This window comes from Paenibacillus barengoltzii G22 (assembly GCF_000403375.2).
GTDB lineage: Bacteria > Bacillota > Bacilli > Paenibacillales > Paenibacillaceae > Fontibacillus > Fontibacillus barengoltzii.
In genome coordinates this window covers 579,257-636,927 of the sequence record NZ_KE159654.1, presented here as the reverse complement: position 1 = coordinate 636,927, position 57,671 = coordinate 579,257, and the positions used below count along the sequence as shown (strand labels likewise).

Annotated in this window: 45 protein-coding genes, 1 tRNA gene and 2 riboswitches (2 of these 48 running past the window's edge); of the genes, 39 read left to right on the top strand and 7 right to left on the bottom strand. The window is 51.0% G+C overall.

Annotated features, from left to right (window positions below; all coding sequences use genetic code 11):
- The 4 genes from C812_RS17600 to C812_RS17585 form a co-directional block, all read left to right on the top strand.
- Positions 1–399, top strand: the end of a protein-coding gene (locus tag C812_RS17600; protein WP_157274752.1) for a polyamine ABC transporter substrate-binding protein. It extends 609 nt beyond the left edge of the window; 399 of the gene's 1,008 nt are visible here — the last part of the coding sequence; its start codon lies beyond the left edge, outside the window; the stop codon is at positions 397–399.
- A 131-nt stretch (positions 400–530) separates the two neighbouring features.
- Positions 531–1,310, top strand: coding sequence for a DUF3298 and DUF4163 domain-containing protein (locus tag C812_RS17595; protein ID WP_016314014.1), 780 nt, complete (start codon positions 531–533; stop codon positions 1,308–1,310).
- 199 nt (positions 1,311–1,509) lie between these two features.
- On the top strand, positions 1,510–2,922 hold the full coding sequence (gene uxaC / locus C812_RS17590) for a glucuronate isomerase (protein WP_016314013.1): 1,413 nt from the start codon (positions 1,510–1,512) through the stop codon (positions 2,920–2,922).
- A gap of 19 nt (positions 2,923–2,941) precedes the next feature.
- The gene (locus tag C812_RS17585) at positions 2,942–3,952 is read left to right on the top strand and encodes a LacI family DNA-binding transcriptional regulator (RefSeq protein ID WP_016314012.1); all 1,011 of its coding nucleotides are present in this window, start codon (positions 2,942–2,944) and stop codon (positions 3,950–3,952) included.
- A 179-nt stretch (positions 3,953–4,131) separates the two neighbouring features.
- On the opposite strand, the gene ade is transcribed toward C812_RS17585, so the two are convergent.
- Positions 4,132–5,922 carry an adenine deaminase gene (gene ade, locus C812_RS17580; RefSeq protein WP_016314011.1) on the bottom strand — a complete coding sequence of 597 codons (1,791 nt, stop codon included), beginning with the start codon at positions 5,920–5,922 and terminating at the stop codon, positions 4,132–4,134.
- Positions 5,923–6,160: 238 nt separating this feature from the next.
- Between ade and C812_RS22610 the strand changes: the two genes are divergently transcribed.
- Positions 6,161–6,298, top strand: a complete 138-nt coding sequence (locus tag C812_RS22610; RefSeq protein ID WP_167669335.1) for a hypothetical protein — start codon at positions 6,161–6,163, stop codon at positions 6,296–6,298.
- A gap of 115 nt (positions 6,299–6,413) precedes the next feature.
- Here C812_RS22610 and clpP read toward each other — a convergent pair whose 3' ends face one another.
- Together clpP and C812_RS17565 are read right to left on the bottom strand one after the other, a co-directional pair.
- Complete coding sequence (clpP, locus tag C812_RS17570; protein ID WP_016314010.1) at positions 6,414–7,010, bottom strand: ATP-dependent Clp endopeptidase proteolytic subunit ClpP; 597 nt, start codon at positions 7,008–7,010, stop codon at positions 6,414–6,416.
- Positions 7,011–7,222: 212 nt separating this feature from the next.
- Positions 7,223–7,297 (bottom strand) — tRNA-Arg (locus C812_RS17565).
- A gap of 215 nt (positions 7,298–7,512) precedes the next feature.
- Between C812_RS17565 and C812_RS17560 the strand changes: the two genes are divergently transcribed.
- The 13 genes from C812_RS17560 to secG all read left to right on the top strand — a co-directional run bounded on the left by C812_RS17560 (position 7,513) and on the right by secG (position 23,566).
- A complete protein-coding gene (locus tag C812_RS17560) occupies positions 7,513–8,517 on the top strand; it encodes a LacI family DNA-binding transcriptional regulator (RefSeq protein ID WP_016314009.1) in 1,005 nt (334 codons plus the stop codon).
- A gap of 120 nt (positions 8,518–8,637) precedes the next feature.
- Positions 8,638–9,594, top strand: a complete 957-nt coding sequence (locus tag C812_RS17555; RefSeq protein WP_016314008.1) for an ABC transporter permease — start codon at positions 8,638–8,640, stop codon at positions 9,592–9,594.
- 16 nt (positions 9,595–9,610) lie between these two features.
- Positions 9,611–10,498 (top strand): carbohydrate ABC transporter permease, encoded by an 888-nt coding sequence (locus C812_RS17550; RefSeq protein WP_016314007.1) that lies wholly within the window; start codon positions 9,611–9,613, stop codon positions 10,496–10,498.
- Positions 10,499–10,576: 78 nt separating this feature from the next.
- Entirely contained in the window at positions 10,577–12,220 is a 1,644-nt protein-coding gene (locus C812_RS17545; protein WP_016314006.1) for a type 2 periplasmic-binding domain-containing protein, read from the top strand.
- A gap of 33 nt (positions 12,221–12,253) precedes the next feature.
- Positions 12,254–13,600 carry a glycoside hydrolase family 30 protein gene (locus tag C812_RS17540; protein WP_016314005.1) on the top strand — a complete coding sequence of 449 codons (1,347 nt, stop codon included), beginning with the start codon at positions 12,254–12,256 and terminating at the stop codon, positions 13,598–13,600.
- Between the two features lie 341 nt (positions 13,601–13,941).
- Entirely contained in the window at positions 13,942–14,991 is a 1,050-nt protein-coding gene (locus C812_RS17535) for a sugar-binding transcriptional regulator (protein ID WP_016314004.1), read from the top strand.
- Between the two features lie 70 nt (positions 14,992–15,061).
- On the top strand, positions 15,062–16,072 hold the full coding sequence (gene gap, locus C812_RS17530) for a type I glyceraldehyde-3-phosphate dehydrogenase (RefSeq protein WP_016314003.1): 1,011 nt from the start codon (positions 15,062–15,064) through the stop codon (positions 16,070–16,072).
- A gap of 220 nt (positions 16,073–16,292) precedes the next feature.
- Positions 16,293–17,474, top strand: coding sequence for a phosphoglycerate kinase (locus C812_RS17525; RefSeq protein ID WP_016314002.1), 1,182 nt, complete (start codon positions 16,293–16,295; stop codon positions 17,472–17,474).
- Between the two features lie 119 nt (positions 17,475–17,593).
- A complete protein-coding gene (tpiA, locus tag C812_RS17520; RefSeq protein ID WP_016314001.1) occupies positions 17,594–18,346 on the top strand; it encodes a triose-phosphate isomerase in 753 nt (250 codons plus the stop codon).
- The gene (gene gpmI, locus C812_RS17515; RefSeq protein WP_016314000.1) at positions 18,347–19,894 is read left to right on the top strand and encodes a 2,3-bisphosphoglycerate-independent phosphoglycerate mutase; all 1,548 of its coding nucleotides are present in this window, start codon (positions 18,347–18,349) and stop codon (positions 19,892–19,894) included.
- A 53-nt stretch (positions 19,895–19,947) separates the two neighbouring features.
- Positions 19,948–21,240, top strand: coding sequence for a phosphopyruvate hydratase (gene eno, locus C812_RS17510; RefSeq protein WP_009224970.1), 1,293 nt, complete (start codon positions 19,948–19,950; stop codon positions 21,238–21,240).
- Positions 21,241–21,535: 295 nt separating this feature from the next.
- Positions 21,536–23,212 (top strand): glycoside hydrolase family 13 protein, encoded by a 1,677-nt coding sequence (locus C812_RS17505; protein WP_016313999.1) that lies wholly within the window; start codon positions 21,536–21,538, stop codon positions 23,210–23,212.
- A gap of 120 nt (positions 23,213–23,332) precedes the next feature.
- The gene (gene secG / locus C812_RS17500; protein WP_016313998.1) at positions 23,333–23,566 is read left to right on the top strand and encodes a preprotein translocase subunit SecG; all 234 of its coding nucleotides are present in this window, start codon (positions 23,333–23,335) and stop codon (positions 23,564–23,566) included.
- A gap of 540 nt (positions 23,567–24,106) precedes the next feature.
- On the opposite strand, the gene C812_RS17495 is transcribed toward secG, so the two are convergent.
- The gene (locus C812_RS17495; protein WP_016313997.1) at positions 24,107–25,024 is read right to left on the bottom strand and encodes a transposase; all 918 of its coding nucleotides are present in this window, start codon (positions 25,022–25,024) and stop codon (positions 24,107–24,109) included.
- Between the two features lie 509 nt (positions 25,025–25,533).
- Here C812_RS17495 and C812_RS17490 point away from each other — a divergent pair.
- On the top strand, positions 25,534–26,106 hold the full coding sequence (locus C812_RS17490) for a GNAT family N-acetyltransferase (protein WP_016313996.1): 573 nt from the start codon (positions 25,534–25,536) through the stop codon (positions 26,104–26,106).
- Positions 26,107–26,158: 52 nt separating this feature from the next.
- Here C812_RS17490 and C812_RS17485 read toward each other — a convergent pair whose 3' ends face one another.
- The gene (locus C812_RS17485) at positions 26,159–27,793 is read right to left on the bottom strand and encodes a methyl-accepting chemotaxis protein (RefSeq protein WP_016313995.1); all 1,635 of its coding nucleotides are present in this window, start codon (positions 27,791–27,793) and stop codon (positions 26,159–26,161) included.
- A gap of 237 nt (positions 27,794–28,030) precedes the next feature.
- Here C812_RS17485 and rnr point away from each other — a divergent pair, with 237 nt between their 5' ends.
- From rnr to C812_RS17450, 7 genes are all read left to right on the top strand, one after another.
- Positions 28,031–30,763, top strand: coding sequence for a ribonuclease R (gene rnr / locus C812_RS17480; RefSeq protein ID WP_016313994.1), 2,733 nt, complete (start codon positions 28,031–28,033; stop codon positions 30,761–30,763).
- Positions 30,764–30,903: 140 nt separating this feature from the next.
- Entirely contained in the window at positions 30,904–31,998 is a 1,095-nt protein-coding gene (locus tag C812_RS17475) for a GntR family transcriptional regulator (RefSeq protein WP_016313993.1), read from the top strand.
- A 132-nt stretch (positions 31,999–32,130) separates the two neighbouring features.
- The gene (locus tag C812_RS17470; RefSeq protein ID WP_016313992.1) at positions 32,131–33,522 is read left to right on the top strand and encodes an ABC transporter substrate-binding protein; all 1,392 of its coding nucleotides are present in this window, start codon (positions 32,131–32,133) and stop codon (positions 33,520–33,522) included.
- 91 nt (positions 33,523–33,613) lie between these two features.
- Positions 33,614–34,507 carry a carbohydrate ABC transporter permease gene (locus C812_RS17465; protein ID WP_016313991.1) on the top strand — a complete coding sequence of 298 codons (894 nt, stop codon included), beginning with the start codon at positions 33,614–33,616 and terminating at the stop codon, positions 34,505–34,507.
- Positions 34,508–34,545: 38 nt separating this feature from the next.
- Positions 34,546–35,385 carry a carbohydrate ABC transporter permease gene (locus C812_RS17460; RefSeq protein ID WP_016313990.1) on the top strand — a complete coding sequence of 280 codons (840 nt, stop codon included), beginning with the start codon at positions 34,546–34,548 and terminating at the stop codon, positions 35,383–35,385.
- Between the two features lie 44 nt (positions 35,386–35,429).
- A complete protein-coding gene (locus C812_RS17455) occupies positions 35,430–37,859 on the top strand; it encodes a family 43 glycosylhydrolase (protein ID WP_167669334.1) in 2,430 nt (809 codons plus the stop codon).
- 22 nt (positions 37,860–37,881) lie between these two features.
- The gene (locus C812_RS17450; protein WP_016313988.1) at positions 37,882–39,645 is read left to right on the top strand and encodes a glycoside hydrolase family 2 protein; all 1,764 of its coding nucleotides are present in this window, start codon (positions 37,882–37,884) and stop codon (positions 39,643–39,645) included.
- A 153-nt stretch (positions 39,646–39,798) separates the two neighbouring features.
- On the opposite strand, the gene C812_RS17445 is transcribed toward C812_RS17450, so the two are convergent.
- Both C812_RS17445 and C812_RS21635 read right to left on the bottom strand, forming a co-directional pair.
- Positions 39,799–40,482 carry a GNAT family N-acetyltransferase gene (locus C812_RS17445; RefSeq protein ID WP_167669333.1) on the bottom strand — a complete coding sequence of 228 codons (684 nt, stop codon included), beginning with the start codon at positions 40,480–40,482 and terminating at the stop codon, positions 39,799–39,801.
- A gap of 211 nt (positions 40,483–40,693) precedes the next feature.
- Positions 40,694–42,109 (bottom strand): NAD-dependent epimerase/dehydratase family protein, encoded by a 1,416-nt coding sequence (locus C812_RS21635; RefSeq protein WP_016313986.1) that lies wholly within the window; start codon positions 42,107–42,109, stop codon positions 40,694–40,696.
- A 406-nt stretch (positions 42,110–42,515) separates the two neighbouring features.
- On the opposite strand from C812_RS21635, the gene C812_RS17435 reads away from it, so the two are divergent.
- From C812_RS17435 to C812_RS17375, 13 genes are all read left to right on the top strand, one after another.
- Positions 42,516–43,643 carry a glycosyltransferase family 4 protein gene (locus tag C812_RS17435; protein ID WP_051135004.1) on the top strand — a complete coding sequence of 376 codons (1,128 nt, stop codon included), beginning with the start codon at positions 42,516–42,518 and terminating at the stop codon, positions 43,641–43,643.
- A 119-nt stretch (positions 43,644–43,762) separates the two neighbouring features.
- A riboswitch (cyclic di-GMP riboswitch) is annotated at positions 43,763–43,850 on the top strand.
- A 109-nt stretch (positions 43,851–43,959) separates the two neighbouring features.
- Positions 43,960–44,047, top strand: a riboswitch (cyclic di-GMP riboswitch).
- 78 nt (positions 44,048–44,125) lie between these two features.
- Positions 44,126–45,523 carry a glycosyl hydrolase family 28-related protein gene (locus tag C812_RS22400; protein ID WP_016313984.1) on the top strand — a complete coding sequence of 466 codons (1,398 nt, stop codon included), beginning with the start codon at positions 44,126–44,128 and terminating at the stop codon, positions 45,521–45,523.
- A gap of 334 nt (positions 45,524–45,857) precedes the next feature.
- The gene (locus tag C812_RS17425) at positions 45,858–46,403 is read left to right on the top strand and encodes a YveK family protein (RefSeq protein ID WP_036625710.1); all 546 of its coding nucleotides are present in this window, start codon (positions 45,858–45,860) and stop codon (positions 46,401–46,403) included.
- The gene (locus C812_RS17420; RefSeq protein ID WP_016313982.1) at positions 46,403–47,413 is read left to right on the top strand and encodes a Gfo/Idh/MocA family protein; all 1,011 of its coding nucleotides are present in this window, start codon (positions 46,403–46,405) and stop codon (positions 47,411–47,413) included. The genes C812_RS17425 and C812_RS17420 overlap by 1 nt, the downstream gene beginning before the upstream one ends.
- 17 nt (positions 47,414–47,430) lie before the next feature.
- Positions 47,431–48,768: a nucleotide sugar dehydrogenase gene (locus C812_RS17415; RefSeq protein WP_016313981.1), complete on the top strand. Its 1,338-nt coding sequence runs from the start codon at positions 47,431–47,433 to the stop codon at positions 48,766–48,768.
- A gap of 22 nt (positions 48,769–48,790) precedes the next feature.
- The gene (locus C812_RS17410) at positions 48,791–49,375 is read left to right on the top strand and encodes an acyltransferase (RefSeq protein WP_016313980.1); all 585 of its coding nucleotides are present in this window, start codon (positions 48,791–48,793) and stop codon (positions 49,373–49,375) included.
- Between the two features lie 2 nt (positions 49,376–49,377).
- The gene (locus tag C812_RS17405; protein ID WP_016313979.1) at positions 49,378–50,517 is read left to right on the top strand and encodes a DegT/DnrJ/EryC1/StrS family aminotransferase; all 1,140 of its coding nucleotides are present in this window, start codon (positions 49,378–49,380) and stop codon (positions 50,515–50,517) included.
- 10 nt (positions 50,518–50,527) lie between these two features.
- Complete coding sequence (locus tag C812_RS17400) at positions 50,528–51,844, top strand: lipopolysaccharide biosynthesis protein (protein ID WP_016313978.1); 1,317 nt, start codon at positions 50,528–50,530, stop codon at positions 51,842–51,844.
- Positions 51,844–53,226 carry a polysaccharide deacetylase family protein gene (locus tag C812_RS17395; protein WP_051135003.1) on the top strand — a complete coding sequence of 461 codons (1,383 nt, stop codon included), beginning with the start codon at positions 51,844–51,846 and terminating at the stop codon, positions 53,224–53,226. Before C812_RS17400 ends, C812_RS17395 begins: the two co-directional genes overlap by 1 nt.
- Positions 53,223–54,311, top strand: coding sequence for a glycosyltransferase (locus tag C812_RS17390; protein ID WP_016313976.1), 1,089 nt, complete (start codon positions 53,223–53,225; stop codon positions 54,309–54,311). Before C812_RS17395 ends, C812_RS17390 begins: the two co-directional genes overlap by 4 nt.
- On the top strand, positions 54,308–55,585 hold the full coding sequence (locus tag C812_RS17385; protein ID WP_016313975.1) for an O-antigen ligase family protein: 1,278 nt from the start codon (positions 54,308–54,310) through the stop codon (positions 55,583–55,585). Before C812_RS17390 ends, C812_RS17385 begins: the two co-directional genes overlap by 4 nt.
- Positions 55,551–56,684, top strand: coding sequence for a glycosyltransferase (locus tag C812_RS17380; protein WP_016313974.1), 1,134 nt, complete (start codon positions 55,551–55,553; stop codon positions 56,682–56,684). Before C812_RS17385 ends, C812_RS17380 begins: the two co-directional genes overlap by 35 nt.
- A protein-coding gene (locus tag C812_RS17375) for a sugar transferase (protein ID WP_016313973.1) crosses the window boundary here: on the top strand, positions 56,677–57,671 show its 5' portion. 427 nt of this gene lie beyond the right edge of the window; only the first 995 of its 1,422 coding nucleotides appear in the window; the start codon lies at positions 56,677–56,679; its stop codon lies off the right edge, out of view. The genes C812_RS17380 and C812_RS17375 overlap by 8 nt, the downstream gene beginning before the upstream one ends.

The window sequence follows — 57,671 nt, the reverse complement described above, 5'->3', positions numbered from 1 at the left end:
ATGATTCAAGAAGAAGGCTGGATCGCCACCGTATGGTCGGGTGACGCTTCCTATATCGCTCAAGACAATCCCGATGTCGCTTATGTGGTACCTAAGGAAGGCGGCACGATCTGGTCGGATAACTACGCGATTCCGAAGGATTCGAAGCATAAAGAGCTGGCTGAGAAGTTTATCAACTTCATGCTTGATCCGGAAGTAAGCGCGAAGAACTACGAAGCAATCGGATACAGCGATCCGAATGTGAAAGCTGCTGAGTTCCACAGCGAAGAATACCGGAACGACAAGATGATTAATCTGTCCGAGGATGAGCTGTCTCGTACTGAATGGCTGGGTGACGTAGGCGATAAGCTGCAGCTGTACGACCGGTACTGGACCGAATTGAAGAGCGGCCGTGAGTAAGATCGGCTTACCTATTGCAACAGCGCCAGGCGCTTTCCGTGAGGGAAGGCGTGCTGGCGTTTTTGCGTACATGAATTTTTGCCACCCGGGTCATAATTTAGGTATTAACCGATAGAGGGTGGCGATAACAAGTGAAGCGTAATACGGTAAAAATGATCACTTCGCTGATGACCGCAGGCTTGATGATCTCCGGCTTGACCGTTGTTCCGGCAGAAGCCGCGCCGCAGGCTCCGGTCCAGATCAGCGGGGAGAAGCCAGAGACAGGCTCGGCAATGGTGCAGGAGCGGCAAGGCGTTAAAATCACGAATCATACGATCGTGAAGAAAATTCCCGAAGCGTCGATTAAAGTCGACTATCCGCAGGTGAGCGGATTAAAGCACAAGTCGGTACAGAAGAAGATCAATAAGCTGTTTAAGGTAAAAGCCGAGAAATTTGTGGCCAATGCGTTGAAGGAAGCGAAAGCGGGACAGCCTTCAACCCCCAGCGGGAACCCTTATGAGTATGTCGGGACTTACAAAGTGACGTACAACCGTGACGGGGTGCTCAGTCTTTATCAGGATTGGTACTCTTACACTGGCGGTGCGCACGGGATTACCGTACGTGACGGCTTGACCTTCCGGCTGGATAACGGAAAGCTGCTGACGCTGGACGAGCTGCTCCGGGCAAACCCGAATTATCGCAGCATCGTGGATCCGGAAATTGCCAAGAAGCTGCAGGAGACGGAAGGTTACTTCGGGAACTTCAAAACGATCGGCTCGAATCCGTCGTATTATGTGAAGGACGAGGGCGTGACGATCTTTTTCCAACTATACGAATACTTGCCTTACGTGTTTGGCTTCCCGGAATTCTACTTCCCGTTTAGCCAACTGCTGCCGCCGGGAACGAATCCGTTTGATTTCAACACACGCTGAGGTTTTGTCGAATCTAGGCTCATGCCCTCTTGGCTGCATTCGCGGCTGAGGGGGCTTTTTTGCTGAATGTGATCTGCGGGCCAGGGCCGATATTCTCTCTTGCGTTTTCTGATAAAACGTTTACAATATAAGCATCACGGCTATTGTTAACGTTAACAATTGGTTGAACTTCGGAATTAAAGGGAAGGGAGAATGAGAAGTGGCGAAGACATTTTTAGGGAAAAACTTTCTGCTTGGCAGCGAGACGGCGGAGAAATTGTATCATCAGTATGCGAAGGACCTGCCTATTATCGATTATCACTGCCATTTAAGCCCGCAGGAAATCTACGAAAACAAGACGTTCCGCAACTTAACCGAGGCTTGGTTGGGCGGCGACCATTACAAATGGCGGGTGATGCGGGCTTGCGGCATCGACGAGGAACGGATCACCGGCGGGGCGGATGATTACGATAAGTTTCTCGCTTGGGCGAAGGTGGTGCCGCAGCTGCTGGGGAATCCGCTGTACCATTGGACGCACTTGGAGTTGCAGCGTTTTTTTGGGATTGATGAGTTGCTGAATGAGGAGACTGCACCGATCATCTGGGAACAAGCGAATGCCCAGCTGCAAAGTGAAGGATTTGGCGCGCGAGATTTGATTACGAAGTCGAAGGTGACGGTGGTCTGCACTACGGATGATCCAGCGGATTCGCTGGAGTACCATTTGAAGATCAAGGAGCTGGAAGGCTTCGATACGTTGGTGCTGCCGAGCTTCCGACCAGACAAGTTCCTGGAGATTAATCGCGATACCTTTAAACCTTGGCTGGCGAAGCTGGAGGCGGCGGCGGGTAAGTCGATTCAGAGATATGGAACGCTGTTGGATGTGTTACGGGAACGGATCGACTTCTTCCATGAGGCCGGCGGGCGCGTATCAGACCACGCGCTGGATACGCTGGAATACGAGGAAGCGACGCTGGAGGAAGTGGAAGCGATCTTTGCTAAGGCGCTGAGTCAGGGTTCGGTGACGCCGGAGGAGGAACGGAAATACAAATCGTATTCGATGGTGTTCCTTGGCAAGGAGTACGCCGCTCGGGGCTGGGCGATGCAGCTGCATATCCATGCGTTGCGGAACACGAATACGGCGATGCTCCGGCGGCTGGGTCCGGATACGGGCTATGATGCGATTAACGACGGTCCTTTGGCTGAAGCGCTGGCCCGGTTGCTGGACGCCATCGAGCAGGAGAGCGGGCTGCCGAAGACGATCCTGTATTCGCTGAACCCCAATGATTACTGGGCGCTGGCCAGCATCATGGGCAGCTTCCAAGGCGGGGGCGTTCCTGGTAAAATCCAATTTGGCACCGCTTGGTGGTTCAACGACAACAAGGACGGTATGATTCAGCAGATGCACACGCTGGCCAACTTCGGCGTGTTGTCGCAGTTCATCGGGATGCTGACGGACTCCCGCAGCTTCCTGTCCTATACGCGGCATGAATACTTCCGCCGCCTCTTATGCGACGTGCTTGGCGATTGGGTGGAGCGCGGCGAGGCGCCGGAGGACTATGCTCTGCTGAGCCGGATCGTCACGGATATTTGCTACATCAATGCTAAGCGGTATTTTGCTTTTCCTGAGGCATAGAAAGGATTGACGCTGCTTCATGTCCGCTACGATCAAAGACATCGCCAAGCTGGCGAATGTCTCGCATATGACGGTTTCCCGGGCGTTGAACAACAGCCCGCTGATTAAAGAGGAGACCAAACGCAAGATTATGGAGATTGCTGAGCAGCTGAACTACGTGCCGAACTATAACGCCAAAAGTTTAGTGCTGCAGCGTTCGCATACGATTGGATTGTTTTTTACGAGTATGGTTCAAGGGACTTCCTCCAGCTTCTTGGCCGAGGCGATCCGCGGTGTGAGTCAGGAGGTTGGCGTCCAGTACAACTTGTTTCTGCGGGGGATTGACGATTTTGAGGACTTTAGCTCGATCCATCGGCGGCGGTTCGACGGCATCCTGCTCATGAGCCAAAGTGAGCGTGACGACACATTTATTCGTCATGTGCGGGAGCAAGGAATTCCTCTGGTCGTGCTGAATCGGAATGCGGACGATCCGACCATCGTCAATTTCGTGTCCAATGACCGGGCAGGGGCTTACGAGTTGACGCGATATTTGGCGGGCTGCGGGCATACGCGCATTGGCCTGGTAGAGGGAATTGCCGGCTATAAGTCGACGCAGGAGCGCAAGGAAGGGTATTTGCGGGCGATGAAGGATGCGGGCTTGGCCGTACGGGAGGAATGGCTTGTCGAGGGCTGCTACGACGTGGAGAGCGGTTATCTGGCGATGCACCGGTTGCTGGCGTTGCCGGAGCGGCCAACTGCGGTGTTTTGCTGCAACGACGACATGGCCATCGGTGCGATGAAGGCAGCGACAGAGACGGGAATGCGGATTCCAGCGGATGTCTCGGTCGTTGGCTTTGACGACATCGGCTTCTCGCATTACACGAATCCGCCGCTGACGACGGTGAAGCGGCCGATTGAGCAGCTCAGCCGGATGGGCGCGCGCAAAATCCTTGAGCTGATCGACGGGGCGGCGGCCGGCGGGGAGCTGGTGCTGCTGGATACGGAGCTGGTGCGGCGGGAGTCGGTGGAGGAGCTGCGTGCTCATCTGTAGGTGCGAGCGTCTCCGGCGGCACGGCATCGGCTGTGCGACGGCCGCATGAGGCAGAGAACTGCACTTTTGCAGGAATTGCGAAAAACAAACCCGCCAGAGAGGATAACCTTTCTTGGCGGGTTTTTCAAGTGAGAGAGCTTGTTGCTGTTGTTATTGCCGTCGCTGTTGTTGGTTGCGGCTTAACCGACTTCGACCGGCACGAGCTTGAACTCGTTCACGTCCGCTAGACCGCGGTTGGTGATCCGCAGCTCCGGAATAACCGGCAGGGCGATCAGTGAAAACGTCATGAACGGCGCGTTCAGCTGACAGCCGAGCTGCTTCCAGGCGGCCTCCAGCTCATTCACCTGGGTGACCACCGTCTCCAGCGGTTGATCGGACATCAGGCCAGCGATAGCCATCGGCACGGCAGCGAGCACTTGGCCGTTCAGGACGGCGATCATGCCGCCGCCCAGCTTCGCCAGCTCGTTCGCAGCAAACGCCATGTCCTCGGGATTCGTCCCCATGACGATGAGGTTATGGCTGTCATGGGCAACGGTGGAGGCCACGGCTCCTTGCGTGAGCCCAAAACCGCGCGCGAAGGCGAGGGACAGCTCGCCGGAACCGCGGTGGCGGTCGATGCAGGCCAGCGTGGCGATGTCCTGCTCGGCGCCCGGACGCACGACGCCATCTCCGTCAACCGGAACGGTTGCCGTCCCCTTCGCCGTGCGGGCGCTGTTCTCGATCACGTCGACAACGTGGATCGTCGTTTCCGCTTGGCCGCTGGCGCTGCGGTAGAGGAAATCGTCGGCGGTCAGCGGACGCGCCAATTTCACCGAAGCGCGCGCCTGCGCCGGGTACGGGTACGCCGGGAACGGGACGCAGAGCTGTCCGGCGTCATAGGCGACTTTGCCGTCGGTGATGACCGTCGACGGCTCCATCCGCCGCAGGTCGTCGATCAGCAGCAGGTCCGCGCATTTGCCTGGCGCAATGCCCCCCACATCGCCGTCGACCTTAAAGTACCGCGCCGTATTGATCGTCCCCATCTGGATCGCCGTCACCGGGTCGACGCCCTCTTCAATCGCCCTGCGCACGACATGGTTCATGTGACCTTTTTCAATCAAGGTTTGGGGATACACATCGTCGGTGACCAGCATAATGTTCGAGGTATTCACCTTATCCTCGGTGACGACCTTGATCACTTCTTTGACGTCATGCCAAGCCGATCCCTCCCGGATCATCAGGTGCATGCCGAGGCGCAGCTTGGCGAGCCCTTGCTCCCGGGTCACGGTCTCGTGGCAGGAAGTCACGCCTGAGGCGATGTAAGCCTGGAGCATCCGCTCGTCGTCGCTTGGAAAATGCCCGGTGACGGTTTTGCCCGCTTCCATTGTGGCTTGGATTTCGCCGAGCATTTTCGGGTCTCCGAATACGACGCCAGGGAAGTTCATGACTTCGCCCAGCCCCTCAACGCCGTCCCAAGTCATCCCGTCGGCAATATCGCGGGTGTCCAGCGACGCCCCGGCATCCTCCAAATGATCGGTGGCGGGTACGCAGGAAGGAAAGGTCGTATATACCTTCAGCGGCAAGGCCTGGCCCTCCTCGTGCATCCAGCGCACGCCCTCCGCCCCGAACACATTGGCGATTTCATGCGGGTCCATAAAAATACCGGTCGTTCCTTTCGGAAGCGCAGCTTTGGCGAACTCCGCCACCGACAGCATGGTGCTCTCCACGTGCATATGCCCGTCCAGGAGCCCGGGAACGAGGTGACGACCTGCCGCATCGATCACGACGGTGTTCTCGCCAATGGTGTGCGTTGCGTCCCCCACGAAGGCGATCCGCCCTTCAGCCACCGCGACGTCCGTATTCGGCTGCAGCTCTCCGGTATACACGTTGACTAAGGTGCCGCCCTTAACCACCAAATCCGCTTTGGCCTTGCCCATGGCGACATCCGCTAACGTACGGCTTACTTCATACAATTTTTTTCTGGATTCCATTTCCCGGTTCGCTCCTTTAAAAAATATCGTTCAAAAAGTCAGACTTCTAACGCTTGCCACCGACCTTATTCCTGCCAAAATTACGATGTTTCAACTGTAACGCTTACCAGACTGCTTATTTCCTCCGTATCTGCCTATAAATAAGCATTTCCGTCGAAATAGTGTTTCTCAGCGTCGTTAGAGCCGCGAGCACGCTAATTTCGCCCCAATAGTGCTTCTCATCAGCGTTAGAGCAGAAGTGCTACTAGATACACGCTATCGGCAGCAGAGCAGCCAGCAGAATTGCTATCTGCAGACGGGCTATCAGCTGAAAGACAGTCAGTCGAAAGACAGCCAGCAGAAGGAAGGCCTCTCTAGAGGCATGGGCCTGTACTAACTTGCGATCCGACTTTTTGAACCTTCGCGTTAAGGTATTTAAAGATAAATATAACAAGAAAGGCCGCTCCTCGAACAGCATTTTCTGTTCGGAGAGCAGCCTTTTCTATATCGCCTTAAGCTTTGGCGGGATTCACTTTCTCGATCACTTGGTCGATCAAGCCATATTCCTTCGCTTCTGCCGCACTCATGAAGTAGTCGCGGTCGGTGTCCTTCTCGATCCGTTCCAGCGGTTGACCCGTGCGTTCCGAGAGGATCCGGTTCAGTTTATCGCGCATCTTGAGGATGCGGCGAGCGCGGATCTCGATGTCCGTCGCTTGACCTTCCGCTCCGCCGAGCGGTTGGTGAATCATAATTTCGCTGTTAGGCAGCGCATAACGTTTGCCAGGTGCACCTGCGTTCAACAGGAAGGCGCCCATCGAAGCCGCCAACCCAACGCAGATCGTGGAGACGTCGGCTTTGATAAATTGCATGGTATCAAAAATCGCCATACCGGCCGTAATGGAACCGCCAGGGCTGTTAATGTAGAGGTGGATGTCCTTGGTTGGATCTTCCGCATCCAGGAACAACATCTGAGCAATGATGGAGTTGGCCACAACGTCGTTGACCTGTGAGCCCAGGAAAATGATCCGGTCTTTGAGCAGACGGGAATAAATGTCATAAGCGCGTTCGCCGCGGTTGCTTTGTTCTACTACCATAGGAATATAACTCACCGATAAAACCTCCTTAAAATTCGGGTGTTCAAGTGAACCGCCCCGTCGAATGGAATGGTTTGGGTTCATCATCTCTATCTAAGAATTGACGGAAATGATGAGGATTAATCTCATCATAAACAATTTATTTGAGAAAGTCAAAGAAAGTCAAACTCAAGATAATAAAAAAGTCCAGAACACTTCTGTGACAGGACTTTGCATGTGTATTATAATGGCGCGCCCGCGAGGAATCGAACCTCGATCTCAGGCTCCGGAGGCCTACGTCATATCCATTGGACCACGGGCGCAAATTTAGCGAACAAAATAGATTATATGGCATTTCCACACAAAATGCAAGGTGCAGATCCAAAGGTTTTGCAGAAAATAAATGGGAACCCCCAAAGAGGTGTGGCGGATCTTTTTTTTGTAAGGGATCAAAAAATAGGGGATTGTCATGAAAGCGTTTCTATGATAATTTGAGGAATATATAAAAACGTTTTTATAGACAAGGGTGTAATCAGGGATGGGGAAAGTCACCATTAAGGATGTAGCCAAGGCAGCAGGGGTTTCGATCTCTACGGTATCCAACGCGCTGAACGATGTGGATGTGTTGAATCCGGAGACCAAATCCCATGTGCTGAAGGTTGCTAAGCAGCTCAATTATGTACCGAACTTAAACGGGAAGCAACTGAAGTCGAAGAAGACGAACATGCTTGGTTTTTTTACGACGAGTGTATCCGGGCCATATTTTTACATTTTGGTGGAGTCGATGGCGCGCGAGAGCGAGCGGTTGGGTTACGGTCTGCATGTCATGGTTACTGCCGATAAGCAAACGATTATCAGCAATATTATGGGCCGCCGGGTGGATGGCGTGATCATCTACGAAGAATTGCGGGTGGATGACCATGATATCGCGATGATGGAGAAGGACAAGGTCAAGGCGGTATTTCTGGATCGGGTGATTCAGAAGGAAACGATGGGGACCGTGATTTTCAATTCGTATGCGTCCGCTTATGAAGCGACCAAATACCTGATCAGCCTGGGCCATAAGAAAATCGCCTACATTTCCGGCGTCGATACGATGTATGACAGCGTACAGCGGAAAGAAGGATATCTCGCAGCCTTGCGGGAGCATCAGCTGCCGATCGATGAGGATTTTATTGTGCAGGGGTATTTTGAGGAAGAGAGTACCTATAATGCGATCCGGGCGTTTATTCACAAGCATCCGGGCAAAGTGCCGGACGCGATTCTGGCCGGTAACGATTTGAGCGCCATCGGGTGTATCAAAGCGTTGCGTTCGTATGGCCTCGAAGTTCCAAGGGACATCAGCGTCGTAGGGTTTGACGATATTGATATTGCCCAGTATTTTACGCCGCCTCTGACGACGGTTCGTAATCCAATCGCCAGACAAGGGATCTTGGCAGTTAATCACCTGGTGAACATGATTAAGAAGCAGGAACAGGGCAAGGTGCAGAAGCTGGATGGTCAATTGATTGTGCGGGGCTCAAGTCATGTACGTTTAAGCTAAGAGAAGCTGAGACGGAGCTGAACTTGAGCTCAGCGAGAATTGTAAGCGGTTAATTAAAGGGGCTCTATTGCTAAAAATAAAAACGTTTTTATCCATACGGGATAAAGAGAGGAGCGCAAAATGGCGAAGTCAACTGCGTCAGCCAAAAAGCCGATGAGAATCCGAGTGAAACAGTTCTTTATCGATTTCGGCAGGCAGTGGGAAATCCAGTCGATGATCTGGCCGGGCATTATTTTTATGATTATTTTTTGCTACATTCCCATCTACGGACTAACGATCGCTTTCAAAAATTATACCGTCATCGATACGTTAAGCTCCGCTCCATGGGTAGGCTTGGACAACTTCAAGATTATCGCCACCGACAAATACTTCTGGGAATCCGTGGTGAATACGCTGGGGATCAGCTTCCTGAAGCTGGCCATCGGCTTCGTGATCCCGATTATTCTCGCGATTATGATCTACGAGGTCGGGATGGGGCGGTTCAAAAAAATCGTGCAGACGATCTCGTACCTGCCGCACTTTTTGTCCTGGATCGTACTTGGCGGGATGCTGATCACCTGGTTTTCGACGACCGGGATGTTCAACCAACTGCTACTGGACTTGGGCTTGATCTCGAAGCCGCAAAATATCCTGCTTGATCCGGGCAAGTATTGGTGGATCGCGGTGCTTTCGGATGTCTGGAAAGAGGCGGGCTGGGGTACGATCCTATACCTCGCTATCATGGCCAAGATCGACCCGACCTATTATGAAGCTGCGAAGATCGACGGGGCAAGCCGGCTCCGGCAAATTTGGAACATCACGCTGCCCAATATGCGGATGATTATCAGCTTGAACCTGATTCTGACCATCAGCGGCCTGCTTGGCTCCAACCTGGACCAAACCTTGGTGCTGATGAACTCTCAGAACCGTGAAAGGGCCGAGGTGATTAACTCCTATGTGTACCGGATGGGGTTAACGCAGGGGGACTTCTCCTACGCGACCGCCGTTGGACTTGGGGTTTCGGTCGTATCGGTCATTTTGTTGGTGCTGGCAAATAAGGTGACCAGCAAACTCAACGATAATCAATCTGTCCTGTAAGGAAGGAGCAGTAGCCATGAATCGAAAGGTGCTCAAACGGGATCTCGACAGCAGAATCTTTGATACGGTGAACGCGACGGTCCTGATCATATTTACGATCGTTATTGTGATTCCGCTCTGGAACGTCATTGTTTCTTCCTTTAGTTCGGGAAGAGCTCTTGCCGAAGGCGGGTTTGTCTTCTGGCCTAAGGAGTTTTCCTTGGAGAACTACCAGGCGGTGTTTCGAGACGATACGATTTGGCAGTCGTTCCTGATCTCGGTCCTCAAGACGGTGATCGGCGTTGTGACTCACGTCTTCTTCTGTGCGATGATCGGCTACGGTCTTAGCAAGAACAATGTCCGCGGTCGCAAGCTGTACGTGACGATGGGCGTTATTACGATGTTTTTCTCAGGCGGCATGATCCCGACGTACTTGCTGATTAAATCCCTGGGGCTGCTGAACAGCTTCTGGGTGTATATCATTCCGGCTTTGTTCAGTTATTACGATGTCGTGATCTTAATGAATTTCTTTCGTAACGTGCCTGATTCCCTGGAGGAATCCGCCAAAATCGACGGTGCCGGTGACTGGGGAATTTTCCTGAAAATCTTTATCCCGTTATCTATGCCGGCGATGGCGACCATCGCTCTGTTCAACGGGGTGAGTCAGTGGAACGACTTTTTGACAACCAAGCTGTACATCACAGATGAATACCTGTATCCGCTGCAAATGAAGCTGTACGAAATCATTGTGCAGTCCCAAACCCAATCGATGCAGAACATCGCGGGTTCCGTCGTGATTGAAACGACGACCAAAGGAGTTCAACTCGCAACAATTGTGATTACGACTTTGCCGATTGTTGTGATTTATCCATTATTACAAAGGTACTTCATCTCGGGCATGATGCTGGGGGCGGTGAAGGAGTAACGCATCCGCATGAAACGCTAGGCTTGATCAGCGAGTTGGACTAGCTATGCTTCTTACAAAAAAAGGAGGGTACAACGAATGCTTAAGTTGAACAAAAGTCTTGCAAGAAAAGGGATGACCGCATGCGCTGCTCTGCTCACCGCTGCGCTGATTGTTACCGGATGCGGCGGCTCCGGCGGCAGCTCGAAGGCAGCCAAAGAGGTATCGCTGGATGATCGCTATGCCTTGGACGCGAATACGCCGGCCTGGAAGCTGGATAAGAAAGAAGAGCCAACCCAGCTGACTTGGTACGTGAACGCCGATTGGTGGAATACCGATTTCGGTAATGATGTGGTCACGAAGAAGATCAAGGAAGATTTGAATATTGATATCAAATTTATTACCGGCGATGACACCAAGCTGAATACGTTTTTTGCCGGAAGCGACATGCCGGACTTGATCACCGTATTCGATTCCAATTCGGCCGTCGTGCAGAAGGCCTCTTCCTGGGCCTTACCGCTGAACGAGCTGGCGGAAAAATACGACCCTTATTTCAACAAAGTCGCTGCGCAAGATACGCTCAACTGGTTTAAGCAAGAGGACGGCAATACGTACGGTTATCCGAACTACTCTAACACGCAGGCCGATTATGACAGCGGTAACATTCCTGCGAAGACCGCTTTTGTGATTCGCAAGGACGTGTATGAAGCGCTGGGTGAGCCTAAGTTCGGTACCCCTGAGGAATTCAAAAATGTGATGCAGCAAATTAAAGACAAATTCCCAGAACTGATTCCGTTTGGATTTAACTCAATTGGCGAAGGGACGGGCTCCTTGGGAGATGTGTTCCAAGACTTCCTTGGCGTACCACTGGAAACGGAGAACGGCGAGTTCTACAACCGCAATCTGGACGAAGATTATCTGACTTGGCTCAAAACGTTAAATGATGTTCATAGAGCTGGCAATATCAGCGACGACAGCTTTGCCGATGACGGCCCGGCTTTTGAAGAGAAAGTGAAAGCTGGCAAATACGCCACGATGTTGCTGGACGGAACGCCGCAGCAAGGCGGTAATTTGCAAATCTTCGCCACCGCCCATCCGGATCAAGCCTACCTGGCAATCGACGGACCGCAAAGCACAGTGGGCAACACGCCGAAGCTGAACCAATCCGGGATAACCGGCTGGATGATCAGCTTTATCACGAAGCAATGTAAAGACCCGGCGAAGGCGATTCAAATTTTCACGTACCTGTTGGATGAAGAAGGCCAAATGCTGATGAACTACGGCATCGAAGGCGAGACCTATACGAAAAATGCGGATGGCACGGTCCAATTTACGCCGGAAGTGAAAGAGCTGCAGCAGAAGGATGCGGATAAATTCAAGAAGGAATACCGCATGGGTGAGTTTATGTTCTTTGGCCATGACCGCCATAAAGCGCTTAGTGCCGATGCATTCCCGGATTCGATCAAGCAAATGCAAGAGTGGGGCAAAGGGAAGCTGTACCCTCACTTCGTTCTTGAAAATATCAATCCGGATGCCGGATCTCCAGAAGCCCGCTCCTTAACCGCGATTAACACGACTTGGAACACGACGATGGTCAGCCTGATTCGCGCGAAGAGCGACGAAGAGTTCGAAAGCACGCTTAACAACTACAAGAAGTTCCTTGAGGACAACGGTTGGGATAAAATCGTGCAAATCCGTACGGAGAAAATGAAAGCCAATAAAGAGAAACTTGGCCTCAAATAACCGAGCTCATTAAAAGAAGTGGAGGGAAACAGCATGCGTGAGCTTGATATTTATTATTCCACTGGAGAACAATCCCTTTTTGTCCGTACAACAGAGGAACAACTGCGGCCGACGGATTCGGCTGCCGTGGAGGTCGAGGTCCGATTGGACGGAAGCGTCACTTATCAGACGATGGATGGGTTTGGGGCGTCTTTTACCGATTCGGCTGCCTATCTGATTCATCAGGTGCTTCCCGAAGAGCAGCGATCCATCTTGATGAAGAAGCTGTTTGACCCGGAGGAGGGCATCGGCCTATCCGTGTTGCGCAATCCGATGGGGGCCTCTGACTATGCCCGTTTCTTCTATAGCTACAACGATTTGCCTGAAGGGGAGACCGATCCGGAAATGCAGCGGTTCTCGATCGAACATGATGAAGCTGATGTCATACCGCTCTTACAAGAGGCGCTGGCCTTAAATCCGTCTATCAAGCTGTTTGGCTCCCCCTGGAGCGCACCGGGCTGGATGAAAACGAGCGGTTCCATGATCGGCGGGGAACTGAAGAAGGAGTATTACGAATCGTATGCGAACTATTTTGTCCGTTATATCGAATCATACGCTAAGCACGGGTTATCCATTTATGCGGTGACGCCGCAGAACGAACCGCTGTATGTGCCTGGGCATTATCCGGGGATGCTAATGACGGCTGAGATGCAGACGGATTTTGTGAAAAATTATCTGAAGCCGGCTTTTGTGAAGCATGGCTTTTCCACGAAGATTTTGGCGTATGACCATAACTGGGATCGGCCGGAGTATCCGCTCTCCGTGCTGCAGGAAGCAGGCGAAGCCGTCGATGGGGTGGCGTGGCATTGGTATGGTGGGGAAGCCTCAGCGCAAAGCCAAGTGAAGGAGGCTTTCCCGGACAAAGAGGTTCATTTCACTGAAGGCTCCGGCGGGGAATGGATTCCGGCGTTTGAACCGGCGTTCTCCAATGTCATGCGGACGGGGATTGAGATCTTGCGAAATCACAGCCAATCGCTGGTGCTTTGGAATATGGCTTTAGATGAGCAGAATGGTCCGACCGTCCCAGGCTTTGGCCGCAGCACCTGCCGCGGGATCGTAACGGTGAACCAGCAGACCCGCGAGCTCGAGTATACGCTGGACTATTATGCGCTGGCCCATTTCAGCACAGTGATCCGCCCGATGGCCGTTAGAATCGCCGCCGAGTCGGACCAGCCCTCGATTCGTTCCGTCGCTTTCCGCAATATGGACGATTCGATTGGGGTTGTACTATTTAATGACGACGAGCAGGCGTCTGACGTTCGCTTGCGTCTCCGGGGGACTGAATTGCCGAGTTTGCGGATGGAATCCAAAAGCGCATTGTCGATCCGACTGAACAATTGAACCATGGAGAAACCATAAAATGATGTAGATATTCGAAGAGGCTCTCCCATACGGGAGGGTCTTTTTTTCTATGAAAATGACCGAACTTATCCCCTCATCCGCAATCTTGCGGGACACAGCTGGCCTATTTTTCGACAATTCTCTGATTCAAATGTCAGGTTCTTGCGGGATTCTTTGTGCCTAGGGGTATAACTGCTCCGAAGAAAGTAAATGATACGGACGTCAGGCTTGCAACTAAGGAGAATATTGAGTAAAATAGCAGTGGGACTTAAAAAGTTATCCCGGGACATTTTAAGGCCAGGAGATGGAGAGAGAAGACGAAGCTTGCAGGAGTGGAAAGCATGCGAAACATATTAGAGATTCAAAAGCAGCTTCTTCCTGATCTCATGGACATTCTCAAGAAAAGGTACACCATACTTCACCAGATCATGTTGTCTGATGTCATTGGCCGTAGAACCTTGGCGAATTCGCTGGACATGACGGAGCGTGTGTTGCGTGCCGAGACGGATCTCCTGAAGGCCCAAGGCCTGATAGAAATCGAGAATATAGGCATGAGAATCAGCGACGCGGGACGGCGGTTGCTAGAGGATTTGGAGCCGGTCGTCAAAGAATTGTTTGGCCTCTCCAACCTGGAGGAGACGATCCGTCAGCATTATGGGCTGCGCAAAGTAGTGATTGTACCCGGAGATTGTGAGGCCTCTCCGCTGGTGAAGCGGGAGTTGGGGCGCGCAGGCGCCAAAGCGCTGCTTAGTGTCATGCGCGGGGATGAGGTGGTTGCGGTAACCGGCGGCACGACGCTGGCGGAAGTCGCAGATCAGCTGAATCCGCCGCCTAACGTCACGATGAAGCAGAGCTGGTTCGTACCGGCACGCGGAGGTCTTGGCGAGAGCCTGGAAATCCAAGCGAACACGATAGCTTCCGGTATGGCGAAGCGCGTGGGTGCGGGGTATCGTTTGCTGCATGTCCCCGATCTGTTGGGGAAGGAAGCTTACGAGTCATTGGTACACGATCCGAATATTCAGGATATCGTGGACATGATCCGGCAGGCGCGTATCGTAGTGCACGGGGTCGGAGACGCTATGGAGATGGCACGTCGGCGCAAGCTGGAGCCAAGCATGGTCGAAGAAATCCGAAGAGAAGGTGCGCTCGCGGAATCATTTGGATATTACTTTAATGAAGACGGCGTCGTCGTGCACAAAATGCTGACCTTAGGCCTGCGTCTCGAGGATATTATGCAGACCGAGACGGTGATCGGCATTGCAGGCGGCAAGAGCAAAGCGAGAGCGATCCATGCCGTATTGCGGTTTGGCCAAGAGGATATCCTAGTGACCGATGAAGCGGCGGCGCAAGAGATCGTAAGCGAGTTGATCAACGGATCCGGGGCTAAATAGGTTTACTCATGACGGGTTTTATCCGGCCTGTCTTGAATAATAAAAAATCAAACACTGGGAGGAACTATCAATGAGTGTAAAAGTAGGGATTAACGGTTTTGGACGTATTGGACGCTTGGCTTTCCGCCGCATTCAAAACGTTGAAGGTATTGAAGTCGTAGCAATCAATGACCTGACAGATGCAAAAATGTTGGCTCATTTGTTGAAATATGATACAACTCAAGGCCGCTTCGAAGGCGACATCGAAGTACACGATGGATTCTTCAAAGTTAACGGCCAAGAAGTTAAAGTATTGGCTAACCGCAACCCTGAAGAATTGCCTTGGGGCGAGCTTGGCGTTGACATCGTTCTGGAGTGCACAGGCTTCTTCACAACGAAAGAAAAAGCTGAGCTTCACCTGAAAGGCGGCGCGAAGAAAGTTGTTATCTCCGCTCCAGCTACTGGCGACATGAAAACCATCGTTTACAACGTAAACCATGAAATCCTCGACGGTACAGAAACCGTAATCTCCGGTGCTTCTTGTACGACGAACTGCTTGGCTCCAATGGCTAAAGCACTGAATGATAAATTCGGTATCGTTGAAGGCTTGATGACAACCATCCACGCTTACACTGGCGACCAAAACACGCTGGATGCTCCGCATGCGAAAGGTGACTTCCGTCGTGCTCGCGCAGCTGCTGAGAACATCATCCCTAACACTACAGGTGCTGCAAAAGCGATCGGCCTGGTTATCCCTGAACTGCAAGGCAAATTGGACGGCGCTGCACAACGTGTACCGGTTCCAACTGGTTCCTTGACTGAGCTGGTATCCGTTCTGAAAACGAAAGTAACTGCGGACGAAGTTAACGCTGCAATGAAAGCTGCTGCTGACCCAGAAACTTTCGGTTACACTGAAGACGAAATCGTATCTTCGGACATCAAAGGTATGACTTTCGGTTCCCTGTTCGACGCTACACAAACGAAAGTATTGACTGTCGGCGACCAACAACTGGTTAAAACAGTAGCTTGGTATGACAACGAAATGTCCTACACTGCTCAATTGGTTCGCACGCTGGAATACTTCGCGAAAAAAGTAAAATAATCAGTTACCCATATTAGAGATTCATCCCAAAGAGGAGCAACCTGTTCAGGACTCCTCTTTGGTTCTTGCATGTAATACGGCATTCACACACACCCAATAAAGTTATAGATAGAGATTCGTTTCATTGCGTTTTTATTTAGGAGAGGAACCAAGACAAAGCCGTAGATGCGCATTTTTTGGTCTGGGAGACCCGCGCATATCGTTTAGGAGGAACGTGGAGATGAACAAGAAAAGTGTACGTGATGTGGAAGTCACCGGCAAACGCGTGTTTGTTCGCGTAGATTTCAATGTACCGATGCAAGATGGTCAAATTACTGACGACACCCGGATTCGCGAAACGCTGCCAACAATCAAATACTTGGTTGAACAAGGCGCAAAAGTCATTCTTGCGAGCCATTTGGGCCGTCCGAAAGGCCAAGTGAACGAAGATATGCGGCTTACGCTGCCGGCAAAACGCTTGAGCGAGCTGCTTGGCAAAGAAGTAGCGAAAGTCGATGAAGCTGTTGGGGAAGCAGTGAAAGCGAAAGTCAATGCAATGAACAACGGCGACGTTCTTGTGCTTGAAAACGTACGTTTCTACCCAGGCGAAGAGAAGAACGATCCAGAACTCGCGAAACAATTCGCTGAGCTGGCTGACCTGTTCGTCAACGACGCATTTGGTGCCGCACACCGTGCGCATGCTTCGACCGAAGGAATCGCTCATTATCTGCCAGCCGTATCCGGCTTGCTGATGGAGAAAGAATTGTCCGTTCTCGGCAAAGCCTTGACAAACCCGGATCGTCCTTTCACCGCAATTATCGGCGGTTCGAAAGTAAAAGACAAGATCGACGTCATCGACAACCTGCTGAATATCGCAGACAACGTGTTGATTGGCGGCGGCTTGGCTTATACCTTCTTCAAAGCTCAAGGTTACGAAATCGGCAAATCGCTTCTGGATGATTCTAAACTCGACGTTGCTCTTGGCTTCATCGAGAAAGCGAAGAAGCTGGGTAAAAACTTCCTTCTTCCTGTCGACTGCATCGTAGCGGATGACTTCAGCCCAACCGCAAACCACAAAGCTGTGGATATCGACAGCATTCCTGCAGATTGGGAAGGCGTGGACATCGGGCCGAAGACTCGTGCGAAGTATGCTGAAATCATCAAGAACTCCAAGTTGGTCGTATGGAACGGACCGATGGGCGTGTTCGAGATGGACATTTTCGCTAACGGGACCAGAGAAGTGGCAGAAGCTTGCGCAACAACGGAAGGCTACACCATCATCGGCGGCGGGGATTCCGCAGCAGCTGCTGAGAAGTTCAATCTGGCTTCCAAAATGGACCACATCTCCACAGGCGGCGGCGCTTCCCTGGAATTCATGGAAGGCAAAGCACTTCCAGGCGTTGTAGCATTGAACGACAAGTAAGAATAAGTAGCTAGATCAAGGCTCAAAAAACGAGCTTTCAGCACTTCCGCTTCACGAGATACATCGTGATCAAAGTTCGTTTTTTGAGCTACCTCTATGAAATAAAAGGAGTGGGCTCTGTGAGAACACCTATTATCGCCGGAAACTGGAAAATGTTCAAAACCGTTTCCGAAGCCAAAGCCTTCTTCGAAGCCGTAAAAGGGAAAGCGGAGGTTGCTGGCGTTGAGAGCGTTATTTGTGCTCCGTTCACGAACCTTCCGGCTTTGGTAGAAGCTGCGAAAGGCACGTCGATCAAAATCGGCGCACAAAACATGCACTTTGAAGACGAAGGAGCTTTCACCGGCGAAATCAGCGGCCGCATGCTGAAAGAGCTTGGCGTGGACTATGTGATCATCGGCCATTCCGAGCGCCGGGCATATTTCGGTGAAACCGACGAAATCGTCAACAAGAAGATCTTGGCTGCCTTCAAACATGGCTTGACCCCGATCCCTTGCGTTGGCGAGAAGCTCGAAGAGCGTGAAGCTGGCCAAACGAAAGAAGTCGTGAAAGTTCAAACCGAAGCGGCTTTGAAAGGCCTGACGGCAGAGCAAGCAGCGCAAGTGGTGATTGCGTATGAACCGATTTGGGCAATTGGTACGGGCAAATCCTCGACCGCACAAGATGCGAACGAAGTGATTTCCTACATCCGCAGCCTGGTTCAGGGGCTTTACGGTGACGACGTAGCGGCGAAAATCCGCATTCAATACGGCGGCAGCGTAAAACCGGAAAACGTGAAGGAGTATATGGGCCAAAGCGACATCGACGGCGCGCTTGTCGGCGGTGCCAGCCTGCAGCCAGAATCGTACATCCAGCTCGTTGAGGGGGCGAAATAAATGACGGCTCCAAGACCAGTAGCTCTGATCATCATGGACGGATTCGGGCTTCGCGACAAAGTGGAAGGCAACGCGGTTGCCCAAGCGAAGAAGCCGAACTATGACCGTTATTTGAAGCAATATCCGAACACTACGCTGACAGCCAGCGGGGAAGCCGTTGGTTTGCCAGAAGGGCAAATGGGGAACTCCGAAGTAGGTCACTTGAACATCGGCGCCGGCCGGATTGTTTACCAAGACTTGACTCGGATCTCCAAATCGATTCGCGAAGGGGAATTCTTTAAGAACGAAACGCTGGTTGATGCGGTGCGCAGCGCGAAATCGAAGGGCAAAAAGCTGCATCTGTACGGCCTTCTGTCCGACGGCGGCGTTCACAGCCACATCGAGCACATGTTCGCGATGTTGGAACTGGCGAAGAAGGAAGAAATGCACGAAGTTTATGTGCATGCATTCCTGGACGGCCGCGACGTTGCTCCAGACAGCGCTAAAGGCTTCCTTGAGCAATTGATCGCTAAGATGAACGAGCTTGGCGTAGGCAAGATTGCCACCGTCCAAGGCCGTTACTATGCGATGGACCGCGACAAACGTTGGGACCGCGTCGAGAAATCGTACCGGGCCATGGTTTATGCGGAAGGTCCAAAATATACCGATCCGATTAAAGCCGTAACGGAATCGTACGAGAAATCGGTCTATGACGAATTCGTGATGCCAACTGTCATTGTGGATGACAAAGGCGAGCCGATCGCACAAGTTGAGAGCGGCGACTCCGTTGTGTTCTTGAACTTCCGTCCAGACCGTGCGATCCAGCTGTCCAACGTATTTACGAACAAAGATTTCCAAGGCTTCGATCGCGGCCCTAAATTCCCGACAGACCTGCATTTCGTCTGCTTGACGTTGTTTGCAGAAACGGTGAATGGGTATGTTGCGTACAAGCCGAAGGATCTCGACAATACGTTTGGCGAAGTGTTAGCTCAACATGGGAAGAAACAACTGCGGATTGCGGAAACGGAAAAATATCCGCACGTCACCTTCTTCTTCAGCGGCGGACGCGATGTAGAGCTGCCAGGCGAAAAACGCGTGCTCATCAACTCTCCGAAAGTCGCAACTTACGACCTGAAACCGGAAATGAGCGCTTATGAAGTTGCTGAAGCTTGCGTGAAGGAAATTGAATCCGATGTACACGATGCGATCATCCTGAACTTCGCAAATCCAGATATGGTTGGTCACTCCGGTAAAATGGAACCGACGATCAAAGCGGTTGAAGTGACGGACGAGTGCGTAGGTAAAGTCGTAGACGCGGTCAAAGCCAAAGGCGGAGTGGTTGTCATTATTGCTGACCACGGGAATGCGGATATGGAAATAGACGATGAAGGTCGTCCGTATACGGCGCACACCACGAATCCGGTACCGTTTATCGTAACCGACGAGAACGTAGTGCTTCGCGATAAAGGCATCCTCGCCGACGTAGCTCCAACGCTGCTCGACCTGATGGGCTTGCCGAAGCCGCCGGAAATGACCGGTCAATCGATGATTGCTAGCCGCAAGGCGTAAAAACATAGATCACCATTTGAATGGAATAACTACTTAAAAAGGAGACTGTAAACATGACGATTATTTCTGACGTATACGCTCGCGAAGTCCTGGACTCCCGCGGGAACCCAACTGTTGAAGTTGAAGTTTATCTTGAATCCGGCGCTATGGGCCGCGCTATCGTTCCTTCCGGCGCATCCACTGGTGCGCATGAAGCTGTAGAGCTTCGCGATGACGACAAAACTCGTTACCTGGGCAAAGGCGTACTGAACGCTGTTAAGAACGTTAACGAAATCATCGCACCTGAAGTGATTGGTATGGACGCGCTGGACCAAGTTGGCATCGACAAATTGATGATCGAATTGGACGGCACGCCAAACAAAGGTAAACTGGGCGCTAACGCGATCCTGGCCGTTTCCATGGCAGTAGCTCGCGCAGCAGCTGATGCATTGGATCTGCCGCTGTACGCTTACCTGGGCGGATTTAACGCGAAGCAGCTTCCAGTTCCGATGATGAACATCGTGAACGGCGGTGCGCATGCGGACAACAACGTAGACGTACAAGAATTCATGATCCTGCCGGTAGGTGCTCCTTCCTTCAGAGAAGCGCTCCGTACAGGTGCTGAAATCTTCCACAACCTGAAATCCGTTCTGAAAGCTAAAGGCCTGAACACGGCTGTAGGCGATGAAGGCGGCTTTGCACCAAACTTCTCTTCCAACGAAGACGCATTGTCCTCGATCATGGAAGCTATTACGAAAGCTGGCTATACTCCAGGTAAAGACGTATTCCTGGGTATGGACGTTGCTTCCACTGAGTTCTACAAAGACGGTAAATACCATCTGGAAGGCGAAGGCAAATCCTTTACTTCCGCTGAATTTGTGGACTTGCTCGCTTCTTGGGTTGAAAAATACCCGATCATCACAATCGAAGACGGCTGCGCTGAGGACGATTGGGAAGGTTGGAAATTGCTCACTGAGAAATTGGGCAGCAAAATTCAACTCGTCGGTGACGACCTGTTCGTAACCAACACCGAACGTTTGTATAAAGGTATCAAAGAGGGTATCGGTAACTCGATCCTGATCAAAGTAAACCAAATCGGTACGTTGACCGAAACGTTCGACGCTATCGAAATGGCAAAACGCGCTGGTTACACTGCGGTTGTATCCCACCGTTCCGGTGAATCCGAAGACAGCACGATCGCCGATATCGCTGTAGCAACAAACGCTGGCCAAATCAAAACCGGTGCTCCGTCCCGTACGGACCGTATCGCGAAATACAACCAATTGCTTCGCATCGAAGATCAATTGGCAGACTTGGCTCAATACAACGGCCTGAAATCCTTCTACAACCTGAAAGCTCATCGTTAAGAAGGACAGCCGGATGATTCCGGCCTAACGCAAAGCCCCTGCTTGGATTTACAAGCAGGGGCTTTGAACGTTAGAGATCCTTTTTGCGCATTGTCATTGACAAGTTGGCAGGACGGTAATATAGTTGAAAGTAAACGTTTACGTTCAAGATATATATGCTATTAATCAGTAATCAGTGAAATAGGTTTTTGTTGCTCAATATAGTAAACGTTTACGTTGTGAAGTCATTGGATAGATAGAAAAAATGAGTGGTAAAAACTAGGCTGAATCTAAGGGTAGATGGAGGAGAAGCATCGTGGACAAGAAATGGTGGAAAGAAAGCGTCGTTTATCAAATTTATCCTCGCAGCTTTATGGATAGTAACGGGGATGGGGTCGGCGATTTGCGCGGGATCATCTCGAAGTTGGATTATTTGAAGTTCTTGGGCGTGGATGTAGTCTGGCTTTGCCCAGTTTACGAGTCGCCGAATGACGATAATGGGTACGATATCAGCAATTATCAATCGATCATGGATGAGTTCGGAACTATGGAAGACTGGGAGGAGCTGCTGGAAGGGCTGCATGCACGGGGCATGAAGCTGATCATGGACTTGGTCGTGAACCACAGCTCAGACGAACATCACTGGTTCGTGGAATCGCGTAAATCGAAGGATAATCCGTATCGGGATTACTATATTTGGCGTCCTGGCAAAGATGGGCAAGCTCCAAATGACTGGGGATCATTTTTCAGCGGATCGGCTTGGGAATACGATGAAGCTTCCGATGAATATTATCTGCACATGTTCTCGAAGAAGCAACCGGATCTCAACTGGGAAAACCCGAAGGTGCGTCGTGAGGTCTACGATATGATGACCTGGTGGCTGGATAAGGGCATTGATGGATTCCGTATGGACGTTATCAATCTGATCTCCAAACCGGAGGGATTGCCAAACCATGCGGACGGAGGGAATTGCATTAACGGCCCGAGGGTACACGAGTTTCTGCAAGAAATGAATCGTGAGGTGTTGTCTAAATACGATATTATGACGGTAGGAGAGACGGTGGACGTCACGCCGGAAGATGCAATCTTATTCGCTGGGACGGATCGGAATGAACTCAACATGGTGTTCCAGTTTGAACTGATGGGCATCGATTCGGGCCCGGATGGCAAGTGGTGGGCCAAACCATGGACACTGGTTGATCTCAAGCAAATCCTCTCGAAGTGGCAGACCATGTTGGATGGGAAAGCGTGGAACAGCATTTATATGAACAACCACGACCAGCCACGCCTGGTATCGCGTTTCGGCAATGACCGCGAATACCATAATGTGTCGGCCAAAATGCTGGCTACACTCCTGCATACGCTGCAAGGGACACCATACATTTATCAAGGCGAAGAAATTGGCATGACCAACGTACGATTTGAGACGATCGACGAATACCGCGATATCGAGACGTTGAACATGTATCAGGAGTACTTGGAGAAGGGTTACTCCCAGGAACAAATCATGGAGGGGATCTATGCCAAGGGCCGGGATAATGCCCGTACGCCAATGCAATGGAAGGGCGACAGTCCGCATGCCGGTTTTACGACCGGAACGCCATGGCTGGCGGTTAACCCGAACTATCAGGAAATCAATGTGGAACGTGCGCTTGCGGACGACAACTCGATTTTCCACTATTACCGTCGATTAATTCAGTTGCGTAAACAGCATGAGGTGATCGTATACGGACGTTACGAGCTGCTGAATCCGGAAGATCAGCAGGTATATGCGTATACTCGCACGCTTGGAGAAGAACGGCTGTTGGTTGTCTTGAATTTTTACGATAAACCGGCCCGCTTCACTTGGACGACAGATGAAGCCGTTGCCATGAGCATCGATGAGGTGAAGTCCGCGGAACTCTTGATTGCCAACTATGACGTGCCTGCGGGAGAAGACGTGCGGCAGCTCGATTTACGGCCGTATGAAGCACGGGTGTATAAACTCAGCTAATCTAAGGGAAAACGGTTGTTTTCCCAGAATTGCTATGGTACAATAATAATGCTGTTTTTGTATCTAAATTTCTGAGCAATGGTATAGATGAAAGATGTTCTCACTTAGGAGGTGGATTGAATGGATATTTTGTTGAAGGTATTGCTCGTTATTTTCTCGATCGGTTTGATCGCAGTCGTGTTGCTGCAGAAAGGGAAGAGCGCGGGTCTTTCCGGTGCCATCTCCGGGGGTGCTGAACATCTTTTCGGAAAAACGAAAGCGCGCGGCATGGAGCTCGTTCTCGAACGAGTCACGGTCGGATTGGCGGTTGGCTTCTTCATCTTGTCGATCGTCGTGGCTATCGTACTAGACTAGGCAAATCAAACTTTGTGTCAGGCAAGCCCTCGTCTCTTTTGGGAGATGGGGGCTTTTTAGTTGTGCTCTCTCGGGAGTATAGGGTCTCTGTCCGCCTCCCTTAAGAATTATCCCGTTGCGTCAGAACGTCTGCGCGTATAAATAACATAACGCCTCAAATATGCCTCACACGCGCTTCAAATACTTCATACATGCTTCATACGCGTTCCATACACAGCCTCATACACGTTCCATACGCAGCTTTATGCCGTTCCATACGGCAGCCTTCATACGCGTTCCATACACAGCTTCATATACGCTTCATACGCGCCTCATCGCCGCATACCCGTCTCATACATACGTTTCACCCTTCATACTCACCAATAATTCCAAGTCGCTCCTACTAACCCCTAAATAACCAACCTGTAGATAAATCTCTGAATAGCCTCTTAATAGCCACAAGATAGCCCCAAGGTAGTAACACACGATAGACCTCAATAGACCCCGATTGACCCCGATAGCACCTCATTGGCCCATTTCCTGAACGTTCTGGTGCTTCGATTAAGCGGCAGCATTAATCGCCATGAAATGATTCTGATGATGGGCGATCAATTTGCGGTAAGGGATCGCTGGAATAGACAAGCACATCTGCAGCAAGCTCTGACGCATTGCTTCCTCGGAAAAGGACATGCGAAGGTAACGGCGGACGGTGTACTCATTCAAATAGGCTTGCAAGTGAGTTAGCCCCAAGGCAACATACGTGCGCTTCAGCGAATTCCACGCCGCTCTAACTTCTGTGCGCAAAGGCAAATACAGTCGAAATGCCAAAGGGAATGACTGAACGGTGGAGGTCGGGACATCGACATGCTTATGGATGAACGCGGCGACATCGTGCTTGTTGGCTCGTTGTCCGTCTCCTCTTTTATGTGAAATCAATTGGATCTTTACTCGCTCCGGCTCGCCAGATTCCGTGACCGTGCATCCGGCGACAACCGGGGTGGCATAAGGCTGAGCAACCGGATGATAGCGTAACGAATCATACGCATATTGATCGCAGTTGACCTTCACGTCTCCAGAAAGGAGTTGCTGGGCATCGCATTCGCTGAGGGTGTGACGGATTTTGTGCAGCATGAGCCAGGCGGTCTTGTAGGTCACTTCAATGATCTGACTCAGCCGCAGCGCTGAGATGCCATCGGGAAGCAGGAATAACTCGAGGGCACGAAACCACTTTACCAGGGGCAGATGGGTTCTTTCAAAAATTGTACCAACCAAAGGCGACGCTTGATAGCCGCATCGTCCACACTCGAACAAAGGAAGTCGGCGGGAGGACAGGCGGGTGCACTCCGTATAAGCACAACGCGGGCAAACGAAGCCGTTTGGCCACTTCATCGAAATAATCGCCTCAATGCAATCTGCCTCACTTTGAAAACGGCTGCTGATTGATGAAGGTCCCGAAATCGTATTCATACCTAACTCCATTCCTGCTCCCTCCAATTCAAACAACATTAAACCAACGTACGAACGTACATTCCTTTTCCTTCATTATACCAAACGTATGTTCCTATATCAAGAATTAAATTCCATTTTTAACCTAATTCTCTATTTAGCTCTCAGATGATCACCATTCCATATAGGTTGATATCCTCGTAAAACATCCCATCTGAACCAAAGGGATAATCAGTTAAAGAGGGGGAGGAATGGGATAAGGGTGGACTTGATGACAGCGAAAAATGTAAATAAAGAGGGAGATCCGTATTGCTTCAACAAAGAACTGACCGACAACGACAAAAGTATAAGCGCCCGAATGATACCGCTCTGCACGTCGTGAAGACACGGTAAGAGAACCTTGTTTTTAGTTATGAAAGAAAAGTGTAACAATATTGAAAGGAATTATTTAGTAATATATGTTAGATTATGTAGGATTTTCGTGGTTCAATATTCGTTAAAATATTACAATTTTGGTACATGCAATGAGAGGAGGAAGGAATTTGTACAAGCTAGTGGAAACGCTGGAGGAAGGAACCTTGTTTCACTCGATTTGGATGGAGGCCTGGATGGAAAAAGGCTTTGAGCCGGAGTTTGCTGAGAACGTCTTAGGTCGTTGTCTCGTCTATGACGAGGCGGGGGTACCGGTGGGCACCGTAGAGTTTAAACCCTATGTCCCGAAATCGGACGGGCTGTTAAATCAATTGGCGCCATTTGACGATCATCCGGCTGTCCTATGCTCTGGGCCAGGGGAGATTGCTGAGGTGGATAAAGTCGCGTTGCTGAAGCAGTATCGCGGCCGCAACCTGAACCGATTGCTTGCAACGATCGTGTTGTTTGCCGAGCAGAACGGGATTCGCCATTACGTCACCTTGCTTGAGCCCACCTTGTTCCGAGCGCTTCGGATCTCTTTTCATGTACCATTGACCCAGGTCGGGGAACGCCAATTCTATAAAGGGGATGACGTCATACCGGCCATTATTCATGCCTCAGAGTTTTATGAGCATCCAGAGCGGTTTGACTGGTATTTAGAAACGATCAAGTCCATGAATTTGAATACGGTCTTATCTACATAATCCATATAAAAAAGGCTTGCCTCTTAGGCAAGCCTTTTTTGCGTGGTTGTTGCTAGCCTACTGAAACGGGTTCTTTGGCAGGTTCCGCCGAAACGGAAACCTTCTCAGCTTGATTCGTCTTCACTTCTGGGGTTGCCGAATTCGAAGTAGGTTCGTTTCCGTCTGAAACGGAACCGGACGGCACCGTTGGTGGTTGAGGGGTACTTGTCGTAACCCCTGCGGCCGTGTTTGATAGGCTGAGAATCAAGTTGTCGAGATCTTGATAGTGTCTTACAATCTCGTGAATTTTGCTGTCTTGCGCTTCGATGCCAGCTAGGATTTGCTGAGCGGCACTCATATTGTGCTCGGTGCTCTCGGCAATCTCCATTACTTCTGCCATAATGCTGGTATACCGGTCCTGCATCTGCCGTACCGAGCGATCGACTTCACCCGATTGTTCATTCACTGTGCGGGCATTGTCAGACACTTTGCCCATGTAGCTTTGGACTTCTTGGGCTTCTTCCTGTCCGGAATGAACCGCTGTGGAGCCGAGGGTGATCTGTTCAGCAACGTTGTTGATTTGCCCAATGACGTCTGCCAGAATATCGTTAATCCGCTGGGTGGCTTGCTGTGAGTTCTCTGCCAGTTTGCGAATTTCTGAGGAGACCACCGCAAAGCCTTTGCCATGCTCTCCGGCATGAGCCGCTTCAATCGCAGCGTTCATCGCCAGCAGGTTCGTTTGGGCAGAGATGCCATGGATTGTATCAACAATTTGGCTGACTTGTTCGTTTTGATCCCGAAGCTTCTGCATTTGGGCGACGGTGTCGTTAATGATTTGCTGCAGATGCTGTATATGTGCGGATAAGGCGTTCATCTTCGCCCCGGCGGCTTCCGTATTATTCAGCATGTCCGTGGATAACTCTTGAAGACGGGCCGAGATCTCGGCGGTGACCTCTACGGCTCCCCCAACCTCCTGCACCGATTGAGTCGTAGATTGTAACCCCAGTGTCTGCCGTTCCAAGGTTGAAGAGACGCTGCCAAAGGTCGTTGTAATTTCTTTGGAGATGGAACCTGTGACGGTTACGTTCTCCCGCAGCTGAGTGCTCAGACGCCCCAGCACATCCAGTGAAGCTTGCAGTTTCGAAAGCAGCTCGTCACTGCGGCGTTTTGCCTCCATCGTGTCCTTCTGCTGAGTTAATACATCCTTCTGCAGACGTTCGCTGAACCGGGCAGCAAAAGCCAGAGCAACGGTCAGGAACGCCAGGAACAGCAGCAAGTAGCTCAGCGACTCGCGGGGGAATAATTTATCGTGGTAGAAGGGAACGTTGAAAAAATAAATGGTAATCCCCATCCCCAAAACACCAGACAAAATGATCGGTTTGTAGTTCGAATACAACGTCATGATGCCGATACACACGTAGACGAGCAAATACGTGCTGATGATCGGATCGGGATCTTGATAGATCAGCAGAAAAGTCAATAATGAGGTAATTACGGGAATGACAAACATGACGTAGCGGGTTCCTTTGTTGGCGTAAGTCATGTAGGTTGCGATGGAGCAACAAATTCCGCCGACGATGATCAAGGTCAATAAAACTTTACTGTCCACCTGAATCATAATGTCGGTTAGGACGCCGAGTGCGACCATCCCCCATATAATTTTGACGAATAACTTATTGCGTCGTTGCAGAATTTGATTATTCTCCATACCCTCTCCCTCTCCTAATTCGTGGAATTCCTACTTTATAATGTCGGTTGCTTTTTCATAAAAATGAAGGCTCTTTCATGAAATTCAAGCGATTTCATCCATTCCCGGGCGAAAACGGATGCCAAACCCGAATTTCGTGTATACTAGGGGATATACACCGCGAGGAAGATCATGGAAACATCATGCAAAATAACACCCCGGCCCCTGCGGGACGAGCCGGGTTTGAGGTGAAATCATTTGAAAGTAATTACGGAAGAAGAATTGCTCGCTTTTATGCGGGAAACGGCATATAAACCGATGACGTATCAGGAGTTGGAGGAGCATTTTGGGATCACCGATGCTGCCGATTTCAAGGAATTCCTGAAAATGCTCAACCGGTTAGAGCAAAATGGACAAATTATTCTTACTCGCACTCATCGCTATGGGGTTCCGGAACGCATGGACCTGGTGCGCGGGCGTTTGCAAGCCCATCCCAAGGGCTTTGCGTTTCTGATCCCGGAGGATCGTGATCATCCAGACGTCTATATTCATGCCAATGATTTGAAGAGTGCGATGAACGGCGATACGGTGCTGGTGCGCGTCAGCTCCAAGAGCGCGGCCGGCGGCAAGCTGGAAGGTGAGGTTGTACGCATTGTACATCGGGCCATTACGCAGGTGGTGGGCGTCTTCCAGAACAATGAATCGTTTGGTTTTGTGATTCCAGACGATAAACGGATTAATAAGGATCTGTTCATCCCGCGGGAAGGCTTTGGCGGTGCAGTTGATGGCGAGAAAGTCGTGGCTGAAATCGTAGAGTATCCCGAGGGACGGTCTGCGGCGGTTGGGCGAGTCATCGAGATTTTAGGGCATAAGGACGATCCGGGCGTTGATATTTTGTCGATCATCCGCAAGCATCAGTTGCCGGAAGCTTTTCCGGATGACGTGATGGCGGAAGCGCAGGAAGTTCCCGACGTGATCGATGAGGCGGAGATCATTCGTCAAGGCCGGCGGGACTTACGCGACAAAGTGATCGTGACGATCGACGGTGAGGATGCGAAGGACCTGGATGACGCCGTAAACGTTGAGCGTCTGCCCAACGGGAATATTAAGCTGGGCGTCCATATCGCGGACGTTGGGTATTATGTGCGAGAGAATTCAAAGCTCGATCAGGAAGCTTATAACCGCGGCTGCAGCGTATACTTGGTGGACCGCGTTATTCCGATGCTGCCGCACCGCTTGTCCAATGGGATCTGTTCGTTGAATCCGCAAGTGGATCGGTTCACGTTGTCTTGTGAAATGGAGTTTAACGAGATGATGAAGGTCGTGAAGCACGATATTTTCACCAGCGTGATCCGTACGAAGGAGCGAATGACTTACACGAACGTGCGCAAGATTCTGGAGGAGGAAGATCCAGAAGTTACGGAACGGTATGCGGATCTCGTGGATACGTTCAAATTGATGAAGGAGTTGGCGCTGAAGCTGCGGGCAAACCGCATGCGGCGCGGGGCGGTCGACTTCGACTTCGTGGAATCGAAGGTGATCGTGGATGAGAACGGCAAGCCGGTGGATATCGTGAAGCGCGAGCGTTCGATCGCGGAACAGATCATCGAGGAGTTCATGCTGGCCGCGAACGAAACAGTGGCGGAGCATTTTTATTGGCTGAAAGTTCCGTTTATTTATCGGATCCATGAGGATCCGGATCAAGAGAAGTTAATGAATTTCCTGGCGTTCGTCGCTAACTTCGGTTATACGGTCAAAGGCGGCAAGGGCAATAAGGTGCATCCGCGTGCGCTGCAAACACTGCTCGAGGATATTCAGGGAACGAAGGAGCAGACGGTGATCAGCACGATGATGCTGCGTTCCATGAAGCAGGCGAAGTATGATGCGGAAAGCACCGGGCATTTCGGGCTGGCGGCGGAGTTCTATACGCACTTCACCTCGCCGATCCGGCGGTATCCGGACTTGGTCATCCACCGGGTCATCCGCGAGGTGATTGAGGGCGGCGGGACGCTAAGCGAAGCGCGGATGGAGTATTTGGCCAGCCGCATGCAGGACATTGCGCAGCAGTCGTCTGAGCGGGAGCGCGTCGCCGTGGAGGCGGAGCGCGATACGGAACAGCTCAAGAAAGCGGAGTTCATGCTGGACAAGGTCGGGGAGGAATTCACCGGCATTATCAGCAGTGTAACGAGCTTTGGTATGTTCGTCGAGCTGGAGAACACGGTGGAAGGGCTGATCCGGCTTAGTGCGATGACGGATGACTATTATCATTTCCACGAGCAGCATATGGCGCTGATCGGGGAACGGACGTCGAAGATCTATCGGATCGGCGACGAGGTGAAAATCCGCGTGGCCCGCGTGAATATGGATGACCATACGATTGATTTTGAGATGGTCGACATGAAGCCGCGGCAACGCGGGGATTTCGCCGGCGGGCGCGGCGACGGCGGCTGGGGCGGCCGGGGCAACAAGGCCGCCAAGGGCAAGGACGCCGGCCGAGGCAAAGCCGGCGGCGGCAAAGGCAAGGGCGGCCGCGGCGCTGGCAAGCCCGGCCGTGCTGCGGCGGCGGACTTCGTCGCCGCCGATGAGGCCGCCGGGGCGGGAACCCCCGGCGGGAAGCGCGGCAAGCGCGGCGGCGCTGCCAAAGGCAGCGGCGGCATCGCGCTTGGCCGCGCGGAGGCCCGCGCAGACAGCAGCGCGGGCGAGGACACCGGCGCCGCGGCGAGCGCGCCGGCGCCGATATTTGGCTTCGGCTCCGGCAAGGGAGGCTATGCCTCCGGGACGGTCGCCGTCGCCCGCGATGCCGGCCCTCGATACCGGACCGGCGAGGGCAAAAGCTCGCGGCGCAAGAAGACGTCCGCGAGCGGGATTTTCATCGGCGCCCGCGACGAGGGCGCCGGGGAGGCCGCCCCAAGCCGCAAACGGGGCGGCGGCAAGGGCAAGAACGGCGGCGGGAACGCCACCGCCGCGTTTGTTCGCAAGAAGAAAAAGTGAGCCATCCAGGTACGTCTCTCAGGTGAGGGGCGTACTTTTTTTTCGTTTCATTTACGACTTTAGATCTTCTCATAGACAAAAATAAAATAAATAATATACTAAGTATATATATGTTATATCTGGTTCAGTGGGAGTGGTCTATGGTGAAGAATTTACCCCTATATAAGCAGATTCAGGACGATATTAAGGAACGCATCCTATCCGGGGAGCTCAGACCAGGGGATCGTATTCCGTCGGAGAAGGAGCTGGCCGAGGAGTATCATGTCAGCCAAATCACGAGCAAGAACGCTTTGATCGGCCTGGCGGATGAAGGCATTTTAACCCGGCATCAAGGCAAGGGGACCTTCGTGAATGAAGAGGTGTGGAAGGTCTTGAACACGGCTGGAACGGCACAGCGTACGGGGACAACTTACAAAGGCACCATTGGCTTGATTATCCCAACGCTGCAAACGAAGGTGGAGCAGCGGATCGTGGACAATATCGAACGGTTTGCCTGGGCGTCCGGTTACCAACTCACGCTTAGCATTTCAAGGGAATCGCAACGGAACGAGAGCGAAGCGATCGAAGCGTTTAATCGCAACGGCGTGAAGGGGATGGTGATCTTTCCGACGGAGGAGGAGAACTACAACGAGGATATTTTGCGCCTGTCTATCGACAAGTTCCCGCTGGTTCTGATCGACCGCTATTTGAAAGATATCAAAACCTACAGCGTCAGCGCGGATAATGAGAAGGGCACCTTCAACGCCGTGAGCTACTTGCTGGAGCAGGGGCATCGGAATATCGCCTTGATCTCTCCGGTGATCACGAATACCGTCACGGAAGACCGCGCGGCCGGTTTCGAACGGGCCTTCTATCAGAACCAATTGCCGATCAACAAAAACCAATGGTGCATCCTCAATATCAACGATATCCATAACGGAAACGGCGAGGAAATGATCTATGACTTCTTCCGTTCGCATCCCGAGATTACAGCAGCCTTCGTCATGAACGCTCAGCTCACAAACTATGCCTATGATGCGCTGCTTCGTTTGGGAAAGAAGGTGCCGGAGGATTTTACGCTCTTCGGATTCGACGAGCCAGGGAGACCCGGCATCCACTATGTGGAGCAGGATATCGCTACGATGTGCAAGCATACCGTGGAATGTTTGCTGGAGCAGATGGAGGGGCGCTCCAATCCGCGAAGAGTGACGGTTCCTGTAGAATTGATTATAAAAAATATAATATATACTAAATAAAGTATACTAATATACGGACGGATATACTAAAATGCAAAATGTAAAGCGGTTACAGTCCTGCAAAGATAAGCTGAGTAAACCGTTCGTAGCCGCGATACCCATTTACGAGAATTCAATAGGGAGGTTATGCACGTGAAAACCAATCGCTTGGCAATCATCGCGGTGTGTTTGGTCATGTCCATGTTGGTAGCGCTTACAGGATGTGGGTCCAGCTCTAGCAGCAACTCGGGCTCGTCCAATGCCTCGCAGGAAACGGGAAACCAAAATGACAGCGCATCCAACGGTCAGCAGACAACCTCAGACGAGAAGGTGGAAATTTCCTTCATGGGGCATGGAGATCCTAACGAGAAGAAAATTTTTACCGCCTTAATTCAATCCTTTGAAAAAAAATATCCCAACGTGAAAGTAAACTACACGAGCGTACCGCCGGCGGAATACCATCAGAAGCTTACGACGCTGGTAGCCTCCGGGAAAGCGCCGGATATCTTCTATCTCTCTGGACCAGCCTTCTATAAATATGCGGAAGCCGGTACGATTCTCAACATTCAAAGCTACTTGGATAACACGGAGTTATTTGATCCCAACAACGTATGGAAGCAAGGGCTTGACCGTTACCGGTATGACGGGAAGACGCTGGGCACCGGAGATTTATACGGACTTCCGAAGGACGTAGGTCCATGGGCGATGGCCTACAACAAGGATCTCTTTGATGAAGCCGGAGCGGAATATCCTTCGGCGGAGCCGGGCGGTTGGACTTGGGACGATTACCTGAAAGCCGCTCAAGCGGTCACGAAGGATACGAACGGCGACGGTAAGGTCGATATTTTCGGCGGAGCGGGCTTCCCTCTGGAAGCTGCCGTATGGGGCAACGGCGGAGATTACATCGACTATGCGACAGGGACGATCAAGGTGGATTCGCCGGAGTTTGCCGAAGCGATGCAATTTATTGCCGATCTCAATCTGAAGCATCATGTCAGTCCTTCTGCGAACGATGAGAAGGCGATGAACAGCTATTCGCGGTTCGTTGCGGGCAAAATCGGCATGTTCCCGCTTGGCCCTTGGGACCAACCGGCTTTCTGGGATTTGCCTTTCAACTGGGATATCGCGCCATGGCCAGCCAGTCCGAACACGGGAAAAACGTCGACTTGGCTGGGCTCGATGGGCTTCGCCCTCTCCAGCAAATCCAAGCATCCACAAGAAGCGTTTAACCTGGCGGCCTTCTTGTCCCTGGACCCTGAAGGTCAGAAGCAAAACATGGATCTGGGTCAAGCTGTCCCGAACCTGATTGATATGGCGACCAATGATTACTTAAACAACGGCAAAGCGCCGGAGCATAAGCAGGTCTTCCTTGACATTATCGAATATGGGCGTCCGACGGTCGAATACGGTTCCAAGGACACGCAATGGCTGGATACCTTCAACCAAGAAGCCAGCAAGGTGTGGACCGGCAAGCAGACGGCAGCCGAATTCGTCAAAGAAATTGCGCCTAAGTTGCAAGAGCTGTATGACAAAGGGAACAAGTAACCTGGTATAACAACGAACAAAGGAAGGTGGAAGCCAGAAATCGTACTGCTTTCACCTTCTCTTAATTCTTTCGCGGGAAGGAAGAAGGGTCATGACCAATAAAATCCCCGGTTTTCGGCGCAAGGAGATCCTATGGGCTTACGGCTTCGTCGCGGTGCCGGTGCTCGGCTTCCTGATTTTTGGCCTTGCTCCGTTAGTCGCATCTGCCGTATTGAGCCTAACCCAGTGGGACATGGTATCATCCCCCAAATTTGTTGGATTGGCCAACTACGTGGACTTGTTTAAGGACGAAAAAGTATACAAATCACTGTTCAACACGGTGTTTATGCTGATTGGCATTCCGCTCGGCATGCTCTTGTCGCTGCTGCTGGCCATCCTCATGAACCAGAAAATCAAAGGGATTTCGGTGTTTCGGACGATCTATTACATCCCGGTGATCTCGCCGATCATCGCGGTCTCCCTCTTGTGGCAATGGATCTTAAACCAAGACTACGGGCTGCTGAATCAGATGTTATGGAACTGGTTCCATATCACCGGCCCGAACTGGCTTGGTGATCCGCATTGGATCAAGCCTTCCTTGATTTTGATGGGGCTGTGGGGCGGCATCGGCGGCAATATGGTGCTCTATCTGGCCGGGTTGCAATCGATCTCCCGAAGCTACTATGAGGCGGCTGAGGTGGACGGGGCGAACGGGTTTCAGAAATTCACCAAGATTACGTTTCCGCTCCTATCGAACATCCACTTTTACATTGTAGTCATGGGCGTCATCGGCACGTTCCAGGCGTTCAGCCAGATCTATGTGATGGCGGCGGACGGCGGTCCCGAATTCAGCGCGGCGACGGTGGTCTTCTATATTTACCAGCATGCGTTTGAGTATTTCAATATGGGCTACGCCAGCTCGTTGGCCTGGGTGCTGGGCATCATTATCTTCATCCTGACGCTGCTCCAATTCCGTTTGTCCAAACGTTGGATCTACAACGATTAGGAGGCGTACCTTGAGACTTAAGCAATGGAGGCGTGATTATGCTGCTGAAACGTCGAATAACCCTGAGCATTAATGTCCTGATCTTATTGATTGGTTCGATCATCATGCTGGCCCCGCTGGCCTGGTCGCTCTCCACCTCCCTGAAGGAGAAGAAAAATGTCTTCGACCTTCCGCCCAAATGGATTCCGGACCCGATGACGTTCGCTAACTATAAGGGCGTTTGGTCCGAGGCGCCGATTTTACACGGCTTTCTCAATAGTGCGTTGATCGTCGTTTTCGTCCTGACGATTGGTTTGTTTATTTCGACGATGGCGGCTTATGCGTTTGCCAAGGTGGATTTTCCGTTCAAAGAAACGATCTTTATGTGCCTGCTCGGCACGATGATGATCCCGTATTCGGTGACGATGATCCCGCAGTTTATCGGGTTCTCCGAATTGGATTGGGTGGACACATTGCTGCCGCTAATTATCCCCGGGCTATTTGGCAACATTGTGGTGGTATTTTTCCTGCGGCAATTTATGCAAGGCTCGATTCCCACAGAGTTGATTGAGGCCGGGAAGCTGGACGGGAGCGGATTCTTTCGGACGTTCGCCCAAATCGCGCTGCCGATCGCCAAACCGGCGATTGCAGCTCAAGCGGCGCTGGGCTTCATGGGGATCTGGAACGACTTCCTCGGCCCATTGATTTATTTGCACACACCGGAGAAGCAGACGATCCAAGTTATGATTGCTTCGCTCCAATCGATGTACATCAGCAATTCGGATTATCCGCTGATTATGTCCGCCTCCGTGATTGCTATGGTTCCGGTTATTCTGGTGTTCTTCTTCTGTCAGAAATATTTTGTTGAGTCGCTGGCGATCAGCGGGTTGAAGGGATAGGGACGAATATGAAGCATCACATGCCCAGGAGCAGGAAGATGTGGATGCTGGCAAGTCTATGTACCGCCCTATGTCTGGCTTTGATTCTCGGTTCATGCAGCTCGAACGAAGAGGTGAAGATCGAAATGTACAGCGAACAGAGTCCTACTTATCAGAACCCTTTTACCCTGCCTGAGGAATGGGAGGATTACGGGATCGGGGATCCCTATATTCTTCGCCATGACGGGAAGTATTATCTCTACTGCAGTACGAAGGACGGCCGCCCCGGGATCAAAGGCTGGAGCTCCGAGGATCTCATTCATTGGACGCCCGAAGGTCTGGTCACCGAGGATCCAATCACGACAGGGGCCTATGCCCCCGAAGTGGTGTATTGGAACGGTTATTTCTATATGTACACCTCGCCGGCGGGGAACGGGCATTACGTGTTACGAAGCGACAGTCCAACCGGGCCGTTTGAGGTTCAAACGGAAAATTTGGGGCTCAGCATCGACGGCTCGGTTTTTATTGATGATAACGGCTCTTGGTATTTCACGCATGCCGGCGATCAGGGCATCGTTATTCATCCGATGACGGATCCTTACACGATGGATATCGGGACAACGACCAACGCTTATCTCGGCCACTGGACGGAAGGCTCGACCCTGATCAAGCGAAACGGCACTTATTATATGACCTACACCGGAAATCATGTGTTCAGCAAAGGCTATCGAATTAACTATGCCGTGGCGCATGGCGACCCAACGGGAGAGTATCAGATTCCGGAAAATAACCCGCTGGTCATCCACACCTCCGGTTCTTTTGCAGGGCTGGGTCACAGCTCGAGCTTTGTAGGGCCGGATTTGGATTCCTACTATATGGTGTATCACAATTTAGTTGGCGCTTCCGCAGAAGGTCCGCCGGTGCGGCAAATGGATATCGACCGCATCGTCTTTAACGGCGATCGCATGAAAGTGCTGGGGCCGACGAATACTCCTCAGCCGGTGCCCAAGCAAGCGGATTTCCAAAGCCGGTTGGATAAGGCGGGAGCCAAGGCGAGCTGGGACGAAGAGGTGCTGCCGGACGGCGCTCGCAGATGGCTGAGCAAGGTAAATACCAGCGCTGGCTTTACCGCCGAATACAACCTGAGCTTGAAGCAGCCGGTGGAGGATGAAGAGGCTTATGCCGATGCAATTTTTGCCTATGTAGATTCGGACAATTACTGGTCTGCGCGCTTGAAGCCCGCAATCGGGGAGCTGTTGGTGGTGCAGGTCAATCAGGGGCAGGCGCAGACGCACGGCAGTTTCTTATTACCGGAAGAGTTCGACTATACGAAGCTTCATACGGTTCGAGTGGAAAATGACGGGAGCTCGGTGCGCGTTTACTTCGACCAGATGCAGAAGTTCAACCTGCCGCTGCAAGCCGCAGTGCAGGGGCGGATCGGGTATGCGGCCTTCGGGGCCGATCCTGCACTTTCGTATACCGCGTTCTCCAATGATGTGAACGGGAACAGCGATTTTGAAGTGTATAAACCGCTTCCGGGCAGCGTCGAAGCGGTCCATTACTTGAAGGACGCCGGCCGTGGTTTCCAGGTAAAATCGCCTGCTGCTGCTGAGGTGGAGTATCGGAAGACCGATGGGGTTTCCATTGGCATGGCGGAGGATCGCAGTTATTTTGTGAAGCTGGAGCAGGAAGGGGATTGGCTGACCTATAAGGTTAACGTGGCCCAGGACGGAACTTATGGCGTAACGATGCGCCTGTTGACCTCGAAGGAAGCAGCCACAGTTGAGGTGAGCAGCGGGAATACGAAGCAAACCTTTGAGATTGCACTGGATGCCGATTCCGAGTGGAAAACGATCCAGCTGGGGAAGATGGAGCTCTCGGCAGGTTATCAACCGCTGAAGATCAAGCTGCGCAAGGGGCAAGTCAGCTTCAAAGAAATGACGTTCTACGTCTCGGAGGAAGTGCCAAATGACGAGGCTAATCTGTTCGATTCCGTGGATGCCGAGGATCTCTACGGCGCCCTTGAGGCCATTGACGGCGGATTTAGAGGCAGCGGAGGGCCGGATGATCGCTTGTTCGTCGGCAATACGGCTTGGGATGACTATGAGTTGTCCGTGCAAGTTGACGTTCCGGATGGGATGACCGGGGAAAGCCAGGTCTTCGTTCGTATGACGAACGAGTCTTATTTCCCGCATCAGGTGCAGGACTCGGCGATGGGCTACGCGATCAGCATTTCTGATGGACAGCTGCAGCTGCTGAGGCTCAATTACGGGTCGCTGGCGGTGAGCAGCGGACGCGTTCAGATGAGGCCCGGACAGACCTATACGCTGCGCGTGGCGATGGCGGGTTCCCGCATTCGAGTCTTCTGGGGGCAGGAGGAGGAACCGGTGATGGATTATACGGATTCCGATCCTTTTTTCCATGGAAGAGCAGGCCTGCGGAGTATTGGTTCGACATTGAGCTTTAGGGAGATGCAAGTGAGAGAGACGAGATAGATAGAGGAAAAGGAGTAAACCGATGACAACCCAAATGTATATCAAAGATTACCCCAGACCGCAATTTGTAAGGGAACAATGGATCAATCTGAATGGAGAGTGGGACTTCCGCTTTGACGATGACAATGTTGGCGAGCGGGAGAACTGGTACGTGGATTTGCAGGCCGATCGCAAGATCCGGGTGCCGTTTACGTACGAAACCAAACTGAGCGGGATCGGGGAGGAGACGTTTCACCCTCAGGTATGGTATGAGAAGAAGTTAACGCTCCCAGCCGAGGCGGCGGGGAAGCGGGCGATCCTTCACTTTCAAGCCGTAGATTACCGGGCTAAGCTGTGGGTCAACGGCGTCTATGTCGGGCAGCATCAGGGCGGGTATGCCGCGTTCTCTTTTGACATCACGCCGTATGTGACCTTTGGCAGCGAAAATATACTGTCGGTGAAGGTCGAGGACAGCGATAGCTGCACTCAGCCTCGCGGGAAGCAGCGCTGGCAGAGCGAAAACTTCGAGTGCTTCTACGTCCAAACGACGGGGATTTGGCAGACGGTCTGGATGGAATTTGTGGACTCGGCGCATGTGGATGCCGTGAAAATCACCCCTGACTTCGACCGCCGATCGGTCACCTTCGAATATCAGGTGGCAGGCGATTTGAAGGGCAGCAGCCCGTTGGAGCTGGAGACTGTTATCTCGTTGAAAGGGCAAACGGTAAAGCGGATGCGACTGGTCATCGACCGGCCTTGGCTTCGGGCGGATGCGGATTTGCTGCATGAAGCGTCAGGGCCGTGGAAATTTAGCGAGTGGTCGCCGCAGCGTCCCAATCTATATGATGTGGAGTTTATTTTGTACCGGGACGGTCAGGTCGTGGATCATGTCTATTCCTATTTCGGAGTGCGGAAGATCTCGATTGAAAACGGCAAGGTGCTGCTGAACAATTCGCCGATTTATCAACGCTTGATTCTGGATCAGGGCTATTGGCCGGACTCGCACTTAACGCCGCCTTCCGAGGAAGCGATTCTGGAGGATATTGATAAAATCCTGGCGATGGGCTATAACGGCGTGCGCAAGCATATGAAGATCGAAGACGACCGGTTCTTGTATTGGTGCGACGTCAAAGGGCTGCTCGTCTGGTCGGAGATGGCGGCGACGTTTGAGTTTAATGATGAAGCAGTTGAGGCGTTTACGAAAGAATGGGTGGAAATTGTTCGTCAGCAATACAATCACCCAAGTATTATCACCTGGGTTCCGTTTAACGAGTCTTGGGGGATAGCGAATATTTTGACGGATCGCAAGCAGCAGGAGTTTACCGAGGGGATTTATCACCTGACCAAAGCGATCGACCCTTATCGTCCCGTGGTTACGAATGACGGGTGGGAGCATACGGTATCGGACATTCTGACGCTGCACGATTATGAGGAATCGGGAAGCCGCTTCCTGGAGCGTTATAAGGACATGGAGGCGGTCACCGGGAACAATATTTCGTTTAACAATTGGAAGTATGCACTCGCACAGGGGTACGCCTACCGCGGTCAACCCATTCTCGTAACGGAGTTCGGCGGGATCGCCTTCCAATCCGAGTCGGGTTGGGGCTACGGCAACCAGGTGAGCAGTGAAGAGGCGTTTCTCGAAAGATTCGAGGGCATCACGAATGCGATTAAATCGATTGATACCATCTGCGGCTACTGCTATACGCAAATTACCGACGTGCAGCAGGAGGTGAACGGTCTGTTGACGGAGAACCGTGAACCAAAGGTGTCGATGGAGACGATCCGACGGATTAATCTGGCCTAGTGCTTTGGTTCTTTTCTATCCAATGAAAAAACACCTCCAAGATGCTCTCCCGATCTTATGACAAGGAGCGCATGTTCTTGGAGGTGTTTTTGAGCTGTCTCATCTGAAGCATCCGTCCGCAAAGGGAGCGGCCCCATTATTCGGGTCGGATGTCTAACGCTTCCCGCGAGATTGCTTGGAATTAAATTGAAGCCAGTCTATTCCAGCGCGGGCGATATCCTTAAAGGAGGGGCGTCGAAGGACATAATATGGGACCAGATCGCCTCCCCAACTTGCTTTGGAGTTAGATACGGATTCAATATTTGCACCTGTGAAGTCAAATCCTTTGACACCGATGGAGGTCAGATCCTCAAATTCAAATAACTGCAGCATCTGAACCACACCGTTCTGCAGATGTGCACTCTTGGTTCCGGCGATCCAACCGGTCGCCCATTCAGGATGGAACAGCAGCGATATGTTGGTGCTGACCGGTTCACCTTCCGGTGAATAGCAGATATAGCAGCGGAACGCCTCTTCCCCCATCAAATCTTGTGCCAGCTTCAGATCCTCCACGGAGAGCTGATGACTGAACCCTTGACGCTGTTCGGTTTCGATGAGGCACTGGTAAGCGTGATCCATATTGTTACTTTTTACAGTGTAATATCCTAAAGAAGAAGCTTTCTTGATTTTGTTGCGTATGGATTTGCTGGCCTCTTCAATCTGATAGGGCAATTCCACTTGGTATGTATATCGAACATCGCTCTTGAAGCCTCTCCAGGTAAATGGACGAACATCCTCAATATGCGGGGGGAGATGTAAAATAACTCTCCCTTTCAGCTCCAACAATCGATCAATCATGAGGTTGGCGACCTCATGCCATTGCTTATTCGATCGTGAAGCCTTGCTTGTGGCTGTTGGATAAAAGTAGGTCAAGTGGTAGGGGTTCTGTGGCGGGAGGTACGACCTCCCTTTTGCATCCATGAACAGCAGCATTTCACCGTATACCTCAGATTGGGGAAGCTGCAACCGATGATAATCACTTCGACAATTCCACCGCCGGCGATTAAATTCAGCCCATTTGGACAGTGTTGTTTGCTCCATCATTCCGTTGCTTTGAATCTCCTTTCGTAGGATTGGTTCCGGAAATGAATTCCGCAACGACTCCTTGCCGGGCCAGCCTTTCAATAACAATGCCCGCATCGTTCAGAGAGACATTCGACAGCAGAATTTGTGGGGTGCCGGTCTCGCTTAAACCGATATAATCATTCTCCCTCAGGGTCCGATCAACCGCATGAAGCAACTGTTCATTATCTCTGACCTCGCTCGTGATTGCGAGCAGAACGTAATCCGTATCGAATTTCATCTTGGCTTGAATTCTGGAGTGAATGACCGCTGTGAAAATTTCTGGTTTGAGCACAGGGGTCCCTTCCAGATACAGCTCGTTCTGACTTAGGTAGAGACTTCGAATGTTTCGGGACAGGGCCGAGCCAAGCAATTCATTTTGGATCTGCTCGTCGTTATACAAGGTGGAAGAATTCGTTGAGGTTTTCTTCTTTTTCGTCAAGCTTTGAGATTCCCGCATAAACCATTCGTAGGTTTGGATCAGGCCTTCCTTGAAGGAATACTTTGGCGTCCAGTTGATGGTGGAACGCAGCAACTCGTTATTCAGAACGGATCGGTAGATATCTCCAGGGCGGGAATTCACTCGAATGATACTAGGGAGTGAGGGATGAAGCTCAGAGAGGATCTCAATCAACGTATTGATCGAGTTCTCTGTACAGGTAGATAGATTCATCACTCCCGAATGCTCGGTGCCTGCAGCTAGAAAAATGGCCTCTGCGACGTCTTCCACATAAATAAAGTCGCGTGTCTGCTCTCCGGTTCCATAGATAACCAGCTCTTTCCCATCTCGCACCCGCTCCATAAAGATGGAGACGACGCCGCCTTCGCCGATCGTTCCTTGCCGAGGTCCATATACATTGGCGAAGCGGAAGCATAGCGTGCTTAGGTCGTAGAGCTCTTTCCATTTCTCACAGTAATATTCACCAAGAAGCTTATTAATTCCATAGGGCGATACCGGCTTGCAAAGATAGGATTCGGACAGAGGCATTTCTTGCGTAGTTCCGTATACTGCTGCAGATGACGCAAAAATAAATTTCCGGACATGGTACTTGGCAGAAAGTTGAAGCATGTTCGTAAGGCCTAGAATGTTCGATTTCGTATCAGCGTAGGGGTTCTCCACAGAAGTAACAATATCGACCTGGGCTGCAAGATGAATCACTGCGTCGATTTCATGTTGCTCAAAGACCGCTTCGCAATTCGGACTCTCTACATCCAAAATATAGGAAGTATGAGGAAACTTGATATTATTTACATTGCCGGTTGAAATATTGTCTATAATGACAACCTGATGTCCTTCTCGAAGAAATCTCTCGGCAACAAAGGAACCGATAAAGCCGTAGCCTCCTGTGATTAAAACTTTCACAATTTCCACCCCATAGTTGACTCAATTGGTTACTTATCCATAAGTTAATCATAGCTTTTTCCAAATCTGGTGTAAACACGAAGTGGAACTTTTATACTATTTCTTTATGCCTATTACAATGCAAATGCAAGTCTTCTGAATTCTGTCTGATCTGATGTTGTGCCGGTCGGCTCCTAAATTGTCGTGAGATGATGAGAGAAATGATGTGAGAGTCTGTTCTATGCAGGCAGGAGTGGACCTTAAATTGTCCTGAGAGAGAAAAAATGATAGGTAGATTTGAGTATGGACTTGATAACTACTAATATATCAGAACCCTATGGGCTAGTCACCCCAAACTTACATTAGAACAGCGATTGAACTCCCCTATAAATACTGATATATTTGGTACTATATTACTAGAAAGCGGATGGTATGGGTGCCCAAAAAGGTGTTATTCAGCGCTACGGTTGTGTCTCACATTAACGCATTTCATCTACCTTACTTGAAATGGTTCCGGGATCAGGGCTGGGAGGTTCATGTGGCTGCGAATGGTTCTGAGCCGGTTCCATGGGCGGACAAGCAGTTTGATATTCCCATCCAGCGTTCTCCCTATAGCAGGGATAACCTCAAGGCTCTACGGGAGCTAAAAAGAATTATCGACAGTCAGGGATACGAGATTATTCATTGTCATACCCCTATGGGCGGAGTGTTAACGAGACTGGCTGCCCGCCAAAGTCGAAGGAAAGGCACGAAAGTCGTCTATACTGCTCATGGTTTTCATTTTTACAAGGGGGCTTCTCGCATCAATTGGTTGATCTACTATCCGGTGGAGAAGTGGCTTTCTCGGTATACTGACGTTCTGGTAACGATGAATGATGAGGATTTCGAGCGGGCTAAACGAGGGAAATTCAAACCGGGGCTCATCCATTTTGTGCATGGGGTCGGGATCAGCTTCGAGAGATTTAAACCGCCTACAGCGGAACAAAAGCGGCAATTGCGAGAAGAGTATGGCGTCGGACAAGACCGTTTTGTTCTCATATATGCGGCGGAAATGATTCATCGCAAGAACCAGACGCTCCTGCTGGAGACGATCCAAAAATTAAAGGATGCCATTCCGAATGTGCAGCTGCTGCTTGCCGGCAAAGGGAAACTGGAGGCGTTCTACAAAAGTCTCGTTGCTGAGAAAGGGCTGGAACCTTATGTTACCTTTCTCGGACACCGGAAGGACATGGAGAACATTTACGCATTGGCGGATGTAGCGGTATCCTCGAGCCGGCAGGAGGGCTTGCCGGTCAATATTATGGAGGCGATCGCCAGCGGCCTTCCTGTGGTGGCAACTCGGGTAAGGGGAAACCGGGACCTTGTCGGGGAAGGCGTCCATGGATTTCTGGTCGAGCTCGGCGATGCCGATGCCTTTGCTGATCGGATTCTGCAGTTATATCACGATCCCTTGCTTCGGCAGGAGATAGCTGCAAGACGAGATCTGCTTACGGGGACGTATGCGATTGAGAACGTGCTGGAGGAATTAACCTCTGTCTATAAAGACCGGATGTGAATCAGGCATCCAATGGAACATTTTGTCGTCTAGTAAAATATTAGTAGAGTGCTAGTTTACAGATTCATAGATGATATGCTACTATAGAACCATAATCTAACATATTTTAAGCCTGCAATGTCGAATAAAGGCAAACCGCTCGAAAGGGTGGGACGCAAAGCTACAGGGGCTTCGTGATCGAGGATCACATGCCAGCCAGCTCCCTACATACAGGTTTCCGATGAGGAACCTTATAACTATAGTTATTTGGTTCTTTTTTTATTGACTCGAACCTCAGAAACTGACTCCACTCCAAACCTCAGAATTGAATACGAGAACATCGAAAAGGCAAACCGCATGAAAGTGCGGGACGCAAAGCTACAGGGGCTTCGTGGTCGCAGATCACATGCCAGCCAGTTCCCGAAAGTTTTCAGGATGAGATAGAAGGCTTCCTGAAACGGGGGCTTTCTATTTTTTATCCTATCGAATTTGAGGTGTCCTTTATGGCAGCAAATCAATCGATTAAGAAATTCGTGCTCATCACGTTGGTCGTTGCAGTCGGATTCCTATTTAACTTCTCTATAAATCCGGTGGCTGCGTACGCTGAGCCAAAGGACGCCCAAATGATTAATGTGAAGGATCAAGGTGCCAAAGGCGATGGAGTGACTGACGATACGTCGGCAATTCAACGGGCTTTGGATCTCGCAGCAAGCAGCAAAGGAACGGTATATTTACCTGAAGGCACATACTTGGTGAATCCAGTGAACACGCTGATCGTTGAGAGCGGAACTACGCTTAAAGGCGAAGGCAAGAAGTCGATCATTCAAGCAGATGCTCACAAATTTGGATGGGAAATGATCCATGCATCGGGTACTGGGATTGAAATTTCCGACTTGATGCTGGATGGCAATCATGCCGTAAATCGTGTTCTGGTTATCGGGGGAGGCAGCTCCTTCGTCAAGGTGAATCGGATCGCGGCAGCCAATGCGACGCATAGCAGTGACCCGGCCAGCGATTATTATACGGGTGTCGTCTCGGGGATTGTCATTTATGGCGATACCAATCACATTGAAATCACAAATTCTGAAATTTATAATATCAAGGCTGTGAATCTGACAGCCGGCAGCTTGATCTCCAGAGGCATCTATATTACAACAACCTGGGGATCGGCAGAGAAGGTTGCATCGAACGTTCGAATCACGAACTCCAACATCCATCACATCGGTTCAGCCGACGATGGGGACGGGATTTTCTATGAAGACCCGAACCTGGATCGTGGGACGGGCCGGGACGCGGGCAGCTTGATTGCCAACAATACCTTCAGCTTCAACGCTAAACGTGCGATCAAGATTTACGCCCAAGGGATTACGGTCAGCGGCAATGTCATCACGAACTCCTATCTCAATAACAACTATTACGAAGGTAAAGATAAAGGTCAGTTGGCTCCTGACATGTACGCTGGCATCAGCGTCTACGCTTCGAACAACAGCATTTCGGACAATCGCATTGAAGGGGTTGGCAGTTATTACGCTGCGATTGAAGTCAGCGCCGATGAGACCGTTAATCATGTGACCATCAAAGGGAACAAGATTAAAATGGGGCAGCAAAGTGTGATTGCGGGAACCACGGGCATTCGCTTAGGGAATACGAAGAACTTCACCATTTCGAGCAACACGATCGAGCATGCCGAGAAAGGAATCTGGACTTGGCAGAATGCGGAGAACGGAACGGTCGAGGGCAACAAAATTGAAACAACGAAGGGCGGAATCGACCTGACCACCTATCTTGCGAATTGCATCCAGAAGGATATCGTGGTTAAGGACAACATCGTTAAGGGACAAGCCTTCAACATCCAACTGGCAAAATCGAACGTCAATGTTGAGGTAGTATCGAACTTATAATAAATCATCACTTTGATAGAGTTTAACAGGTTTATGAGGAGACAACCGTCTTTTCATAAACCTGTTTTTTGTTTGTCTCTCAAATGCGTCACAAAAAACATTCTTCTCTTGATTGCAATTTGTGTTAATATAAGGTTATATTTAGGTGACTATTTTCCTAGTTTTAAATGCCTATCCTATTTTTTCATGACTGATTTTCTGGGACTTATTTTGGAGTGATATTCTGACATCGACTGAGGTGGAGCTATTGGAAAGTAGCGGTTTGTTTAAAATCTTAAGAAAACACATGATTGCCTTTATTGTTACGCTTCTAGTCTGTGAGGGAGGCGTTTTTTTGGTTAATACGCTGGCCAAACCTCAATATCAAGCGACAGCAAGCTTGGTAGCTACGATTGCTTCTACCGAGGCGGGGACTTACACCGAATTTTTGGCCAGTCAGATGTTAACTAAAACGTATGAGGATGCGATTGAGAGTCGATTTATTGCCAATGAAGCAAAAAATAAACTACAGACCAAGGAAACGGCATATGAATTATTAAAACGGATCAAAGTCAGGACAGACCCCGACACTCTAGTAATTATTATCAAAGCCACACATGACAATCCGCAGGATGCGGTGGCCATTGCCAATGCCTTCGCCGAAAGCTTTATTGAGAAATCGCAAGAGCTGGTGGAGAGTTCCAGTGTCATGATTTTGGACAAGTCAAATCTGGAAGAGGCTTCAATTCCCGTCAGCCCCCGGAAGATCTTGAACTATGCGATCGGCGGCTTTATCGGTCTATTTGCAGGGCTATGCGTCTCGATGCTGCTGGAGAAGCGAGGGGGCTCCAAACGCAGTCAGCAAAGACGAACTCCGAGAGAAAAGGAGATGGAATTCTAATGATTCACTTTGCGATTATCGGATGCGGCCATATTGCGAACAAACATATCGAATCGATAAATAGCACGGATGGAGCGGTACTTACGGCGTTATGTGATAACAACCCTCAACGATTGCTTGAACTGGAAGAGAAGTGGAATGTCCCGGTTTATCTGAACATGGACGAGATGCTGCAACAATGCCCTCACATCGATGTCGTGTGCATCTGTACGCCAAGCGGATTACATACTTCTATGGCCATCGCCGCGGCCAAAGCCAAGAAGCATCTGATCATTGAGAAGCCCGTTACGTTAACATTGGAAGATGTTGACCGCATTGCAGCGGCAGCGGAAGAGAATGGGGTTCTGGTTACGGTGGTTCATCCTAACCGCTATCGGCCAGCCATTCGGCAATTAAAGCACGCGTTGGATCAAGGGATGTTCGGCAAGTTAAGTCATGTAAATGCAACGGTTCGCTGGAATCGGAGTCAAGCCTATTACGATCAGGCTCCATGGAGAGGGACGAAGGCCATGGATGGGGGCGTCTTGATGAATCAAGCGATCCATAGTTTGGACCTGTTGATCTGGCTTTTTGGCCCGGTGAAGGAAGTGAAATCGTTGGTGGATACCCGGTTCCGGAAGATTGAATCGGAGGATGTTGCGGTCGCCGTGCTTCGGTTTGAGAGCGGACATCTGGGGGTTGTCGAGGCATGTACGACGGTGTATGAGCAAAATTTGGAGGAGTCGATCGCTGTTTTTGGAGAGCATGGATATGCGGAAATCGGCGGCAGAACGGCCAATTGGATTAAGCAATGGAATTGCTCCTCGATGACCAAGGAAGAGACGGAGATGTTGATTTCCGAGATTGAACGGGACCCCTTTGGCAAACCGGGACATCAATGCATCATTGAGGATATGGTGGAAGCCATCCGGGATCACCGTCCGCCAGCCATCACGCTGCAGGATGGGAGAAATGCACTGAAGCTTGTCATTGATATGGTTGAAAATGGCAGTCCACAAGTCGTTATGTAGGAAAGGGAGAGGGCGCTATGCGTGAATCAATGCTGCAATCGCAAGATCATCGTACCGAATTGATGGATAAGCTTCACAGCAAAACAGCGAAGATCGGAGTCATTGGACTTGGGTATGTCGGGCTTCCGCTCGCTGTAGAGAAGGCAAAGGCCGGATACCAGGTCATTGGGTTTGATGTCCAGCCGCACAAGGTGGACATGGTTAACCGGGGATATAACTACATTGGGGATGTAGTGGATGAAGATCTCAAAACGATGGTAGACAGCGGGCGACTGCAGGCGACTTCGGATTACTCCTTCATCTCTATGGTGGATACGGTTGCGATTTGTGTGCCAACCCCGTTGGACATTTACCAGCAGCCGGATACGAGTTATGTGGAGAATTCCGCGAAGGAAATTGCCAAATATCTTCATCCAGGGATGCTCGTAGTCCTGGAAAGTACGACCTATCCCGGAACGACAGAGGAGCTCGTGAAGCCGATCCTCGAATCCACCGGATGGATCTGCGGGAAGGATTTCTTCCTGGCTTATTCGCCTGAACGGATTGACCCGGGCAACAAGCATTTCAATACGAAGAATACCCCTAAAGTCGTCGGCGGCGTCACGAAGTCCTGCTCCCAAATCGCCGAAGCGCTGTATAAGCAGGTGTTGGATGGAGAAGTGCATGTAGTCTCCAGCCCCGCAGTGGCCGAGATGGAGAAGATATACGAAAATACCTTCCGTCATATCAATATCGCGTTAGCGAATGAGATGGCTATATTGTGTAACCGGATGGGCATTAATGTCTGGGAAGTGATTGAAGCTGCGAAGACGAAGCCCTATGGTTTTATGGCCTTTTACCCGGGTCCGGGATTGGGCGGACACTGTATTCCAATTGACCCCTTCTATCTTACCTGGAAAGCAAGAGAGTATAACTACCACACTCGTCTGATTGAACTTGCCGGTGAAATTAATAACTCCATGCCGGAATTCGTTGTACAGAAAATCGCTGAACTTCTCAATACCAACAAGAAGCCACTTTATGGATCTGTCGTCTATTTACTTGGCGTAGCCTACAAGAAGGATATTGATGATTATCGGGAATCTCCGGTTCTTAAAATTGTGGAACTGCTGGAAGCGCGAGGAGCAGAGGTTATCCTAAGCGATCCACACATCCCGGCATTCAAGTATCGCGGGCAAACTTACGAAACCGTGGAGCTGACGCAAGAGAGGCTTGCCCAATCCGATATTACCGTCATTGCCACAGATCATTCGGCATTCGATTATGACCTGGTCGGTCGAAGCAGCCGACTGTTGCTGGATACGCGCAATGCAATGAACGGGTATGCCAAGCCGGAACAATATTACTTGTTATAGCATGAGGGACGGAGTGAAATGGATGACAAATTATTGGGCACACCCCACAGCGGTGATTGACGAGGGCGCTGTCATTGGGGAGAACACGAAAGTATGGCACTTTTCTCATATCTCTTCAGGATCGGAAATCGGCCATTCCTGCAGCTTGGGACAGAACGTCTTTGTTGCGCCAAGGGTCACGATTGGGAATGGTGTCAAAATTCAAAATAATGTTTCCGTGTATGAAGGTGTCATTTTGGAGGACTATGTCTTCTGCGGTCCCAGCATGGTTTTCACGAATGTGCGGACTCCCCGCTCGGCATTCCCTCGCAATACGAGCAGCGATTATCGGCCGACCCGAGTAAGAAGAGGAGCGTCGATTGGGGCCAATGCCACCATCGTGTGCGGGGTGGAAATTGGGGAATGGGCGTTTGTTGCGGCTGGCGCTGTGGTGAACCGGGATGTTCCTCCATATGCCATCGTTGCGGGAGTGCCTGCCCGGCAAATGGGCTGGGTATGCGAATGCGGGATTACGCTTGCATTTAGCGGGTTGAAAGCGATCTGCCAGGAATGTGGACGTGAGTATGAACGAAGTGAGAACTCAGTACATAAAACAAAGGAAGTGTAGCGATGCTCAAAGACGGAGTGAATCAAGCGGTACACCATAAGAAAATCCCGGTTCTCGACATGAGTTATGAGATGAAGCAATTGAAGCCTCAAATTCTGAGCGCTTTGGAGACGGTTCTAGACCGTGGAGCGTTCATCATGGGAGAGAACGTCAAGCAATTTGAAAAGGAAGCGGCCGATTACTTGGGTGTCAAACATGCTGTGGCGGTGAATTCTGGCACGGATGCGCTGGTGATTGCGCTGCTGGCGACAGGAATTGGCGAAGGCGATGAAGTGATTACTACGCCTTTTACGTTTTTTGCTACCGCTGAGGCGATTAGTCGGGTAGGGGCTGTTCCGGTTTTTGTGGATATTGATCCGGTGACGTACAACCTGAATGTAGAATTGCTGGAAGCTGCTTTGACAGAGAAGACCAAGGCCATTATTCCGGTGCACCTATTTGGGCACGCCGTAGACATGGACCCGCTGCTTCAGCTGGCTCAACGTAAGCAGCTTGTCGTGATCGAAGATGTTGCCCAAGCCTTTGGCGGGGAATATAAAGGGCAGAAGACTGGTACATTGGGAGATGTTGGCTGTTACTCTTTCTTCCCGTCCAAGAATCTCGGAGCTTATGGTGACGGAGGACTGCTAGTCACGAATGATGACGGTCTGGCCGACAAAGCTGCCATGCTGCGAGCTCACGGGTCGAAGAAGAAGTACTATAACGAAATGATTGGCTTCAATTCCCGGTTAGATGAGATGCAGGCTGCCATTTTACGGGTCAAGCTTCCTTATATCGAAGAGTGGAATCAAGGACGCAGTCAAGTCGCAGAGCGCTATCGGGAGCTGCTGGGCGGCATGGAGGGGCTCGTGTTGCCAACGGAGCATTCCTACGCCAAGCATGTATACCACCAGTATACGATTCGAGTATTAAACGGAAGAAGAGACGAACTTTTGCAGGGACTTGCTGCAGAAGGAATCAGTTCGATCGTGTACTATCCCGTTCCGGTTCACAAGCTTCCGGTCTACCAACCGAACGAGCTCCGTCTTCCTGAAGCGGAAGCGGCGTCTGCGGAGGTGCTGTCGCTGCCAATTTGGCCGCTCATGGATGAAGAGACGCAAAGACGGATCGCTGAGCAAATCCAAAAAGTCCTCGAATCATGAAGGAACGAAGATGATAAACAAGATCAAGAACTTTAAGCTCGACAGCTTTTTTCGGAATGTGGTCGTTCTGGCCAGCGGAACCATCCTGAGCCAAATCATCATATTGGTGACATTACCGATCATTACCCGCTTATATAATCCTTCCGAATATGGCGTGTACTCCATGTATACTTCCATCATCTCGATCATGCTGATGATGACATCCTTCTCTTACGAAAATGCCATAACACTGCCGAGCAAGGACAAGACGGCAAGCAGCCTGCTGAGCTTATCCCTTCGCATCTGTGCGTTAGTCAGCCTCATCGGCGGGGTGGGAGTCTATTTCTTGGCCCATCCGCTGTCGGTTTGGACCAATGAACCGGATGTCCAGCGTTATTTCATCTTTTTTATAGCCAGCCTGTTTTTTAGCGGCTTCTATCAAATTTTGAACGGATGGTCCATCCGCAAGAAATACTTCCGGGAGATTTCGAAGACGAAGCTCTCCCAAAGTCTCTCTCTCGTATCTTCCCAACTGCTGTTCAGCGGCATCTTCAGAGGTCCGCTTGGACTTATTCTAGGGGACGTCATAGGCCGGTTGGGCGGCGTGATCCCACAATGGAAGCTTTGGCGGAAAGATGTGAAGCAAGAGTCGATGCACAGCAATTGGGCAGAGATGAAGGAAGTCGCCTCTCGATACAAGCGGTTTCCGCTGTTGTCCTTGCCGTCCAACATGCTTAATAGCTTTGGGATTTACTTGCCGACGATTCTTTTTGCTGCCTTTTATGGACCGGAGGTGGCGGGCTGGTTTGCTCTCGGGCAACGGATATTGGGGTCCCCCATGACGTTGATCACCTCGTCGGTGATGAATGTTTATTTATCGGAGTCGTCCAATTATATGCTGTATACCCCCCATAAGCTATATCCCTTGTTTAAGCGGACGGTCCGTAACATCTTTATCATTGGTCTGCTGATTGTACTTGTCATGGTGTTCATTGCACCAGCGACCTTTGCCTTCCTGTTCGGGGAGGCATGGGCTAACTCGGGGCAAATTGTGCAGATTCTGGGAGTCATGTATTTAAGTCAGTTTGTCGCCAATTCGGTGGGTTCCACCATTGATGTGATGGAACGTCAGGATCTACACCTGTACCGAGAAATTGGACGAATCATTATCGTATTGGGCGCAGTGCTGCTTGCCTATTTTTCGGGGCAGAGTGCTGTCACCGCCATCCTGTGGTTTAGCTTAGCGGCTACATTGGGCTATCTGCTTCATCTCGGAATGTCTTGGTTCGCCCTGCGAAAATATCGTAACCTTCCCGAGCCGGAAGAAGTAGAACTGAGGGGATCATGATGTTAATTGTACGCTGTCCGGCAAATCGAGAGCCGGAACGGGAATATATTTTCCATGTGCTCTTGAATGAATTTCTAGGCATTTCCTATACGGTCATTCTTGAGGAACGCATGGATGTCGAGCTCTCGATGCCTTCAGTCAACGACTGCTCGTTACGGCTTCCAGATGTGTTCTTATCAACCCCGGATGAGAAGTGGTTGACGATCGATTCGCTGCCGAGGCTTCCGTTGTTACACCTGGATGCTACCGAAGCCGACTTGGGACGGATTCCAGTTATCTATGGAGATGGCAGAGCTTCGGAAAGCGGCATGTTACAAAGGTCCGAGCATAGCGTGGAATGCGGATTGGATATCTTCGGCAGCTGCTTCTTTATGCTGACCCGCTATGAGGAGGTCGTCCTGCCTGATCGGGATGAGCATGACCGGTTCCCGGCCCAGTGCTCCATCGCTTATCAAGCGGGATTTCTGGATGTGCCCATCGTTAATGTTTATACCGAGCTGTTATGGTTCCTGTGTAAATCTTTATGGCCGGGGCTGGAACGGAAGCGGCGTGCTTCTGTCAAGCGGATTAGCCATGATGTGGACCATCCCTTCTTCGCGCTTCGCCGGAACATATGGGGTATATTGAAGGGCAGCGCTGTGGAGGTTGTCAAACGAAGGGATATGGAAGCAGCCTATCGGAAGGCGCTGATGCTGGGGGGGCGCTCGCTTCAAGTCAAGCGGGATCCGTACTATACGTTCCCTTGGCTGATGGAAGTCAGTGAACGTGCGGGATTGCGGAGCAGCTTCTACTTTATCCCGGAGCATACCGATCCGCAATATGACGGTCAGTATTCTTTGGATGATCCCGAGATCGAGCAATTGATGCTGGAGATTCATCAACGGGGTCATGAAATCGGCTTGCATCCTAGTTATCAAACGTATTTGTCCCCATCCCGGATTAAGCATCAATGGGGTCTGCTGAAACGGAAGGTGGATGAACTCGGGATCAAGCAGCCGATATGGGGAGGGCGCCAGCACTTTCTGCGATGGCGTGCGCCGGATACTTGGCAGCATTGGGAAGATGCTGGACTGAATTACGATAGTACGCTGGGCTATTCGAATTATCCCGGATTCCGATGCGGCGTTTGCTATGAATATCCGGTTTTCCAGCTTGCCGAGCGCCGGATGCTGCAACTCCGGGAACGCCCGCTTGTCATTATGGAGAAGGTGATCTTGCATGACGGCGGCTGGAAAGGAGAGCCTGCCTTTGAAGAGATCCGTCGCTATTATCGGGAGTGTATGAAATATAACGGGGAATTTACACTGCTCTGGCATAATAGCTTCTTATTACATCGATCGGACCGTGAACTCTTCGCAAGGTGCTTGGAGGAACTGACATGAAAATTGCCTACCTGATTCATTGGAATGAAGGGCCGGAAAGCGGCGTTGCCAAGAAAGTGATCGGACAGATGGCTGAGTGGGCCCGTTCGGGGCATGAGGTGGCTTTCTTTTTATTTACCCATCGGCAGATTCGTGCATGGGAAGAAGCTTTGCACAACGTTACGCTGGCTGCACAGGTTTATGACAAGGGTACGGGCCGCCTGTCCGCGTTCCGACAATTATTAGACCGGATTCGGGACTGGAACCCCGATGTGATTTATCACCGGTATGACCTGTATTATCCGGGGTTGCCAAAGCTGTTAAAACAGTTTCCCTCCATTTTGGAAATGAACACGAACGATCTTGCCGAGATGAAACAGCTGGGGAGCAAGGCAAGATACGGGTATCACTTGGCCACTCGCTCGCGGGTGCTGCGTGCAGCTCAAGGGTTTGTGTTTGTCAGCGGCGAAATGGCGGAGGAACGGCACTATAAGAAATACGTGAAGGATAAAGTCATCATTGGCAATGGGTACGCCTTAGATCGGGTTTCAACCGCACCTGTTGTGCAGCGGGATGAGATCCGGGTCATCTTCATTGGTTCTTCCGGTCAATCTTGGCAAGGGGTTGACCATATTGCCGCTCTCGCCCGCATGCGTCCGTCTTGGACATTTGATATCGTCGGCTTTGCGCCGGAGGATTTCAAGGAGCCTGCGCCTGAAAATATGCTTTTTCACGGCAGACTGGATCGCAGAGACTATGAACCTCTCATGTACCAAGCGGATGTCGCCATCGGAACGATGGCACTCTACCGGAAAGGTATGAACGAGGCCTCGCCCCTTAAGGTGCGGGAGTATTTAGCTTATGGCCTTCCGGTAATTATCGGGTATCAAGACACCGACTTTCCAGAATCTGTCCCGTTTCTGCTGCAGTTACCCAATGCGTCCGGAAATTTGGAGCACCATCTAGCGGAAATTGATGCTTTTGTGCAGAGTTGGCGCGGGAAGCGGGTCCTCCGAGAACAGATCCAGCATTTGGATAACCGGGTGAAAGAGATTGTGAGATTAGAATATATGGATCGCATCCGGAAGAAGGTCAGCCAGCCTTGAACATTACCTTGATTCTGATTCTGGTGTTGGTTGCCTGTATCGGTCTCTTCATCTGCTTGTGCATTACTCGGGAGAACCTGCGGGTGGATGCCGCTTATGTCGTAGGATTTTGCGTTTATTTCGATTTGTTCGGTTATCTCTATAAGCAGGTGATGCCAGGGAATGCGCTGGTGCTGCTGCTGGCCGTTCCGTTCATCCCCGTCTGTATTGCGTTGTTTAGCAAGGGCAGCAAATCCTGGGAATTCCTCAGAGATCAAGGGGTATGGTTGTGGGGGCTTGTCTTCTTGTACGCCTTGGGGAGCTTGATCTGGGCGCCGTACGAAACGGCAGGACTCAACAAGCTGCTGATTTTGTTCATTCATGCGGTGGTTCCTGGAATGTATACTTACATCCTGTACAAAAAATACAACAAGTTCTCATGGACTGTTCTTGCATTATTTGGCTTCGCCTTTGCGGTGGCCCATCTTACGCTGGGGGAGTACTCCCAGGAATATCCCGGAAGGCTGGTGCTGCCTGGCGGCAACCCCATTTATAACGCGCGGATGTCGTTGTTTACGGTAACGGTCTGCTTATGGGGGCGGAATATTCCGCTATGGATTCGAATTCCGGTGATCGCCATTGCTGGTGCCTCTGCCATAGCTACAGAATCAAGGGGGCCGATTGCAGCATTTGCAGTGGCCAACCTGATTATGGCGGTTGTCGTCTTGTTCAACAAATATAAGCAAGGCAAACTCCGCAATTTGAAGGGGATTGTCCTCGCCTTCTTAGCGGTGATTGTTCTGGGTATCTTTGCCGGCTTACCTTATATCGGTGAGTTGAAGGATTGGGTGGAGGGCAGTCGTTTTTCTGTTCTATTTGATCGTCAAGCACTGATGGGGGACGACAATATGATCGGTCGGCTCGTCTTGCAGGAGAAGGCGATCGCGACGTGGAACGAGCACCCGTTTATAGGCGCAGGGATTGGCAGTGTGACGCCGCCTCTCGCCCATGACTTCCCGCATAACGTCTTGCTGGAAATCGTAAGTGAACTTGGCGTTGTGGGGATGACCCTTTGGACCTTGGCTTACCTGTATTCGCTTTGGGCTGGTCGCCAATTCCCAGTGGTGATGGTGTTGTTGCTTCAGACGCTGGGCAGCGCGCTGATGAGCGGCGATTTTGGCTATAACTTCGAGTATCTCCTGATGGCATTTGTGGCCCTTATGTTGGTACCCGAGAAAGAGCAGAAAGGGGGAGAAGAGGATGCCAAGAATCTTGTTCCTCATTACAGGGCTTAGTTATGCCGGAGCGGAGAACCAGCTCGTTCAGCTCTGTAAGGGATTGAAGCCCAAAGGCTGCGAGATTGCCGTGGTCAGCATGACTTCACCAAAGGCGCATGTCGACGAATTAACTGAGCTTGGCGTGGAAGTGCATACGTTGAACATGAGCAGGGGGATTCCAGATCCTAGAGGGATCCTCCGCCTAAGAAGGATCATTAGCCGCTTTAAGCCGGATGTAGTGCACAGTCATTTGGTCCATGCCAATATTTTGGCCAGAGTGGCTCGGCTGTTCATTCGAATGCCTTTGTTAATTTGTACGGCCCATACCCGGAATGAGGAAGGGAAAATCCGAGAACTCCTATACCGGTTGACCGACCCTTTGTGCGAATTAACCACGAATGTAAGTCAGGACGCGGTGAATCATTATATTCAAGAGAAAATCGTGCCGCGGCACAAGATTCAGTTTATTCCGAACGGGATTGATGTTAGCCGTTATCATAAGCAGGATACGCGGAATAAGACTCGCGCAACGTTAGGCTTGGCAGAGCAACAGTTTACGTGGCTGGCGGCGGGCCGATTCGTGCCTGCCAAGGACTACCGGAATCTAGTCACCGCCTTCCGAAGAGTTGCGGAGCTGCATCCGGACAGCCTTCTGCTGATTGCTGGAATAGGGCCGGAGCGTGAAGAGATCGAGGAGCTGTGCAAGACGTTGGGGTTGCAGGAGCACATCCGTTTTCTGGGGCTTCGCAAGGATATTCCCGAGCTCATGCAGGCGGCGGATGCCTATGTCATGTCCTCTCGATGGGAAGGGATGCCGATTGTCCTGTTGGAGGCCGCGGCCAGCGGACTGCCAATCGTGGCAACGGATGTTGGCGGCAACCGCGAGGTGGTGCAAGATGGGGTAACGGGCTTGTTGGTTCCTGCGGAAGACAGCTGGGCATTGGGAGAACAGATGCTGGCCCTGATGGAGAAGTCGCCTGAAGACCGGCAAAGGATGGGCGAGCAAGGAAGGGAATACGTGCAGCAGCACTACACGATGGATGTGGTGATCGACCAATGGCTGAGCCTCTATGCACTACAAGGATTACCGCAGATGCGGAGGAAAAAGCATGATTAAAATCATTCGTTTGAGCGGCTCGAGAGTCGTTGTTTTGCTCTTGGATTGTCTGTTTATTTACATCAGCTATTTGCTGGCCTATACGATTAATTTTCAGGGCAATGTTCCGCAAGAACAATGGAACTCATTCTACGCTTATGCCCCATGGCTCGGGATGTTTACAGCACTCACTTATTACTTCTTTAATTTGTACAATTTCGCGGGACGTCAGAAGCCGGCCAAATGGCTGTACAATTTGCTTCTGGCGGACCTGGTCTTTGTGGTTGAACTGATTCTGCTGCATTATTGGCTGGAATCCTTCAGTCTTCCGAGAAGTGTGGTCGTCATTGCTTGCTTGATCCAATTGGCCTTGACGTTCGCGCTGCGTTTGACGTTATTCTTTATCCAAACCAAAGGGATCGGGAAGAAAAGAGCGCTTCTGGTTATTAGCAATCATAGCTCATCCATCGCCATCATTAAGAAGTTGAAAAACGAAGGCAAGGTCTGGTTTGAGCTTCGGCACCTGCTGGTTGTGGATCAGGAGACCTCAACACTCGGAGAGGTATGTTGGGAGGAAGTAGACACCCTGATTTTGGGGCCGGACATCTCGGCGCCTGTCCGAACGGAATTAATTCGTCAGGCGGGACATCGTGATATTGAAGTATTGCTGATTCCGGATTTTTACGAGCTGTATTTAATGAAGGCGGAGCTCCAGCAGATCGACGATTTGCTGTTGTATTCCATGATGCCTCCTGCTTTGACGATCTGGGAACGGATGGTCAAGCGCGGCATTGACCTTGTGGTCTCGTCTATTCTGCTGCTGCTCGCCTCTCCGGTGATGCTGCTGATGTTTGTGCTCATCCCGGCTACTTCGAAGGGAAAAGCGCTGTTCTACCAAGAACGTGTGGGGATTCATGGAACAACCTTTAGGGTCATGAAATTCCGAAGTATGGTGGATAATGCGGAGAAGCATACCGGGCCTGTACTGGCAAGCTCCGGGGATGCTAG

Bases quoted from the DNA above. Each gene is read 5' to 3' on its own strand.
- C812_RS17585 (WP_016314012.1), top strand. From the start codon at position 2,942: ATGTCCGCTACGATCAAAGACATCGCCAAGCTGGCGAATGTCTCGCAT.
- ade (WP_016314011.1), bottom strand. From the start codon at position 5,922: ATGGAATCCAGAAAAAAATTGTATGAAGTAAGCCGTACGTTAGCGGAT.
- C812_RS17560 (WP_016314009.1), top strand. From the start codon at position 7,513: ATGGGGAAAGTCACCATTAAGGATGTAGCCAAGGCAGCAGGGGTTTCG.
- C812_RS17555 (WP_016314008.1), top strand. From the start codon at position 8,638: ATGGCGAAGTCAACTGCGTCAGCCAAAAAGCCGATGAGAATCCGAGTG.
- C812_RS17550 (WP_016314007.1), top strand. From the start codon at position 9,611: ATGAATCGAAAGGTGCTCAAACGGGATCTCGACAGCAGAATCTTTGAT.
- C812_RS17545 (WP_016314006.1), top strand. From the start codon at position 10,577: ATGCTTAAGTTGAACAAAAGTCTTGCAAGAAAAGGGATGACCGCATGC.
- C812_RS17540 (WP_016314005.1), top strand. From the start codon at position 12,254: ATGCGTGAGCTTGATATTTATTATTCCACTGGAGAACAATCCCTTTTT.
- C812_RS17535 (WP_016314004.1), top strand. From the start codon at position 13,942: ATGCGAAACATATTAGAGATTCAAAAGCAGCTTCTTCCTGATCTCATG.
- gap (WP_016314003.1), top strand. From the start codon at position 15,062: ATGAGTGTAAAAGTAGGGATTAACGGTTTTGGACGTATTGGACGCTTG.
- C812_RS17525 (WP_016314002.1), top strand. From the start codon at position 16,293: ATGAACAAGAAAAGTGTACGTGATGTGGAAGTCACCGGCAAACGCGTG.
- gpmI (WP_016314000.1), top strand. From the start codon at position 18,347: ATGACGGCTCCAAGACCAGTAGCTCTGATCATCATGGACGGATTCGGG.
- eno (WP_009224970.1), top strand. From the start codon at position 19,948: ATGACGATTATTTCTGACGTATACGCTCGCGAAGTCCTGGACTCCCGC.
- secG (WP_016313998.1), top strand. From the start codon at position 23,333: ATGGATATTTTGTTGAAGGTATTGCTCGTTATTTTCTCGATCGGTTTG.
- C812_RS17495 (WP_016313997.1), bottom strand. From the start codon at position 25,024: ATGGAGTTAGGTATGAATACGATTTCGGGACCTTCATCAATCAGCAGC.
- C812_RS17485 (WP_016313995.1), bottom strand. From the start codon at position 27,793: ATGGAGAATAATCAAATTCTGCAACGACGCAATAAGTTATTCGTCAAA.
- C812_RS17475 (WP_016313993.1), top strand. From the start codon at position 30,904: ATGGTGAAGAATTTACCCCTATATAAGCAGATTCAGGACGATATTAAG.
- C812_RS17465 (WP_016313991.1), top strand. From the start codon at position 33,614: ATGACCAATAAAATCCCCGGTTTTCGGCGCAAGGAGATCCTATGGGCT.
- C812_RS17460 (WP_016313990.1), top strand. From the start codon at position 34,546: ATGCTGCTGAAACGTCGAATAACCCTGAGCATTAATGTCCTGATCTTA.
- C812_RS17455 (WP_167669334.1), top strand. From the start codon at position 35,430: ATGCTGGCAAGTCTATGTACCGCCCTATGTCTGGCTTTGATTCTCGGT.
- C812_RS17450 (WP_016313988.1), top strand. From the start codon at position 37,882: ATGACAACCCAAATGTATATCAAAGATTACCCCAGACCGCAATTTGTA.
- C812_RS17445 (WP_167669333.1), bottom strand. From the start codon at position 40,482: ATGATTGATCGATTGTTGGAGCTGAAAGGGAGAGTTATTTTACATCTC.
- C812_RS17435 (WP_051135004.1), top strand. From the start codon at position 42,516: ATGGTATGGGTGCCCAAAAAGGTGTTATTCAGCGCTACGGTTGTGTCT.
- C812_RS22400 (WP_016313984.1), top strand. From the start codon at position 44,126: ATGGCAGCAAATCAATCGATTAAGAAATTCGTGCTCATCACGTTGGTC.
- C812_RS17420 (WP_016313982.1), top strand. From the start codon at position 46,403: ATGATTCACTTTGCGATTATCGGATGCGGCCATATTGCGAACAAACAT.
- C812_RS17415 (WP_016313981.1), top strand. From the start codon at position 47,431: ATGCGTGAATCAATGCTGCAATCGCAAGATCATCGTACCGAATTGATG.
- C812_RS17410 (WP_016313980.1), top strand. From the start codon at position 48,791: ATGACAAATTATTGGGCACACCCCACAGCGGTGATTGACGAGGGCGCT.
- C812_RS17405 (WP_016313979.1), top strand. From the start codon at position 49,378: ATGCTCAAAGACGGAGTGAATCAAGCGGTACACCATAAGAAAATCCCG.
- C812_RS17400 (WP_016313978.1), top strand. From the start codon at position 50,528: ATGATAAACAAGATCAAGAACTTTAAGCTCGACAGCTTTTTTCGGAAT.
- C812_RS17395 (WP_051135003.1), top strand. From the start codon at position 51,844: ATGTTAATTGTACGCTGTCCGGCAAATCGAGAGCCGGAACGGGAATAT.
- C812_RS17390 (WP_016313976.1), top strand. From the start codon at position 53,223: ATGAAAATTGCCTACCTGATTCATTGGAATGAAGGGCCGGAAAGCGGC.
- C812_RS17380 (WP_016313974.1), top strand. From the start codon at position 55,551: ATGCCAAGAATCTTGTTCCTCATTACAGGGCTTAGTTATGCCGGAGCG.